Source organism: Ligilactobacillus ceti DSM 22408, from assembly GCF_000423245.1.
GTDB lineage: Bacteria > Bacillota > Bacilli > Lactobacillales > Lactobacillaceae > Ligilactobacillus > Ligilactobacillus ceti.
Map to the genome: position 1 here is coordinate 173,014 of NZ_KE383993.1, position 54,245 is coordinate 227,258.

General features: G+C 34.5%; 51 protein-coding genes (1 of these 51 running past the window's edge). 46 read left to right on the top strand and 5 right to left on the bottom strand.

All coding sequences use genetic code 11. The annotated features are described in order from the left end of the window. The 8 genes from uvrC to G540_RS0103790 form a co-directional block, all read left to right on the top strand. Window positions 1-1,468 carry the 3' portion of an excinuclease ABC subunit UvrC gene (uvrC, locus tag G540_RS0103745; RefSeq protein WP_035463599.1) on the top strand. 296 nt of this gene lie to the left of the window's left edge, so 1,468 of the gene's 1,764 nt are visible here — the last part of the coding sequence; its start codon lies beyond the left edge, outside the window; the stop codon is at window positions 1,466-1,468. Between the two features lie 152 nt (window positions 1,469-1,620). After that, window positions 1,621-2,934 (top strand): GTPase ObgE, encoded by a 1,314-nt coding sequence (gene obgE / locus G540_RS0103750; RefSeq protein ID WP_027106954.1) that lies wholly within the window; start codon window positions 1,621-1,623, stop codon window positions 2,932-2,934. Window positions 2,935-2,961: 27 nt separating this feature from the next. Beyond that, entirely contained in the window at window positions 2,962-4,806 is a 1,845-nt protein-coding gene (locus G540_RS0103755; protein WP_027106955.1) for an acyltransferase family protein, read from the top strand. A gap of 396 nt (window positions 4,807-5,202) precedes the next feature. Continuing rightward, complete coding sequence (locus G540_RS0103765) at window positions 5,203-5,520, top strand: hypothetical protein (RefSeq protein WP_027106957.1); 318 nt, start codon at window positions 5,203-5,205, stop codon at window positions 5,518-5,520. 278 nt (window positions 5,521-5,798) lie between these two features. Continuing rightward, window positions 5,799-6,632: a minor capsid protein gene (locus G540_RS07260; RefSeq protein ID WP_027106958.1), complete on the top strand. Its 834-nt coding sequence runs from the start codon at window positions 5,799-5,801 to the stop codon at window positions 6,630-6,632. Beyond that, entirely contained in the window at window positions 6,622-6,942 is a 321-nt protein-coding gene (locus G540_RS0103780) for a hypothetical protein (RefSeq protein ID WP_027106959.1), read from the top strand. Before G540_RS07260 ends, G540_RS0103780 begins: the two co-directional genes overlap by 11 nt. A gap of 31 nt (window positions 6,943-6,973) precedes the next feature. Further along, a complete protein-coding gene (locus tag G540_RS0103785; RefSeq protein ID WP_027106960.1) occupies window positions 6,974-7,303 on the top strand; it encodes a YjcQ family protein in 330 nt (109 codons plus the stop codon). A gap of 210 nt (window positions 7,304-7,513) precedes the next feature. After that, a complete protein-coding gene (locus G540_RS0103790; RefSeq protein WP_027106961.1) occupies window positions 7,514-7,744 on the top strand; it encodes a hypothetical protein in 231 nt (76 codons plus the stop codon). On the opposite strand, the gene codA is transcribed toward G540_RS0103790, so the two are convergent. From codA to G540_RS0103805, 3 genes are all read right to left on the bottom strand, one after another. Next, window positions 7,745-9,007 (bottom strand): cytosine deaminase, encoded by a 1,263-nt coding sequence (gene codA, locus G540_RS0103795; protein WP_027106962.1) that lies wholly within the window; start codon window positions 9,005-9,007, stop codon window positions 7,745-7,747. Window positions 9,008-9,042: 35 nt separating this feature from the next. Continuing rightward, window positions 9,043-10,308, bottom strand: a complete 1,266-nt coding sequence (gene codB / locus G540_RS0103800) for a cytosine permease (protein WP_027106963.1) — start codon at window positions 10,306-10,308, stop codon at window positions 9,043-9,045. Window positions 10,309-10,664: 356 nt separating this feature from the next. Continuing rightward, window positions 10,665-10,967, bottom strand: a complete 303-nt coding sequence (locus tag G540_RS0103805) for a hypothetical protein (RefSeq protein ID WP_027106964.1) — start codon at window positions 10,965-10,967, stop codon at window positions 10,665-10,667. 170 nt (window positions 10,968-11,137) lie between these two features. Here G540_RS0103805 and rnz point away from each other — a divergent pair, with 170 nt between their 5' ends. The 11 genes from rnz to G540_RS0103860 all read left to right on the top strand — a co-directional run bounded on the left by rnz (window position 11,138) and on the right by G540_RS0103860 (window position 21,723). Next, window positions 11,138-12,073, top strand: a complete 936-nt coding sequence (gene rnz, locus G540_RS0103810; protein ID WP_027106965.1) for a ribonuclease Z — start codon at window positions 11,138-11,140, stop codon at window positions 12,071-12,073. A gap of 15 nt (window positions 12,074-12,088) precedes the next feature. Then, complete coding sequence (locus tag G540_RS0103815; RefSeq protein WP_027106966.1) at window positions 12,089-12,898, top strand: SDR family NAD(P)-dependent oxidoreductase; 810 nt, start codon at window positions 12,089-12,091, stop codon at window positions 12,896-12,898. A gap of 17 nt (window positions 12,899-12,915) precedes the next feature. Continuing rightward, on the top strand, window positions 12,916-13,260 hold the full coding sequence (locus G540_RS07030) for a LapA family protein (RefSeq protein ID WP_051188958.1): 345 nt from the start codon (window positions 12,916-12,918) through the stop codon (window positions 13,258-13,260). Between the two features lie 7 nt (window positions 13,261-13,267). Further along, window positions 13,268-15,595, top strand: coding sequence for a single-stranded-DNA-specific exonuclease RecJ (gene recJ, locus G540_RS0103825; protein ID WP_035463600.1), 2,328 nt, complete (start codon window positions 13,268-13,270; stop codon window positions 15,593-15,595). Window positions 15,596-15,619: 24 nt separating this feature from the next. Beyond that, the gene (locus tag G540_RS0103830) at window positions 15,620-16,135 is read left to right on the top strand and encodes an adenine phosphoribosyltransferase (protein WP_027106968.1); all 516 of its coding nucleotides are present in this window, start codon (window positions 15,620-15,622) and stop codon (window positions 16,133-16,135) included. Between the two features lie 167 nt (window positions 16,136-16,302). Continuing rightward, a complete protein-coding gene (locus G540_RS0103835; RefSeq protein WP_027106969.1) occupies window positions 16,303-16,452 on the top strand; it encodes a teichoic acid D-Ala incorporation-associated protein DltX in 150 nt (49 codons plus the stop codon). 18 nt (window positions 16,453-16,470) lie between these two features. Next, the gene (gene dltA, locus G540_RS0103840) at window positions 16,471-18,015 is read left to right on the top strand and encodes a D-alanine--poly(phosphoribitol) ligase subunit DltA (RefSeq protein ID WP_027106970.1); all 1,545 of its coding nucleotides are present in this window, start codon (window positions 16,471-16,473) and stop codon (window positions 18,013-18,015) included. Next, complete coding sequence (dltB, locus tag G540_RS0103845; RefSeq protein WP_027106971.1) at window positions 18,008-19,204, top strand: D-alanyl-lipoteichoic acid biosynthesis protein DltB; 1,197 nt, start codon at window positions 18,008-18,010, stop codon at window positions 19,202-19,204. The genes dltA and dltB overlap by 8 nt, the downstream gene beginning before the upstream one ends. 32 nt (window positions 19,205-19,236) lie before the next feature. Then, the gene (gene dltC, locus G540_RS0103850; protein ID WP_027106972.1) at window positions 19,237-19,467 is read left to right on the top strand and encodes a D-alanine--poly(phosphoribitol) ligase subunit DltC; all 231 of its coding nucleotides are present in this window, start codon (window positions 19,237-19,239) and stop codon (window positions 19,465-19,467) included. Next, window positions 19,467-20,744: a D-alanyl-lipoteichoic acid biosynthesis protein DltD gene (gene dltD / locus G540_RS0103855; protein WP_027106973.1), complete on the top strand. Its 1,278-nt coding sequence runs from the start codon at window positions 19,467-19,469 to the stop codon at window positions 20,742-20,744. Before dltC ends, dltD begins: the two co-directional genes overlap by 1 nt. Before the next feature lie 145 nt (window positions 20,745-20,889). Further along, window positions 20,890-21,723 carry a hypothetical protein gene (locus G540_RS0103860; protein WP_027106974.1) on the top strand — a complete coding sequence of 278 codons (834 nt, stop codon included), beginning with the start codon at window positions 20,890-20,892 and terminating at the stop codon, window positions 21,721-21,723. A gap of 51 nt (window positions 21,724-21,774) precedes the next feature. On the opposite strand, the gene G540_RS0103865 is transcribed toward G540_RS0103860, so the two are convergent. After that, complete coding sequence (locus tag G540_RS0103865) at window positions 21,775-24,417, bottom strand: YfhO family protein (RefSeq protein WP_027106975.1); 2,643 nt, start codon at window positions 24,415-24,417, stop codon at window positions 21,775-21,777. A gap of 182 nt (window positions 24,418-24,599) precedes the next feature. On the opposite strand from G540_RS0103865, the gene G540_RS0103870 reads away from it, so the two are divergent. The 6 genes from G540_RS0103870 (at window position 24,600) to G540_RS0103895 (ending at window position 28,960) form a co-directional block, all read left to right on the top strand. Further along, window positions 24,600-26,651 carry a peptidoglycan D,D-transpeptidase FtsI family protein gene (locus G540_RS0103870; RefSeq protein ID WP_027106976.1) on the top strand — a complete coding sequence of 684 codons (2,052 nt, stop codon included), beginning with the start codon at window positions 24,600-24,602 and terminating at the stop codon, window positions 26,649-26,651. A 142-nt stretch (window positions 26,652-26,793) separates the two neighbouring features. Continuing rightward, window positions 26,794-26,943 carry a 50S ribosomal protein L33 gene (rpmG, locus tag G540_RS0103875; protein WP_027106977.1) on the top strand — a complete coding sequence of 50 codons (150 nt, stop codon included), beginning with the start codon at window positions 26,794-26,796 and terminating at the stop codon, window positions 26,941-26,943. A gap of 45 nt (window positions 26,944-26,988) precedes the next feature. Next, the gene (locus tag G540_RS0103880) at window positions 26,989-27,537 is read left to right on the top strand and encodes a 5-formyltetrahydrofolate cyclo-ligase (RefSeq protein WP_035463601.1); all 549 of its coding nucleotides are present in this window, start codon (window positions 26,989-26,991) and stop codon (window positions 27,535-27,537) included. Window positions 27,538-27,552: 15 nt separating this feature from the next. After that, window positions 27,553-28,209, top strand: a complete 657-nt coding sequence (locus G540_RS0103885; protein WP_027106979.1) for a rhomboid family intramembrane serine protease — start codon at window positions 27,553-27,555, stop codon at window positions 28,207-28,209. A gap of 35 nt (window positions 28,210-28,244) precedes the next feature. Continuing rightward, window positions 28,245-28,472 (top strand): YqgQ family protein, encoded by a 228-nt coding sequence (locus tag G540_RS0103890; RefSeq protein ID WP_027106980.1) that lies wholly within the window; start codon window positions 28,245-28,247, stop codon window positions 28,470-28,472. Window positions 28,473-28,546: 74 nt separating this feature from the next. Continuing rightward, window positions 28,547-28,960, top strand: coding sequence for a rhodanese-like domain-containing protein (locus G540_RS0103895; RefSeq protein WP_027106981.1), 414 nt, complete (start codon window positions 28,547-28,549; stop codon window positions 28,958-28,960). Window positions 28,961-29,011: 51 nt separating this feature from the next. Here the strand turns inward: G540_RS0103895 and G540_RS07340 are convergent, their stop codons facing one another. Further along, entirely contained in the window at window positions 29,012-29,188 is a 177-nt protein-coding gene (locus G540_RS07340) for a DUF3042 family protein (protein WP_081653540.1), read from the bottom strand. A 187-nt stretch (window positions 29,189-29,375) separates the two neighbouring features. Here G540_RS07340 and miaA point away from each other — a divergent pair, with 187 nt between their 5' ends. The 21 genes from miaA (at window position 29,376) to csn2 (ending at window position 54,159) form a co-directional block, all read left to right on the top strand. Continuing rightward, complete coding sequence (gene miaA / locus G540_RS0103905; RefSeq protein WP_027106982.1) at window positions 29,376-30,305, top strand: tRNA (adenosine(37)-N6)-dimethylallyltransferase MiaA; 930 nt, start codon at window positions 29,376-29,378, stop codon at window positions 30,303-30,305. 15 nt (window positions 30,306-30,320) lie between these two features. Continuing rightward, on the top strand, window positions 30,321-31,586 hold the full coding sequence (locus G540_RS0103910) for a methionine gamma-lyase family protein (RefSeq protein WP_027106983.1): 1,266 nt from the start codon (window positions 30,321-30,323) through the stop codon (window positions 31,584-31,586). A gap of 88 nt (window positions 31,587-31,674) precedes the next feature. Then, complete coding sequence (locus tag G540_RS0103915; protein WP_027106984.1) at window positions 31,675-32,055, top strand: MerR family transcriptional regulator; 381 nt, start codon at window positions 31,675-31,677, stop codon at window positions 32,053-32,055. Window positions 32,056-32,076: 21 nt separating this feature from the next. Further along, the gene (gene glnA, locus G540_RS0103920) at window positions 32,077-33,417 is read left to right on the top strand and encodes a type I glutamate--ammonia ligase (RefSeq protein WP_027106985.1); all 1,341 of its coding nucleotides are present in this window, start codon (window positions 32,077-32,079) and stop codon (window positions 33,415-33,417) included. A gap of 232 nt (window positions 33,418-33,649) precedes the next feature. Next, window positions 33,650-34,270, top strand: coding sequence for a guanylate kinase (gmk, locus tag G540_RS0103925; RefSeq protein ID WP_027106986.1), 621 nt, complete (start codon window positions 33,650-33,652; stop codon window positions 34,268-34,270). After that, window positions 34,267-34,464, top strand: a complete 198-nt coding sequence (gene rpoZ, locus G540_RS0103930; protein WP_027106987.1) for a DNA-directed RNA polymerase subunit omega — start codon at window positions 34,267-34,269, stop codon at window positions 34,462-34,464. The genes gmk and rpoZ overlap by 4 nt, the downstream gene beginning before the upstream one ends. A 120-nt stretch (window positions 34,465-34,584) precedes the next feature. Further along, entirely contained in the window at window positions 34,585-35,769 is a 1,185-nt protein-coding gene (coaBC, locus tag G540_RS0103935; protein WP_027106988.1) for a bifunctional phosphopantothenoylcysteine decarboxylase/phosphopantothenate--cysteine ligase CoaBC, read from the top strand. Between the two features lie 14 nt (window positions 35,770-35,783). Continuing rightward, window positions 35,784-38,207, top strand: coding sequence for a primosomal protein N' (priA, locus tag G540_RS0103940; protein WP_027106989.1), 2,424 nt, complete (start codon window positions 35,784-35,786; stop codon window positions 38,205-38,207). Window positions 38,208-38,232: 25 nt separating this feature from the next. Next, complete coding sequence (gene fmt, locus G540_RS0103945) at window positions 38,233-39,189, top strand: methionyl-tRNA formyltransferase (protein ID WP_027106990.1); 957 nt, start codon at window positions 38,233-38,235, stop codon at window positions 39,187-39,189. Next, on the top strand, window positions 39,179-40,519 hold the full coding sequence (rsmB, locus tag G540_RS0103950) for a 16S rRNA (cytosine(967)-C(5))-methyltransferase RsmB (protein ID WP_027106991.1): 1,341 nt from the start codon (window positions 39,179-39,181) through the stop codon (window positions 40,517-40,519). The genes fmt and rsmB overlap by 11 nt, the downstream gene beginning before the upstream one ends. Window positions 40,520-40,529: 10 nt before the next feature. Further along, window positions 40,530-41,276, top strand: a complete 747-nt coding sequence (locus G540_RS0103955) for a Stp1/IreP family PP2C-type Ser/Thr phosphatase (protein ID WP_051188959.1) — start codon at window positions 40,530-40,532, stop codon at window positions 41,274-41,276. Next, window positions 41,273-43,264 (top strand): Stk1 family PASTA domain-containing Ser/Thr kinase, encoded by a 1,992-nt coding sequence (gene pknB, locus G540_RS0103960; RefSeq protein WP_027106993.1) that lies wholly within the window; start codon window positions 41,273-41,275, stop codon window positions 43,262-43,264. Before G540_RS0103955 ends, pknB begins: the two co-directional genes overlap by 4 nt. A 32-nt stretch (window positions 43,265-43,296) precedes the next feature. Beyond that, on the top strand, window positions 43,297-44,181 hold the full coding sequence (gene rsgA / locus G540_RS0103965) for a ribosome small subunit-dependent GTPase A (RefSeq protein WP_027106994.1): 885 nt from the start codon (window positions 43,297-43,299) through the stop codon (window positions 44,179-44,181). 13 nt (window positions 44,182-44,194) lie between these two features. After that, a complete protein-coding gene (rpe, locus tag G540_RS0103970; RefSeq protein ID WP_027106995.1) occupies window positions 44,195-44,857 on the top strand; it encodes a ribulose-phosphate 3-epimerase in 663 nt (220 codons plus the stop codon). A gap of 2 nt (window positions 44,858-44,859) precedes the next feature. After that, the gene (locus G540_RS0103975) at window positions 44,860-45,513 is read left to right on the top strand and encodes a thiamine diphosphokinase (protein WP_027106996.1); all 654 of its coding nucleotides are present in this window, start codon (window positions 44,860-44,862) and stop codon (window positions 45,511-45,513) included. Between the two features lie 133 nt (window positions 45,514-45,646). After that, entirely contained in the window at window positions 45,647-46,078 is a 432-nt protein-coding gene (locus tag G540_RS0103980) for a hypothetical protein (RefSeq protein ID WP_027106997.1), read from the top strand. Between the two features lie 273 nt (window positions 46,079-46,351). Continuing rightward, window positions 46,352-47,263 (top strand): macro domain-containing protein, encoded by a 912-nt coding sequence (locus G540_RS07265; protein ID WP_051188960.1) that lies wholly within the window; start codon window positions 46,352-46,354, stop codon window positions 47,261-47,263. A 756-nt stretch (window positions 47,264-48,019) separates the two neighbouring features. Continuing rightward, window positions 48,020-52,207: a type II CRISPR RNA-guided endonuclease Cas9 gene (cas9, locus tag G540_RS0103990; RefSeq protein WP_035463602.1), complete on the top strand. Its 4,188-nt coding sequence runs from the start codon at window positions 48,020-48,022 to the stop codon at window positions 52,205-52,207. Window positions 52,208-52,281: 74 nt separating this feature from the next. Continuing rightward, entirely contained in the window at window positions 52,282-53,169 is an 888-nt protein-coding gene (cas1, locus tag G540_RS0103995; RefSeq protein ID WP_027106999.1) for a type II CRISPR-associated endonuclease Cas1, read from the top strand. 4 nt (window positions 53,170-53,173) lie between these two features. Beyond that, window positions 53,174-53,479: a CRISPR-associated endonuclease Cas2 gene (gene cas2, locus G540_RS0104000; RefSeq protein WP_027107000.1), complete on the top strand. Its 306-nt coding sequence runs from the start codon at window positions 53,174-53,176 to the stop codon at window positions 53,477-53,479. Beyond that, window positions 53,476-54,159 carry a type II-A CRISPR-associated protein Csn2 gene (gene csn2 / locus G540_RS0104005; protein ID WP_027107001.1) on the top strand — a complete coding sequence of 228 codons (684 nt, stop codon included), beginning with the start codon at window positions 53,476-53,478 and terminating at the stop codon, window positions 54,157-54,159. Before cas2 ends, csn2 begins: the two co-directional genes overlap by 4 nt. Window positions 54,160-54,245: the final 86 nt, after the last annotated feature.

The window sequence follows — 54,245 nt, forward strand, 5'->3', positions numbered from 1 at the left end:
TCCATATATTAAAATCACTAAAGAAAAAGATCCGCAAATTAAAATTGTAAATGCGATTAAACAAGATGGCGGCTATTATTTTGGACCATATCCTAATGTTTATGCAGCCCAAGAAACAGTTAATTTCATTCAAAAGGTATATCCATTACGGCGGTGTCATGGACCACAAAAAAGACCATGTTTGTATTATCATATGGATCAATGTTTAGGAGCTTGTTTTAAAGAAGTTGATCAAGCTGAATATGCGGAACAAATTAAGAAAATTAAATCTTTTTTAAACGGTAATGTTCAAACTGTAAAAAAAGAACTCACACAAAAAATGGAAGCTGCTGCAGAAAATTTAGAATTTGAACGTGCAGCTGAAATTCGTGATCAAATTAAATATATTGAAATCACAGTTGAAAAACAACAAATTATTTCTAATGATCAAACACCACGCGATATTTTTGCGTTTTATCATGATAAAGGATGGTTATCATTACAAATCTTTTTCATTCGCCAATCACGGTTGATTAAACGGGAAAAAAGGCTCTTTCCATGTATTGCTGATCCAGAATCAGAAGTGGTAACTTTTATTTTGCAGTTTTATAATCAAAAAAATCGCATGTTGCCCAAAGAAATTCTAGTGCCTGCAAGTCTGGAAAAAGACATTTTAAGTGATATTTTACAAATTCCAGTCCGAACACCCCAACGAGGTCAAAAGAAAGCTTTACTCGATTTAGCAACGAAAAACGCTAAAATTATTTTAGAAGATAAATTCCGTTTGTTGGCATTAGATGAGCGTAAAACGATTGGTGCTATGCAAGAAGTGATGACGGCACTTGATTTACCAATGGGACATCGGATTGAAGCGTTTGATCATTCACATTTACAAGGTGTCGATTTAGTTTCAGCGATGGTTTCGTTTTTAGATGGACGTCCTAGTAAATCAGATTATCGTAAATATAAATTAAAAAATGTAGACCATGCGGATGAAACAGCTAGTACGAGAGAAGTTATTTATCGTCGTTATCGCCGGTTGTTGAACGAAAAACAAGCTTTACCGGATTTGATTTTAATGGATGGAGCACAAATCCAAATCAACGCCGCTCGGGATGTTTTAGAAAATCAATTAGGACTGCAGATTCCGGTGGCTGGGATGGTTAAAAATGATCAGCATAAAACAGCTGATTTAATGAAACCGGATGGAACTAAAGTGCAATTAGATCCAAAAAGTGAAGGTTTTTATTTATTACAACGGATTCAAGATGAAGTACATCGGTATGCGATTACGTATCATCGGCAAGTTCATTCCAAAAATTCTCTAACATCGCGGCTCGAACAGATTCCTGGTGTAGGACCAAAAACACGGATTAAGTTATTAAAAGAATTTGGTTCTTTAGCGAAAATTAAAGCAGCACCTCTTTCCGAGTTTAAAAAATTAGGTATTTCAGAAAAGGTAGCGCAAACAATTAAATTAAGCTTATAAAGTTGCTTAAAAGCGCGCTTTCATTGTGAGATAGTTTTGTTTATTAGTTTTAAAAATGATACAATAGGAAAGATTAAGAATAATATTATTTATTATGCTGAAATAAGAGTCGATAGATATAGATAAGTATTAAAAGAAAAGGTGGAACTTAGATGTTTGTAGATCAAGTTAAAATAAAAGTAAAGGCTGGTAAAGGTGGCGACGGTATGGTTGCTTTCCGTCGGGAAAAATATGTTCCTAACGGTGGACCAGCAGGTGGCGATGGTGGCCGTGGTGGTAGCATCATTTTGAAAGTTGATGAAGGGTTACGGACTTTAATGGATTTCCGTTATCACCGAATTTTCAAAGCTAAACCAGGTCAAAACGGTATGATTAAAGGAATGTACGGTCGTGGGGCTGATAATTTATACATTTCTGTTCCAGAAGGGACAACTGTAACTGATGCTGAAACTGGTGAAGTTTTAGGTGATTTATTACATCATAATGATGAATTAGTTGTTGCTCCTGGTGGACGTGGCGGACGAGGTAATATTCACTTTGCAAATGCGAAAAACCCTGCTCCAGAAATTGCTGAAAATGGCGAACCCGGACAAGAACGTGAATTAAAATTAGAATTAAAAGTGTTAGCTGATGTTGGTTTAGTTGGTTTTCCATCTGTTGGTAAATCAACATTATTATCAGTTGTTACAAGTGCTAAACCAAAAATTGCTGATTATCACTTTACAACATTAGTTCCTAACTTAGGAATGGTTCGTTTAGATGATGGACGTGACTTCGCTATGGCCGATTTACCAGGTTTGATTGAAGGCGCTTCTGAAGGTGTTGGTTTAGGGATTCAATTCTTACGTCACGTTGAAAGAACACGTGTTATCTTACATTTAATTGATATGTCTGGTTTAGAAGGACGCGATCCATATGAAGATTATGTCAAAATTAATGAAGAATTGAAAAAATATGATCCAGAATTGTTGAAACGACCACAAATTGTTGTCGGTACAAAAATGGATATGCCTGATGCAAGTGAAAACTTAGCTAAATTTAAAGAAAAATTAGCTGAAAATCCCATCTTACCAACTATGCCAGAAGTGATGGAAATTTCTTCTGTAACACGTCAAGGTGTGAAACCATTAATGCAACGTACAGCAGATGTTTTAGATGAAACACCAGAATTTGAAACATTAGCACAACGTCAAATGGAAGAACAAAAAGTTGGTATGCATGAATTCAAAGATGAAACAACTGATCCTGGATTTACAATTTCTCGTGATTCAGATGCAACTTGGATTTTATCTGGCGATCGCTTAGAAAAACTCTTCAAGATGACTAACTTAGATCATGACGAAAGTTTAATGCGTTTTGCTCGCCAATTACGTGGTATGGGTGTTGATGAAGCATTACGTGAAAAAGGCGCTAAAGGTGGCGACTTAGTACAAATTGAAAACTTTACTTTTGAATTTGTAGAATAAAAATTTAATAAGGAGTTTGCGGGTTAGATGGCAAAGAGATTGAAGAAGAGTCGCTATATAACAGGCTTTGATGGAGTTCGCTCGCTAGCAGTAATTGGTGTTATTTTATATCATTTATTTCCATATAAAGTCCAAGGCGGATTTTTAGGTGTTCCAATTTTCTTTGTATTATCAGGTTATTTAATTACTGACTTGTTAGTTCAAGAATGGGAACAAAATAAAACAATTGATATTAAAGCTTTTTATCTCAGACGGATGCGTAGATTGTATCCGGCATTAGTTACAGCGGTCTTAGGGACAGTCGCGTATATTACGTTGTTTCAAAGGGCTTTGTTAGCACATGTGCGGGCGATTATCGTCACCAATTTCTTGTATGTCTATAATTGGTTTCAAGTAAGCCAAGGTGAGTCATATTTTGATAAATTTGGCGCGCAATCTCCCTTTACGCATATGTGGTCACTGTCGATAGAAGGTCAATTCTATCTACTGTGGCCTTTTGTGGTTTTATTACTCTTACGTTTTGTGAAAAAAGGCAAAATTTTTAAAATATTTTTAGGTTTAAGTTTCGTATCAGCATTGTTGATGGCTATTTTATATCAACCGGGAGTCGATCCTTCTAGGGTTTATTATGGAACTGATACACGGATGTTTGCGATTTTAATTGGTGCAGCCTTAGCTTTTATTTGGCCAAGTACGAAATTGCGTCGTGATGTAAAACCAAAAGCGCGTTTAATCTTAGATGTAACGGGAATTTTAGCTTTGGTTTTAATTATTATTATGAATTTTAAAATGAGTGGGGAAAGTGCATTTGTTTATCGTGGAGGGATGTTACTCTTCTCATTAATTTCCGCAGTGTTAATTGCGATTGTGGCTCATCCTGGAGCCGATTTAAATCGTTTATTAACGAATCCTGTCTTTAATTGGATCGGGAAAAGAAGTTATGGGATTTATTTATATCAATATCCTGTCATGGTTTTTTATGAAGAACATGTACAAAATATGGCAGCTCATCCGTGGCGCCATGCTTTAATTGAAATTACTTTGATTTTAATTTTGAGTGAGTTATCTTATCGTTATTTAGAAAAGCCACTTCAAAAGTTTGATTATCAAAAAACTTGGTCAGTTATTAAAAAGCTTTTACAAAAAAACTCACCATATGGTTGGAAACGTTGGTTAGCGATTTTACCAACTGTGGTTGTCTTATTAGCGATTACAGGTTGGTTTTTACAACCAGCAGCAGCTAAAATGAAAAAACAATCACAACTAGCACAAGCGATTGCTAAAAATGAAAAAACAGTTGCTAAAAACAATCAAAAAGTTAATAACAATAAAAAAACAAGTTCCAAGGCGCGTGCCAAAACCGAGAAAGAATTCTCTTTAACAAAAAAACAACAAGCTAAAGCAAGTAAAATGAAAATCACAGCAGTAGGTGATTCAGTTTTGGCGGATGGTTCTACAACTTTACAAGAGATTTTCCCAAAAATGTATATCGATGCCAAAGTCGGGCGTCAAGTTCATACGATGGTGACTGTATTACAAACATTACATGATCAAGGCAAGTTAGCTCCAACTATTTTAATTAGTGGTGGTACCAATGGTCCCTTTACTGAAGATGATTTAACCAAAATCATGCAAATTGTTGGTAAAAGAAAGTTGTATTGGATTAATGTCCATGTACCTACAAGACGTTGGGAAGCGCAAGTTAATGATGCTTTAAAAGCAGCGAAAAAAGAATATAAGAATTTCCATGTGATTAATTGGTATGAAACAAGTAAAAATCAAACTACTTGGTTCTATGATGATAATGTTCATCCTAATCCTAAAGGGTTAAAACATTATGGTGCTTGTGTAGCGCAAGGAATTTTAAAATAAAGCAAGAAGTGATAGTTATTTAACTATCACTTCTTTTTTTGTATTAAGAATCATTTATGAATAAATGCTTTTTTAAGGGAGTGGAAACAACTATTGAAAAGGTGTACACTACTAGTGATAGGGTGTATCATCTAGCGGGACGCCATAATAATCATTTTTCAGTGAATAACGAAGGAGCGGAACTTGTGGCTAGTGTTTTGAAGAATCCTAGTAGCGTGTATGCTTCTAAAGATGTTAGAGGTAGAAAATCAAACGCTTATATAGAACGGAATGAAACCAATCCATTAGTCGTTTTTGTTCGCAACGGCTTAGTAACAGCTTATCGCCCGAGATATTATCAGATTAAGGGGTTAAAGAAGAATAAGCGATTATACTAGGTGAAAGGAGCGTTTTTTTATGAAGATACAAATGTATCCAATCGATTATGCTTTTGATAAAGAAATACCGGAGCTTGATATTGTATTTCCGGACGTTAAAACGGAAGGTTTAGTCGGAACGATTGAGTTGCCTCCGGGAATTTTAGCTCAAATAAACGTGGCAGGTGACGAAGGTTATGATACACCAGCTTCAAAAGTGGAAGTCGTAAATCCGGCTGCGTGGCTAAAGACCGATGCTGGGGAAGATATCACAGTTAATGGATACAATTTGAAGGACTTAACCCGTAAAGGTTACGAAGCATTCAAAGATGACCTAAAAGAATACAAATTAACATAAGCATTCACATTTAGTGAGTGCTTTTTTAATACAAAAAATAGGAGTGATAAATATGGAATTGAATGAAACAGTTGAGTTGATGTTAAGCGTTGATTTTAGAGATTTAATATTATCCATTAGATTTTTATTTGAAGAATTTAGAGAGTTATCTTGATGAAAAACACAGCGAAATTCCAATCTGTTATGATGGATATATTATGTTAATAGGGATGAAAACCTATAGAGATTCATTGAAACATAGATGTGAACAAAGGTAAATCTGGAGAGATATAGATGTTTTGCAAGCTGAATTAAGTTTAGCGTTAATGGACAACGCTATTCAAGGTACTAGTCCTTATGAATTGGCAAAAAGATTACAACCATTAGTCAAGCAAAGCATAGTATCAGCACAGGCAAAATCAGAGCGTTTAGCGCGTACAGAAACTGCTAGGGTACAAACACAAGCAGAGATGGATAGCTTGCGCAGATATGGTTATAAATACTGTAAATGGCATGCTGAAATTGGACACTGTTCACATTGTGGGGCGTTAGCTGAAGTTGATAATAGTTACGGTCCCGGAGTTTATAAAGTGGACGAAGTGCCGAATATTCCAGGTGATACACATCCTAACTGTAGGTGCGCTATTAGTGCTTATTGGGTGGATGAACAGAAGCCAAGAATGCAGATGAATTTGCAACTCTTTGGTAAATCTAATGATAAACAATTAGTAAAGCGAGCTATCAAACACGGTGAATTTACTCAATCTGACTTTGATGAGTTTACAACTACATTGATGAATATTTTCTCAAAAGGAGTGGAAACACCTATTGAAAAGGTTTATATTAGTAAAGAAAGGGTATATCATATAGCAAGGCATCATAAGGACATTGAAATCAATAAAAATGGTGCTTATGAAATCTATGATGTATTGATAAAGGCTAATGAAGTTTATGTATCTAAAGACCGTAAAGGAGTCAAAGCACATGCATATATACAAGATAAGAAAGATAAACCTTTAGTAGTATATGTACGTGGGGGTATTATTACGGTATACCGACCAGAAGACTATCAAACAAAACGATTAAGACAAGGGAAACGATTGTTTAAACGAGGTGAACATAATGAAGATTGAAATGTATGTGACTAGTTATGATTTTGATGACAATGAGCCACAATTGAATATAGAGTTTCCCGAAGTTGAGGATAGGGGGATGGTGGGATCTATTGAATTGCCACCTAATGTATTGACAGAAATCATTACAATGGGGCAAGGCGGAGATAATGAAGCCCTGATTCATTTGGTTGGAGTTGTTGACCCTTTGACTTGGTTAGCTACCGATGAGGGCGAAGATATTGAAGTTAATGGCTATAACCTTAAGGCTTTAGTTCGTAAGGGTTGCGAAGAGTTCAAAGATGATTTAAAAGAGTATCAGCCGTTATAATCGCATTTTAAAACATAAGTGGTGAAAATGAATGAGTAATAAAGATTTCTTTGCGGTAACTTATAAGATATTAAGTTATCTAAAATATTGTTACGAAAACGATTTGGAAGTTGATAGGAATGTTTTTAAAGGAAGTACATTTGGCGTTTCAGATAAACAATTCATAAAAACTTTGGTATATCTTAGAAGAGACGGAATTATCAAATCTGCTAACTTTGATAAGATAAGACCATGGGAACGGATGGCTTTTGTTGACAGTGTAGAATTAACTGTTAAAGGTTTTGAGTACCTAAAAGAAAACTCAATGATGAGAAAAGCATATAAAATATTTAAGGAGTTCAGAGAGTGGGCTCCATTTTAGCATTCACTAATTAGTGAGTGCTTTTTTAATACACAAAATCAAGGCTCTGTTAACACAGTAGCCTTTTTATTATGTCTTTTTTGCTAGATTGCAGACTTTAAAGAACAATTAGCAAGTCTCCCAAGACTCAAAATGCGAGCAAGCTCCCAAGCTTTAAAATGCGAGAAAATTAATAGGCTCCCAAGCCTTAAAATGCGCGGAGGTATATTTATGAATGAAGACAAACAAGTAGAATCAGAAGTATTGGAAGACCAAAACCAAGATAATGTGGAAAAAGAAAACCAAGACGTTGATTCAAAAAAGATTGTCGAAAAGTTACAAAAACGCTTAGGTAAATCCAAAGCAGAGCAACAAGATCTAAAAAGTCAGCTATACGAAGTTTTATTTGATATCAAAAAACCTCCTCAATTAGTTGAGGAGGTAGGATTTAAATTTATTTAATTAACGTTTGAAATCAACAATTTCATCATTGTCAATCTTAACTATTGTTTCACCTAATGTAGTATGAGCTAATACTTGACCTTTATGAATGGAGTAGTAAACAGGAACTTGACGACGAATTGCATCATAGCCGTTTTCAGCAGGCAAGATGATTAAGTTACCAGGTTTGCCGACTTCAATTCCATACTGATCAGTAATATTGAGTGCTCGGGCTGAGTTCTTTGTAATTAAATCGAGTGATTGATTAATTTCGCTGTAACCCATTAATTGGCAGACATGTAATCCCATATGCAAGACTTGCAACATACTACCAGTTCCTAGTGGGTTCCAAGGATCAACGATATCATCATGACCAAAGCAGACATTGATATTGGCTGCTAACATTTCTTTGACACGTGTGACACCACGGCGTTTTGGATAATCATCAAAACGACCTTGTAAGTGAATATTTACAAGTGGGTTGGCGATAAAGTTAATTCCACTCATTTTTAAGAGGCGGAATAATTTATATGTGTATGCACCGTTGTAAGAGTGCATAGCTGTTGTGTGGCTAGCTGTGACTTTATGACCTATACCAGCTTCGTAAGCACGTGTGGCTAAAGTTTCTAAGAAGCGGGATTGTTCATCATCAATTTCATCACAGTGAACATCAATTAAAACGTCATATTTCAGTGCTAGTTTAACTATTTCGTTAATACTTTCTACACCGTATTCACGTGTGAATTCAAAGTGAGGAATAGCGCCTACTGCATCAGCACCGAGTTTCAATGCTTCTTCTAAAAGTTTTAAACCATTTGGATAAGATAAAATTCCTTCTTGAGGGAAAGCCACGATTTGCAATGTGACTTTATCTTTTAATTCTTCGCGTAATTCAATCATAGCTTTTAAAGCGATTAAGTTGGGATCAGTTGTATCAACGTGAGTCCGGATAAATTGAATACCATTAGCTACTTGCCAAGAGATAGCTTTGCGAGCACGGCGTTTAACATCTTCGGCCGTTAACATTTCTTTTCGTTCTGACCAACGTTCAATCCCTTCAAAGAGGGTACCACTTTCATTCCAGTGTGGTTCACCAGCTGTGAGAGTTGTATCGAGGTGAACATGTGGTTCGATGAAAGGCGGAATTGTGAGATAACCTTTTGCGTCGATAATTTCTTCATCAGGCGCTGTGATTTCGGGTGCGATTTTTGTAATAATCCCGTCTTCAATTAAAATATCAACGGGTTGTTCTTGATTACGTAATTGAGCTTGTTTGATTAACATGAGTAGCCTAACCTCCTAATATTGAACTAATTCTATTATGCTTCAACTTTTTGGTTGTTTTCAACTGTTTTCTTCACAAAAACTTTTGTTAAGATGACATATGTGACAACTGCTGTGAGGACTGAGTTAACAGGTGTGATTCCAGGGATTAAGTAAGCTCCTGCCACACCGGCTGCCCAAGCGATAATCGCGATTGGGTTGATGGCTTTGAATTTAGTTGTTTTAAAGTCAGCGTATTTACCACGTTTTACTAAGAAGAAGTCCGCGATTAAGATGGCACCTGCTGCTGGGATAAAGGAGTTAAGCATACTTAACCAAGTCATAAAGTTACTATATAAGATCATTGATAAGCAAGTTCCTAAGATTCCGTTGAAGATGACCATTCTGTTTTTAGGTTGTTTAGTAATGTTTGAAAATCCTAAACCGGATCCGTAAAGGGCGTTATCATTTGTTGTCCAGATGTTTAAGCCTAAGATAATAACTGCTGGGATGATTAAGCCTTGTGTAAACATAACTTCGGAAATATCTGCTTTTCCGGTTGCCATGGCTCCGATTGCGCCGAATGCTAGCATTAAAGAGTTACCGATTAAAAAGGCGATGACTGTTGTTGAAACGGCTGTTTTCTTGTTTTTAGAGAAGCGGGTAAAATCAGGTGTTAATGTTCCGCCGCTGATAAATGTTCCGACAACTGCTGCTAATGCGACATTCATAGACATTGAAGAGCCGTTCGAGTTTAAAGCGATTAATTCAGTTAATCCACCAGCGTCGACAATTGCTTTTCCGGCTGAAGTTGAACCGAGGATTGCGATAGCGGGTACGGCGATAATACTTAAGATGGTGAGTGATTTCATACCGAAGTAGGCGGTTGCTGTCATTAATAGGCCAGCGACGATGATTAAAAGCCAAACGTTTAAGCCGGTAACTTTTGCGACTGGGATAGCGAACATGGCAACCCCAACGCCGAACCAACCAACTTGTGTGATGGAAACGAGGAATGAAACAAGGTAAGAACCTTTTTCGCCAAATGAGTAGCGAGCGAGTAAGTGAGTTGAAAGGCCAGTTGCTCCGGCCATATAAGATAATAGACCAGTGTAGATACATAGTAAGATATTTCCTAAAATAACGGCTTTGGCAAAATCACCAAAACTAAGTTGGGTTCCGATATTTCCACCGGCGAGCATACTTCCTGAGAAGAAGGCGAAACCTAACATAACCATTAACATGGAGAAAAATTCTTTGCGAGCTCCTTGAGGGATAGCCTCTAAAGAGTAGTCGTGATCGATGTGCTGCTTGTTGTTCATTGTAAAACTTCCTTTCTTTTTAAGTACCTAAAAAGAAAAACCCCTTGCAGAATTTGCAAGGGGTTTAGAATTTGCAACAAGAGACACAAAGCTACACTGAGGGCAACTTTATGTACACTGCGTCAAAATTACAATCTTTTATAATTTTCTTCCGAAAACCTTGCCAGTTTCTCTGAACTGAATTAAAGGTACTATATTTATTTGTTACAAGTAATCTAGCACGCTGTACGATTTTTGTAAATAGCCAAATAAATATTGCAGACAACAGAAATAGGTTTGAGATACGTATAAAGCTTGATTTAATTATGTTTGTGGAACTTTTAATTTATGCAAAAAAATTGTTACTTTGTACAAAATTAACGGAAAAATAAATTGTTGTGGGCTGTTTTAAAACCTAAAATCCGTTTTTGATGTTGAGTTTTTGGAAAAATAACTTTAATTTGATAGTCTTGCCATTCGGTTGGTTGTTGAAATAAATCAGTAATCGTGAGGGCGTTTTGAGAACAACAAGTGGGTCCTTGATTACTAAAATAAATAACTTTTTTATGCTGATCAGCGTTTAAAGTTGTGATAGGAAAAGACAACTGCTGATTACTGTAAAAAAGTTGGATTTCTGGTGGTAAATTATGGGTTAATAAGCGTAATTCAGAATAGTTCATAAATAGCCTCCTGCAAGTAACGGTATCAAAAGTAATGTTGTTTTTCAATTAAAAGCAAATATAGTATTATTAGAAGTGAAGCTAGCATATTAATTAACATCATTCATATGTTAAAATAATATGATGTAAAGAAATTAAAAGAATGAATTTAGATAGGATTTTATATAAGAATGGAAATTGAATTTTTAGGAACGGGTGCTGGTTCACCCTCAAAAACACGTAATGTCACTGCAATCGCATTAAAACTATTAGCGGAATGTAACTCAATTTGGTTATTTGATGTTGGTGAAGGAACACAACACCAAATTTTAAAAACAAATATCCGTCCGCGAAAAGTTAATAAAATATTTATTACACATTTACATGGTGATCATATTTTTGGTTTGCCAGGCTTTTTAAGTAGCCGCTCTTTCCAAGGTGGCGAACAAATGGGGCCATTAACAATTTATGGACCAAAAGGTATCGAAAATTATGTGCGGACATCATTACAAGTGTCACAAACTAAGTTAACTTATAAAGTTAATTTTGTAGAAATCAAAGAAGAAGGCACTTTATTTGAAGATGATCATTTCAAAGTAACTTGTCAAAAACTGGATCATCGGATCACATGTTTTGGTTATCGTGTGGAAGAAAAAGATTATCCGGGTGAATTGCTTGTGGATAAGTTAAGAGAGCAACAAATTCCATCTGGTCCATTATACGGTCGTTTGAAAGCTGGAGAAGTGGTAACGTTAGAAGATGGCCGAGTAATCGATGGAAAAGATTTTATTGGTGAAGCTAAAAAGGGTCGGACAGTTACGATTTTAGGTGATACACGTCAAATCGCTAGTGTTGCTGAACTCGCCCAAGATGCTGATGTTTTAGTGCATGAAAGTACTTTTGGTAAAGACGAAGCACGTTTAGCACATAATTATTATCATTCGACATGTGTCCAAGCTGCCGAAGTGGCGAAAGAAGCACGTGTCCAAAAATTACTTTTAACTCATATTTCAGCACGTTATGTAGGGTATTTAGCCCAACATTTAGAAAATGATGCCCAAAAAGTATTTGAAAATACAAAAGTAGTGAAAGATTTTTATGTTGAAGATGTTGAATTTAGAAAATAAAGGAGCGTTTTTAAGATGAAAGGTTATAAACAGTTAAAAGATTTACGCGGTAAAGTTGTTGTTATTACAGGTGCTTCATCTGGATTAGGTGAAAAAATTGCTTATAATGCAGCCAGTCGTGGTGCGATTGTTGTGGGATGTGCGCGCAACTTTACGAAACTTGAAAAAGTTATGCGGACTTGTGAAGAATTATCTGGTCAACCAGCTCATATTTATACTTTAGATGTTAGTCAACCAAATCAAATTGATCGAGTTGTTGCTAAAATCGAAACTGAAGTCGGTCCAATTGCCGTTTTAGTGAATAGTGCCGGTTTTGGTTTAATGGAAGAAGCTTTAAAAATTGAACGTCCAGTGACTGAAGATATGTTCCGTGTTAATGTTTTGGGATTGATTTATATGACACAAAATGTTGCTTTACACATGGCGGAACGTCGTTGTGGTGCAATTATTAATATTGCTTCGATGGCTGGTAAAATTTCAACACCAAAATCATCTGTTTATTCAGCAACGAAAGCAGCTGTCTTAGGCTATTCCAATTCATTACGATTAGAATTAAAACCATTAGGAATTTCTGTTTTAACAGTTAATCCTGGACCAATTGCGACAAACTTTTTCAATATTGCGGATAAATCTGGTAAGTACTTAGATAGTTTAGGCAATGTTGTTTTAGACCCTGTTGTAGTGGCTGACAAGATTATGCGCACGATTGGTACAAATAAGCGTGAAGTTAATGTTCCTTATATTATGGAATTAGGTCATCACGTTTATCAAATGTTTCCACATTTTGGGGACTTTTTAACAAATGGAATCTTTAATAAAAAATAAGAGTGAGGGGATTAATGATGAAAAATCAAATACGTTTAATTGTTGGTGCAATTTTGATTTTAATTATTGTGATTTTTTCTTGGATGAATGCGCAACCTGTAACGGTTAATTTCGCATTTCAAGAAATTACATTACCATTAGTTATTGTGCTAGTCGGATGTGTTGTTTTCGGGATTTTAATTGCGATGGTCTTTTCTATGGCAACAATTTATAAATTGAAAAGCAAATTAAAAGAAATAACGAAACGCATGAACGCATTAGATGCAATGCAACGTGGGGGACAAGAAACAAAAACAACTGAACATAAACATGTGGAAATTGTGAAAGAACCACAAAAATCAGTTCCAACAACTAAGGAGTAGAGTGTTAGTGGTAAAACAAAAATATAATTGGCAAACTAGCACAAAAAGTGATCAAGCTTTAATTACAGAATTAGCGCAAGCAACTGACTTATCACCAGTTTTGTGTGAATTGTTAGTGCAAAAAGGTTATCAAACACCGGAAGCAATTCAAAAGTTTATCCAACCAAGTGAAAAAAATTTATACGATCCTTACTTGATGCATGATATGGCGGTCGGTGTTGAACGGATTCGTCAAGCAATCTATGAACAAGAAAAGATAGTGATTTATGGAGATTATGATGCTGATGGAATTACTAGTACATCAGTTATGTATGAAACACTAGAACAACTCGGTGCGGTTGTGGAATATTATATTCCTGATCGTTTTACTGATGGTTATGGTCCAAATAAAGCTGTTTATCAGTATTTAATTGATATGGGAGCACAATTAATTATTACTGTTGATAATGGTGTTTCCGGAGCAGAAGCCATTTCTTATGCGAAAAGTCGGGGCGTCGATGTTGTGGTGACTGATCACCATGAATTACCGCAAGAATTGCCTACTGATGCAGTCGCGATTATTCACCCACGTCATCCGCAAGGAGAATATCCTTTTGGTGATTTGGCAGGTGTTGGGGTAGCTTTTAAAGTAGCAACAGCTTTATTAGAAGGTCCACCAAGTGATTTGTTGGATTTAGTTGCGATTGGGACTGTGGCAGATTTAGTTTCATTAACTGATGAAAATCGTGCTTTAGTGAAATTTGGGATCAACGCTTTACAAAATACGTATCGTTCTGGCTTGTTAGCTTTATTCGCTAAAGGTCAAATTGAACAGGCTACAATCGATGAAGTGGCGATTGGTTTTAAACTGGCACCACGTTTAAATGCATTAGGTCGTATGGAAAGTGGTCAAATTGGTGTTGAATTATTAACGTCACTCGATGATGAACGGGTTGAAGAAATTGCAGAACATGTGCAAACATTAAATAATCAACGGATTGAGATTGTAGATGCTATTACACAGGCTGCTTTACAACAAGCCCAACAACAAAGTGATCATTTGATTAATGTAGTCTGGCAAGAAAACTGGCATGAAGGTGTTTTAGGAATTGTAGCTAGTCGATTGGTTGAAGCAACTAATAAACCGACGCTAGTCTTGAATTATGATCCAGAAAAAGAACTCTTAAAAGGTTCTGGGCGATCAGTTGCTGGTTTTAATTTATATCAAGGTTTAGATCCTCATCGTGATTTGTTAACAAGTTTCGGTGGACATCATATGGCTTGTGGCTTAACCGTTGCGAAAGATCAAATAGAAAATTTAATTGCTATTTTAGAAGAGGAAGCACAAAAGCAAGAATTAACTACAGAACAAAAATCAGACTTACAATTAGCTGGAGATTTAACATTAGCTGAGGTTGATTTAGATTTGTTGGCTGAAATAGAAAAGTTAAAACCATATGGTACTGATAATGAGCAACCATATTTCGCTTTTCATGATTATCGAATTGAACAGGCACAAATCGTTGGTAAGAACCAAAATTGTTTAAGATTAATGCTGAGTGCGACTAATCAACAAAAAATTACAGCGATTGGATTTTCGCTTCCAGATGCAACTTTACAAAAAATTGTACAACAACCTAACGGTACAAAAATCGTTGGTTCCTTGAATAAGAATGTTTGGAAGAATAATGTTAGTGCGCAAATTATGTTAAAAGACGTTGCTTATGAGGGGATTTATTTTAACGATTTACGTGAACAACCACTAACAACCCAAAGTTTTCAACAACCGGGGACATATTTATTCTTTGATACGAAAAAGTATCAAGCTTTAAAACAACAAGTTCCTACCGCTGAGAATTTAGTATTAGCACAACAAGTTATTCAACAAGGTGAAACTATTACGACAGAGCAATTAACGATTGTGGATTTACCTGCTGATTTAACAGAAATTGCGCAAGTGTTACCAATGTTTCAAACGAAAGAATTGAGTTTGTATGGTTATCATCAAGAAAAAGTGTACCTGATGCCCATGCCAACTAGAGAAGATTTTTCGAAATTATATCGTTTTGTAATGAGTCAAACTGATTTTAATTTACGAACGGATTTAACAAAACTTGAGAATTATTTAAAAATAAAAAAAGAATTACTTATTTTCATGATAAAGGTGTTTTTTGAAGTCGGATTTGTTAGAATAGAAGATGGTTTAATGACCGGTAATAAAAATGCGAGTTATCATAAATTAGAAACAACTACTGCTTATCGTCAGCGTTTAAGTCAAATTGAAGTGCAAGAATTATTATTGCAAAAACAAAGTAACGAAATAGCAGCGTTTTTAGGTCAATATCTTAATAAGTAAGAATTTAAAAGGAGCAATATTTAAATGTTAGATTTAAAAAATTATGTCGCAAGTATTCCAGATTACCCAGAAAAAGGGATTGTCTTTCGCGATATTTCCCCATTAATGGCTGATGGTGAAGCATACCGTCAAGCAACAGATAAAATTTTCCAATTCGCTAAAGATAAAGGCGTGGATATGATTGTTGGACCTGAAGCTCGTGGTTTCATCATTGGTTGTCCAGTCGCTTATGATTTAGGTGTTGGATTTGCCCCAGCTCGTAAAAAAGGTAAATTACCTCGTGAAACAGTTATGTCAGAATATGACTTAGAATATGGTACATCAGCATTATACATGCACAAAGATGCAATCAAACCTGGTCAAAAAGTTTTAGTATGTGATGACTTATTGGCAACAGGTGGTACAATTCAAGCAACAATCGACTTAGTTGAACAATTAGGTGGCGAAGTTGTTGGTTGTGCATTCTTAATCGAATTAGAAGATCTTAAAGGTCGCGATAAGATTAAAGGATACGACGTTTTAGCATTAATGCAATATTAAGAAAGTGAAGCTCGCTTAGTCGGGCTCCTTTTTTTGATAAAATAAATTTTAATATTTAATAAAATTAAAGTTTAAAGAATTGAGTTAGACTCTTTTTCGGCGTATGCTAATAATTATTGGAGTTTAGTAATGTCGATTAAGACAAGTCATAAAATAAGGAGAATTACATGAAAAAAGCTTGGAACAAGTTACGCGAAAATACAATAGCTTCTTTTATTGTACGGACCGTATTTTATCTTGCGATAATGTTCTTATTAGTATATCTATATAGTTATAGTGGTGTTAACCAACCACACTTTATTTATAATGAATTTTAGTTTGGAGACGTGTTAGCAATGGAAAATAAAATCATTACCAGAATTGAACATTGGGCTAAAGTCGCCCCAGACCGTGTCGTATATGATTATTTAGGTCGTGAAAATACTTATGGTGAATTAAAACAATATTCAGATGCTTTAGCAGCTAAAATTAAATCAATGAATTTAGCCAAAGATGCACCTGTTATTGTCTATGGTGGCCAAACATTTGAAATGGTAGCCACATTTATGGGATTAATTAAATCTGGACATGCTTATATCCCAGTCGATGCTCATTCACCTAATGAAAGATTAGCTATTATTAAAAAGATTGCAGAACCAGCTGTTTGTATCGCGGTTGATGAATTACCTGACTTAGGTTGGGATATTCCAGTTATTTCACAAAAAGAATTACATGAAATTTTCACAAGTGAAATTACAACTGAACCAGTTACGATAGAAGAAGCTGTAGTTGGCGATCAAAATTATTATATTTTATTCACATCTGGAACAACTGGTGTACCAAAAGGTGTGCAAATTAGTTATAACAACTTAATGAGTTTCTTAGATTGGTGTCAAGGCGATTTAGGATTAGATTTCGAAAATCCAATCGAATTCGTTTCCCAACCACCATACTCATTTGATATTTCTGTGATGTACTTATATTCATCATTGTTGTCAGGCGGGAAAATCGATGTTTTACCACCGGAAACAACAGCGAACTTCAAAGAATTATTTAAAGCTTTGAAGTCATATGATATTCAAGCGTGGATGTCCACACCATCATTTGTGGAAATTTGTTTATTATCACCAGAATTCAATGAAGAAACATCACCAGAATTGAAAAACATTTATCTTTGTGGGGAAGAATTAACACATAAAACAGCAGCTCGCTTAAAAGAACGCTTCCCTAATTCCAGAATCTTTGATATTTACGGACCAACTGAAGCAACTGTTGCAGTTACTGGTTTAGAAATCACTGATGAAGCTTTAAATCAATATGATCGTTTACCAATTGGTTGGCCAAAGCCAGATACACCAGTTGTGATCGTTGATGAAGATAATAATGTTTTACCAGCTGGAGAAGATGGTGAATTAGTTATTATGGGACCAAGTCTTTCTAAAGGTTATATCAATAACCCAGAAAAAACAGCAGCTGCCTTTATTGAAATTGATGGCAAACCTGCTTATAAAACAGGGGACTTAGCTCAAATTGATCCTGAAACAGGTATTTTGATTTATAAAGGTCGAATTGATTTCCAAGTGAAATTACACGGCTTTCGAATTGAATTAGAAGATGTGGATCATCATTTAGATCGAGTTAGTTTAGTAGAACAAGCAATTACAGTACCACGTTATGGTGCAGATCATAAAGTTCAACAATTAATTGCTTATATCGTTCCAAAAGACCAAGATTTCGCAAGTAAAGCTGAATTAACAAAAGCGATTAAAGCTGAGTTATCAGAAATTATGATGCCTTACATGATGCCAAATCGTTTTGTTTATGTAGAATCTCTACCATTAACAGCGAACGGTAAACTTGATCGCAAAACCTTAATTAGTGAGGTTAATAGTAATGATTAATATGCAACCATATCAAAATCCGACTTACTTTTTATATTTGTTAGTAGGTTTACTACCAATTATGATTGGACTTTTATATGGTCGTCGTTTTAAAGTTTATGAAACAATTATTTCTTTTGTTTTCTTAGTATTAACTTTTGGTGGCGATAAATGGATGCAAGGTGTATCCATTATTGGTTATTTAATATGTGAATTGATTTTGATTTTCGCATATCTGCATTATCGGAAAAGTAAAAATTCAACCGGTGTTTTTATCGGGGCAGTAGTTTTAGCGATTTTACCGTTAGTGTTAGTTAAGTTAACCCCATTCTTTGCTTGGCAACATTTATCATTGTTTGGCTTTTTAGGTATTAGTTATATTACTTTTAAAGTAGTTCAAATTGTGATGGAAATTCGTGATGGTACGATTAAAGAATTAGATTTTAAAGGTGTATTACACTTTTTACTCTTCTTCCCAACAATCTCATCCGGACCGATTGATCGTTATCGTCGTTTTATTCGCGATTATGATCAAGCACCTAAGCAAGAAAAGTATTTAAAATTACTTGGTAAAGGTGTCTTTTATATTTTCTTAGGATTCTTGTATAAATTTGTTTTAGCATATTTATTCGGGGTAGTGATGCTACCATATGTTTCTAAGATGGCACTGGCAAGTGGTGGTATTTCCAAATGGCTGGTTGCTTACATGTATGTGTATGCAATGGACTTATTCTTTGACTTTGCGGGTTATAGTTTATTCGCAGTCGGAACAAGTTATGTGATGGGGATCGAAACACCAATGAACTTTAATAAACCGTTTATTGCGCATAATATTAAAGATTTCTGGAATCGCTGGCATATGACACTTTCATTTTGGTTTAGAGATTTCATTTATATGCGTTTAGTATTCTTCATGATGAAAAAGAAACTTGTTAAAAGTCGGATTACCATGGCAAACATTGGTTATTTAACATTATTCTTAATCATGGGATTATGGCACGGTTTAACATGGTATTACATCGTGTATGGTTTCTACCATGCCTTTGCGATTATCATTTGTGATGCGTGGTTACGCTTTAAGAAAAAGCATAAAAAACAAATTCCAAGCAATAAATTCACAGAAATTTTTGCGATTGTCTTAACATTCCATGTTGTTTGTTTTAGCTTTTTGATTTTCTCAGGATTTTTAGATACACTATTTTTTAGATAATAAAATTTAATTCAGATAGGGAGATTTTTATAATGAAAGAAACAGTTTTAGATATTTTAGCTAATATTACAGGTGATGACGAAGTACGCGAAGATTTAGATATGGAATTATATGAATCTGGTATTTTAGATTCAATGGCAACAGTTGAAATGTTATTAGAATTACAAATGCAATGTGGAATTGAAGTTCCTGTATCTGATTTCGAAAGAACAGAATGGGATACACCAAACAAAATTATTGCGAAAGTTGAAAGTATGGGTTAATGAATGTGAAGAAGGCACTATTTAATATTTTTGGACCAGTTATTTTAGCTGCGCTTATTTTAATAACCATATTGGTAATGCCAAACTCTTCACACAAGATTAGTCAAAAAACAATTTATCAAGCATCTTTATCACAATCGAAAAATATTTTTAAAGGGAACGTCGTTAAAAGAGCAGCCTTTGAAGAAAATTATGTACCTTTTTTAGGATCATCAGAATTTTCACGGATGGATTCATTCCACCCATCTTCAATGGCTATTCACTATGATCGTTCATATCGTCCTTTTCTTTTAGGTGCTCCAGGATCACAATCTTTAGCTCAATATTTTGGGATGCAAGGTGTGAATGCTGCACTGAAAGGTAAAAAAGCCGTGATGGTTGTTTCACCACAATGGTTTGTGAAAAAAGGGATCGAAACTGGCGCTTTTAATTTATATTATTCTAATTTAGAAGCAGTATCTTGGTTATTACATGCGACAACAAGTCAAGTTGATCGTTATGCAGCTAAACGTTTATTAACAATGACAGCTGGCCAAAATAGCAACTTAATTCGTAAGTGTTTAGCGAAAATCGCTGACGGACAAGAATTAACAAGTTTTGATAAAACATACCTTAAATTAAAATATAACCAATTAGAACGTGAAGATCGCTGGTTCTCAACCTTAGCGATGAATGACCGTATCGGTAAAATTGAACGTGTAGCTGATAAGTTGCCAGTTCAAGAAGATTTTTCTAAATTGGATGAAGTTGCTTACAAAATGGGGCAAAAGAGTGCTAACAACAATCAATTCGATATTTATAACAAGTTTTGGAATAAACGTTTGAAAAAGAGTTGGAAGCATTTAAAACATAAACAATCACACTTTGATTATGTTTCATCTCCAGAGTTTGCCGATTTTGAATTAGTTTTAAATCAATTTAAAGCTAATAAGATGAATGTTATTTTTGTTATTCCACCAGTTAATACGAAGTGGATGGCATATACAGGTCTTTCACAAGAAATGTTAGATGATTTCAATGCGAAAATCACATACCAATTAAAATCACAAGGTTTTAATCATATTGTTGATTTATCTCAAGATGGTGGCGTTGATTACTTTATGCAAGATACGATTCACCTTGGTTGGCGTGGTTGGTTGAAGATGGATCAAGCTGTATCTCCATTTTTAAGTGAAAAACAAGCACAACCAACATATCATTTAAATAAATATTTCTTCAGTAAAGAATGGCAAAAAATGCAAGGTGAAGAATTAAGTAACTTTTTAAAAGATAAATAATTAGTAAACTTGAAGATAGTGAAAACTGTCTTCAAGTTTTTTGTTTATTATTGGGAATAAGCGCAAGATATGATGGAAAATTTTAGTATGCTATAATCAGATTGATATATTTAATTTTTATAGTTAATCAAAGGAATGAGTATATATGAAAAAGAAAAAACTAATTACTTTAGCTGCGACGTTGTGTTGTGGAACAATGTTATTAGCTAGTTGTAAAGCTGATAAGAAAGTTAATGAAGCAAATCAAACGGAACAAAAACAAGAGGAAAAAACACGTGATGATGGTTGGTACGAAATGGTCCAACGTTATATTGATTGTCCAGAAGGTGAATATCAAAAAGCTTTTAAAAAAGAGTTTAAAGGTGCTAAATTCTCAGATTTGAAAATTATCTATGGTGGTGATGGAAAATATTATGACTATCCTTTCCGTCAACCTTTAAATATTGAACAGCTTCATGATGAAAAAACAGGTCAAGATTATCCACGTTCTGCTAGTGACGCTTATTTAAAGGCGACAGTAAATAAAGTTCAATTAACTAAAAAAGCTCTTAAGATTACTGTGAATAAACGTTTTACAAAATTAAATAAGAATTTACAACTTGGGACAGTTGTTTTGATGACTGACCGAATTGATCAAATTCGGCGTGATGTTGTTATGAAAGAAAATGGCAAGTCTGTTACTTTTAAATGGGGAGAAATTCCTTTTGAAGGTGGCGAAAAAGACTATCAAACGATTCAAAAATTCCAAGGTAAAGAAAATTTAACACCAGATGAAGCAACCAAATTAAAAAATGCACAATCAGAACTGCTCAAATTAAATGAAAGCAAAGTTCAATCTATTGAAGACTTACCGATTAAAGTTATTTTTAACGGCAAAACAATTATCAAAGTACGTGCTATTAAAGATACTTATGCTAGCCCAATAAGTGGTTTTTATTGGAAGGCTTATCAACGAAAAGATGTCGTGCAATATTTCTAAAAAACACAAAAATACCAAGCAACTATCAACTTGATAATTGCTTGGTATTTTTTAATGTTTTAGTTGGCGATAATAAAGATAACTGGCAATCACAAGACTGATTCCAGAAATAATCGCACCTAAAATTAAATAAGGCGGACGATAACTAAATTGGATCTGATGTTTGCCTGGCTTAATATCACAAGCTAAGAAAGTATCTTGAACTTTAAAAGTTTTAACAGCTTTATGATCGATTTGGACGTGCCAACCAGCATCATAAGGAATGGTTGTTGTTAAAATTTTCTTAATATCTTTGGGGACAGTAATTTCACCACTAATTTTTGTTGGTTGGTGTTCTGTTATTTTTAGGGTGTGATCTTTGACTTCAGCGAGAGAATTTTTAACCGCTTGGCGATCAAGACGATATAAAACAAAATGATCTAATGTCAGTTTCTTTTTCTTCAAACTCGTTGAAATAATAATTTCTTGTCCTTTGGCATGGTCTGCGATATTTAAAATAATCGTATGCCGGAATGTCCGAGAATATTTTAATGACTGATTTCCAATATAAATATCAACATTTTCTGAGGTGCAATCTGGACCTAAAGTTAAATAATAAGGATCATTGGTTTTCGGTGTAAATTTAAAAATAACTTTAGCTGCTTTTTTTGGTTTGATTTTCTTCAAATGCGCACCTGTTAAGCGATTTGTAGGTTTAATATTTTGGAAAACTACTTCTTGGAAATTGCACGGATGGAAATAACGTGTATTCGGCATTTGAGCCGCAACATCATTTAACCAGCGTGTTTGATAAATAGTTGGTAAATCATATAAAGGAGACAGTTTCTTTAAACTAGGACTCGCAAGATAAGCGATGCTCGTGACGTTAGGATTTTCATAAATTCTTGTTAAACGCTGATTGGAAATGAGCTTGTATTCTTTTAAATCACTTTTACGATTAGTTAAGGTGACTGGATTTTTAAAGTCATTATAATTTCGTGGGATTTCAGAATTATCTTTGGGATTTAAAAAGTATTTATAATCAAGCAAAGCATCACTTAATAAAGTTCCGTTCGCATAAATGGCATAATTATCGCCATCCGGTTGTCCGATTTGACCATAAAAATCAGGAATTTGTTTTTCTAAAGCGGAACTAAAATAAGAACCAGAATTAAAATCATGAGCCACACCATCATTTTTTGTTCTGAAGTAAGTTTGGCCAACACGATAAAAACCAGTATCATGTTTTTTTATGCGCTTGATATCGGAACGTAAGATACTGGATGGTTGAGCGTATTTATTATAAGTTAAATAACTTAAAGAGTTTAAAGAGAAAACCATATTTACAGTCAAATATAAACCTGATGTACATAATAAAACTATCGGAATTAAGCGACTTGTTTTGAGATTTTTTTGACTTAAAATTACTAAAGTAATCGTTGCTAAGGTTACTGTGGTAATGATTTTTGTTTTAGATAAGTAAGTGAAATTTTGCAAATCGAACCAAAGATAGGTTGCATAACTTAATAAAATTAGTTCTAAAATAATGATTTTGATAAATTTAATGTAGTTTGGTGAAAATTGCCAATGACGTACAGCTAAGAAAATCAGCCAAAAACTAATTAAATAAGAAAATCTAAAAGGATACCAGACGGGGAATTGTAATCCGTGCCAGAGTAAGTTCAATGGTTGCCAAAATAATGAAACACCAAAAAACAGGGTAACAATTAAGGAAGTTAAGCGTTCTTTACGACTGATATTTGTACAAACAAAATATAATAAAAAGTTAAAGAATACAAAACCACCTACAAATAAATTGGGTAAGCCTTCCGGAATTTGCGAGAAGTTGAAGGCACCTAAAAAGAATTTTGCACCCATTTCCCATGGCATATAAGCTAAGGATAAATCTAAATCTCTTTGAACATATTGTCCTTTACTAACAGAAAGTGAATAAATTGTGGGTAATAAAATAATTGCAGCTAAACCAGCAGCTAGCAATGATGAACTAATGAATTTACGAGCAGATTTGAGCCAACTTTTGAAATTGTGATAATTAATCACACTATACCAAATGAAAAAGACAATTAAAAAGAGACAAATCATATAAGCCATATAATAATTAGCAATCATCATGACAGCGAGCCAGCCGACATAAACTTTGCGGGATCCCGTTTGGAATAAACGATAAAAGCCATGCATAATTAAAGGAAAGAAAATTAATGCATCTGACCAGAGTAAATTCAATTGATTAGCAATCATCCATCCCATGAGAGCATAACTTAAAGTGAAAATGGGGATAAATATTGCTTTGAGTTGAGTTTGTTTTTGTAAGAAATAATTCAATGACCAACCGGCTAACCCATATTTTAATAAGGTGAGTACAGTGATACCGGCGACAATACTATTTTTCGGAAATAATAAAAGAATTAAATTAAAAGGGCTCAGTAAATAATAGGCCCATTCACCCATCATATTGCCACCAAGAGCTTTTGCGAATGAATAAAATAAACTGGTAGGTGAGTGTAATAATGTATGTTGATAATAGGCATAAAAATCAATATATTGTTGCCCTAAATCAATTGTTAAAAGAGTGCTTTTGCCAAAAGGATAAACATGACGAAACATAAAATAGATCGTCATAATAATAATTGGTAAGCAAAAACTTAAAATTCCAGAATAATGTTGCTGATAATAGTTTTTTAATTTTTGATTCACAAAAAAATCCTTTCAATAAAATTATTTAAAACATGATAAGTATAGCATAATTTACAGATTTTAAGTTTTGTTTGGGATGAATTGCTGATGCTATTTTTTTAAAGGGATTTGTGGTAGGATAAACGTTAGTTATTATGTAGAAAGTCGGTCTTTTTCTACGACGAGACAGAGGAGTTAAACTAGTGAAATTTATTAAAAAGCGCAACAAAAGTGAACATCAACCAAAATCACAATTACCTTTGCGATTAAACATTTTATTTGTGATTGTTTTTATTTTATTTGCGATGTTAATCGGACAATTAGCTAATTTACAAATTATTAATGGGCCTAAATTTGAAGCTGAAGCAACGAACAATGATGTCTTAACTTCTAGAAAGAATGTGCCACGTGGGATGATTTATGATGCAACTGGTAAATTATTGGCAGCTAATAATTCATCACGGGCGATTACTTATACAAAACCGTTGATCGTTTCACATAAAGAAATGTATCAATTGGCGAATAATTTAGTGAAGTATATTAAAGTTGATACGACAAACATTTCTCAATCTAATAAAGTTGATTATTATTTAGCCCAACCTGGTAAAGAAGAAAAAGTTAATAAACATATTAAGCAGGCTGCAACCTTGGATGGATCTGTTTTATATGCGAAACAATTTGATTATATTACTAAGCATAAATTATATAAAAAATTCACCACCGCTCAAAAAGAAGCAGCTGTTATTTATGGTCGGATGAATGCGGCGTATTCTTTATCAACAGTTTATTTGAAAACAAGTGATGTTTCTGATGATGAAATGGCTGAAGTTGGGGGACACTTAGCATCTTTACCTGGTGTTAAAATCGGGACAAGTTGGTCACGGAGTTATCCTGAAGGTGAAGCGATTAAGAGTGTTATTGGGACTGTTACAAGTGAAAAACAAGGGCTTCCAAGTACGCATGTTAATAGCTTGTTAGCGCAAGGTTACTCTCGTAATGATAGTGTTGGTTCGAGTTATATTGAATCAGAATATGAAGATGCTTTAAAAGGTACGAAAGAAATTGTTAATTTAGAAACTAAAAATGGACAAATTACGAAAGAAATCAAAAAATATGGTGGACAACCTGGGGATAATATTGTTTTAACAATTAATGCTAAATTCCAAACCAAAGTTCAAAGTATTATCGAAAGTGCTTTGAAGAATTCTGGTAATCCCTATGCACCTGGGGCTTATGCAATCGTTATGAATCCAAATAACGGGGCAATCTTAGCTTTAGCGGGAGTTTCACGTGATATCAAAACTGGTAAAGTGACCGAAAATGCGATTGGAACAATTAATCGAGCTTTCGTAATGGGGTCTGTTGTGAAGCCGGCTATGATTATGGGTGGATTCCATTCAGGTGTAATTACACCACGACATAATACTTTAGTTGATAAACCAATTAAGATTGCAGGGACACCGCCGAAAGGTTCTTGGTTTAACCACCATGGGAATAATGATATGCCGTTAACTGCATCGGATGCTTTAATGGTTTCTTCTAACTCATATATGATGCAATTAGCGATGAAAGAAGCACATTTCCATTATCGTCCTGGTAAAGATTTAACAATGAATCCTGATATTTTTAATAAATTACGTTCGAACTTTAATCAATTTGGTTTAGGTGTGAAGACCGGGGTAGATATTCCTGGTGAAGGAACTGGTTTTGAAGGTCCTGGTGGTACAGCTAATATTGGTAAAGCACTCGATTTATCTTTCGGGAACTATGATTCATATACACCAATTCAATTAGCGCAATATATTTCTGTTTTAGCTAATGGGGGTTATCGTTTACAGCCACACATCGTCCAATCAATCCGAGGTACAAATGCGAACGGTTCTTTAGGACCAATTAAGCATGTTTTTGAACCAAATATTTTAAATGTTGTTCCAGGTACAACTGCTGAATGGAATATTATTAAAAATGGTTTGTATAAGGTTGTCCATAGTTCGAGTCGTTATCGGACAGGGTCAACGATGGCGTCTGTTAAACCGCTTTTAGTTGGTAAAACTGGTACAGCGCAAACATTTTATAAGAATAATAATACATTTACATTAAGTGCTATTACGTATGCTCCACAAAAAAATCCGCAAGTGGCCGTGGCCGTTGTGTTCCCAGGTGTTTCTCATGAAAGACCAATTCATATGCAGTCGACAAATGCAATTTATCAAGCATATTGGAGTATGGTACAGTCATCAGAAGGCCTAGAATAAGGCGAAAATAGCATGTCAAGGTATTTTACTTAACATTTTTTAAAAAACCACTGGAAAAACTTTTCAAAAGATGGTATCATATTTAACGTTAAAGGTATTTAGAACCTTAGTTAATTTGATACGTAGTTTGGAGGTTTAGCACATGCGTGTAAATATTACATTAGAATGTACAGAATGTCGTGAAAAGACATATCTTACAAGCAAAAACAAACGTAATAACCCAGATCGCTTAGAATTACAAAAGTATTGCCCACGCGATCGCAAAGTTACATTACATCGTGAAACAAAATAACAACAGGCTAACCACCTGTTGTTTTTTAATATAAAGGATTTTTTTATGTTAAGTAAACAAACAATTCGGCAACAACAATTAAAGAAATTAGCTCAACCAGATATTCAGGCGCAACAATTTCAAGCTGAACAACTTTTATATCAAAAATTATTACAACATCCAGCTTGGAAACAAGCCCAGGTCGTTGCATTAACGATTAGTAAAGGTTGTGAGATTGATACAAAACCATTAATTATGCAAGCTTTGTTACAAGGAAAAGAAGTCGTTGTTCCAGTAACTAAAGCGCAGGGCAAAATGGATTTTGTGAGTTATCACCCTGAGATGGATTTACAAGTTACTAAGTACGGTATTTTAGAGCCGACAACAACACAAGTGAAAAACAAATCACAAATTGATTTAATAATTGTGCCAGGACTGGCCTTTTTTGCTAATCAAAAACGTATTGGATTTGGGGGCGGTTTTTATGATCGTTACTTAAGTGATTATGCGGGAACAACTTTATCTTTAGTTGATCCAGTACGTGATTTGAGCCGAGTAACTTGTCTGTTAGAGGAGACTGATTTACCAATCGATGAGTTAATCAAGTTGAGTTAATATTAGGAGCAGAATGTGATTAGAGAATTTAAGCGAAATCCTTCGGTAACGAAGATTTTGATTTTAATTAATGTCCTAATTTATCTGGTAATGACTTTTTCTGGTGGAAGTACGAATATTGCAACATTACTGCGGTTTGGTGCAGTGTATAGTCCGTTCGTGGCAGCTGGTCAATGGTGGCGGTTATTCACGGCGATGTTTATCCATATTGGGATTGAACATTTGCTGTTCAATATGGTAACGTTGTATTTTATTGGAACACAAATTGAAATGATTTTTGGTGCGAAGCGTTATTTAGGCATATATTTGTTGAGCGGACTTGGTGGGAATTTAGTGACATTTGCTTTTGACCCGAATAGTATTTCCGCTGGTGCAAGTACAGCTATTTTTGGTTTATTTGGGGCTTATTTGATGTTGATTGAATCATATCGGGATAATCCTGTAATCCAGTTTTTGGCACGTCAATTTTTGATTTTTATTGTGATCAATGTCGTTTTTACTTTCTTTGGAAATGCTGTGTATGGTCATTTAGGCGGATTAGGTTATGGTTTTTTAGCGAGTTATTTAATTACACCACGTAATTTAGATTCGATTCCGCGAACGAAACGTGTCGTGAGTTTAATCGCGATGGTTTTGATTAGTATTATGCTCTGGAAAATCGGGATGTACTAATTTAGCGGAAAATAAATTAAAGGGGTTCACCACAAATGAAAACATTATATGATGTTCAACAATTGTTAAAAAGATTTGGAGTCTTTATTCATTTAGGTCAACGCTCATGGGATATTGAGTTGATGGCGATTGAACTTGATAATTTGTTGCGAGCTAACGTAATTGATAAACAAACATTTTTAGCTGCAAAACGTGTTTTGGTAACAGAGCATGAAGCAGAAGAACAATGGAAAAAGAAAACAGATAAGATTTTTAAGGACTAAGCAAGATAGCGATATTCATTGCAAGGACCAAAATATTCGTTATAATTAGATTTAGAGTTAAAAAGTTTCAGTAGTTGAAGGGAGAATATATTGTGGGCGTTATTGGTTGGATTAATGTTATTTTAGTAATTGGTATTTTATACTATGGTGGAACACGTCTTTATGTACATATGATGGGACGTCGTTACGCACAACTTTTAGAAAATGATGAATTCCGTAAAGGTATGCACAAAGCACAACTTATCGATGTACGTGAACCAAATTATTTTGATGAAAGTCATATTTTAGGAGCACGTAATGTACCTTATTCACAATACAAATTGTATAAAGATGCTTTACGTAAAGATATGCCAGTTTATATTTATGATCAAGGTAAAACTTTAAGTGTCAGAATGGCTACTAAGTTACACAAAGCTGGTTATACAGATATCGTTATTTTGAAACATGGTTTTTCAAAATGGGATGGTAAAACTAAAAGTAAAAAATAGTTAAACTAAAAAAAGGATGAACAAATTTGTTCATCCTTTTTTGTATAGTGATTAACCTTGATGAGCTGAGTAACTCTTGCGTAAAGCGCGACGACGATGTTCATCGTATGCTTCAGCTTCTTCTTCGATTGGTTCAACGACTGTTTTCTTGAATGCTAAAACAACACCTGTAACAGCGCCAATTGTAGCTAATGTACCCATTAAGAAACCTGTACCAAATTTGTTCATGGAAAAGACCTCCTGAAAAATAAAATATTTTAATCTCACTTCTATTATGATACAAAAAAGTAAAAAATACCAGATATAACAACCTGAATGCTGAGAAATTGTTTTTGCAATAGCAATCTGAATAGTGATAGCGTACAATGAATAACGAGAAGATAAAAATATTTAAGTTATCAAAAAGGAGTTAAAAATGGCGCAGAAAATAGTTTTAATCGTTGGACCGACAGCCGTTGGTAAAACAGCACTTTCCGTCCAATTAGCGCAAAAATTTAACGGTCAAATTATATCCGGAGATTCCATGCAAGTTTATCAAGGTTTGGATATCGGAACGGCCAAAGTTACGCCAGAAGAAATGGATGGTGTGAAACATTATTTAATAGATGAAAATCGCATTGATGAACGTTTTTCGGCAGCTGATTTTACGCAAAAATGTCGTCAAGATGTGAAACTGATTGCTCAAGCAGGATGTTTACCAATTATTGCGGGGGGAACTGGTTTTTATCTCCAAGCGCTACTTGATAATTTTCAACTTGGTGCTGATCAATATGATGAAAATGAAGTCATTCGTAAGAAATGGGAAGCTTATTTAGCAGAACATGGTTCACAGGCGTTGTTAGAACAGTTAGCGGCTATTGATCCTAAAGCGGCAGCTAAGATCCCTGTTAATAATCCCCGGCGGATGATTCGTGCTTTAGAAGTTTATGAACAAACGGGACAATTGTTTTCGGAACAAAATGATTTGAAGTCGGATGAATTTGAACCGTTGGTGATAGGGTTAACAACAGATCGGAAATTATTATATGAACGTATTAATTTACGGGTTGATTTGATGATGGAACAAGGTTTATTAGCCGAAGCCAAAATGTTATATGAAAAAGGCGGTGCGGATTTACCAGCTGGAAAAGGGATTGGTTATAAAGAGTTTTATCCTTATTTTGCGGGTGAAATCACACTAGAAGAAGCGGTTGAATTAGTGAAACGAAATTCACGGCGCTATGCTAAGCGACAATTGACTTGGTTCCGGAATAAAATGGAAGTGCAATGGTTTGATTTGGTACAAGATCCAAGTCAAGTGCACGAAATTGAAACAATGATTGAAAAATGGTTAAAAGAAGTTTAAAGGAGTTTTATGGAAATGAATTATTCATGGTTAGCAGATTATCCAACAGAATTACAAGAAAAAATTAAACAAGTAGAAGCACAAGTTGCGGAACAATACGCAAAAATTGATGATCAAATTTTATTTAATCAAAAACGAGTTTTAGCACTCTTTCGGGAACATCATGTGTCAGAAGCTGACTTAGTTGGTTCAACTGGTTATGGTTGTGATGATATGGGACGTGACAAGTTAGATGCAATTTATGCGGGGTATTTTAAAACAGAAGATGCTTTAGTGCGCCCACAGTTCGTTTCGGGAACACATGCGATTGCTACCGCTTTATATGGCGTTTTGAAACCGGGAGAAACATTACATTATTTAACTGGGATGCCGTATGACACAATTCAACAAGTAATTGGGATTGCAGGGGATAATTCTGGAACGATGCAAGAATTAGGAATGGGATTTTCTTATACACCATTATTAGAAAATGGCAAAGTAGATTATGAACAAGCTAAAAAAGATTTATCTGCCGATCCAACTATTAAAGTAATTGCTTTACAACGTTCACGTGGCTATGAAACACGGGCTAGTTATACCGTTGCTGAATTAAAAGAAATGATTGATTTTATTCGAGAAATTATTCCTGAAGCAATTATTTTTGTTGATAACTGTTATGGTGAATTTTCAGAAGCAAGTGAACCATCCTGGTTTGGTGCGGATTTGATGGCGGGCTCACTTTTTAAGAATGCCGGAGCCGGAATCGCTAAAACAGGTGGCTATATTGTTGGTAAGAAAGATTTAGTTGAAAAAGCAGCGACACGTTTAACAATTCCTGGTGTTGGTAAAAATGAAGGTGCCACATATCCATTTATGCGTGATTTTTATCAAGGTTTCTTTATGGCAGCTCATACAACTGGGCAAGCGATTAAAGGGATGATTTTCACGAGTGCCTTACTTGAATCAGTAGGGATGGATGTTTCTCCAAAATGGGATGCTCCAAGAACTGACGTGGTGCAAGCTGTAGTCTTTAATGATCCTAAACCAATGATTGATTTTTGTGGTGTAATTCAAAATAACTCACCATTGAATGCTTTTGTGAATCCGATCCCTAGTCCAATGGATGGTTATGAAGATGAAGTTATTATGGCTTCAGGGAGCTTTACAGAAGGTTCAACGATCGAATTATCAAGTGATGGTCCGATTCGTCCACCGTATTGCTTATATATTCAAGGTGGTTTAACAGTTGAACACGTTAAAATTGCGATTGCAAGTGCTGTTAACCAAACTTTTTATCAATAAAAAACAACTCATGTCAGATAATGTGACATGAAACATTGACAGCGTTTTTATACTTGCTATAATATGAATAACTTTTAGGAGCGATTTTATGAAGGAAAAGGAACTGCGTCGTTCTTTAGCAGTTTTGCCGATCGGCACGGTAATGTGTTTGACTGATTTAACAGCACGTCAAATTCGTTATTACGAAAAGCATGAACTACTAAAACCTGAGCGAAATCCGAGTAATCGGCGGATGTATTCTTTGAATGATATTGATAAACTATTAGAAATCAAAGATTATTTAGCAGAAGGGATGAATATTGCAGGGATTAAGGAAGTCTATCTTAAAAAGGCAGCTAAAAAGAAAAAAGTACGTGAACAAGCGATTAGCGACGAAAAAGTCCGGAAAATGTTACGGGATGAATTCGTTAATGCGAGTGGTTTGAAATCACAACATGAATTTTCTTTTAAAAACACGCGGATTTTTTAATTAAAAACAAGGAGTGGTTAGATGGTTACAAAGTATTCCAAAGACGATATTCGAGCAATAGCAGCAAAAGAAAATGTTAAATTCTTACGTTTAATGTTTACTGATTTATACGGTACAATCAAAAATGTTGAAGTTCCAATCACACAATTAGATAAAGTTTTAGATAATAAAATGATGTTTGACGGTTCTTCAATTAATGGTTTCGTTCGAATTGAAGAAAGTGATATGCTTTTGTATCCTGATTTATCCACATGGATGATCTTTCCTTGGGAAAATGAACACGGCAAAGTAGCGCGCTTAATTTGTGCGGTGCATAATGCTGATGAAACACCATTTATGGGTGATCCGCGGAATAATTTAATGCGTATTATTGATGAAATGCGCGAATTAGGTTTTACTGATTTTAATATCGGGCCAGAACCTGAATTTTTCTTATTTAAATTAGATGAAACAACCGGCAAACCAACAATTGATTTAAATGATAAAGGGAGCTATTTTGATTTAGCGCCAATCGATTTAGGTGAAAATTGCCGTCGTGATATTGTTTTAGAATTAGAAAATATGGGCTTTGATGTTGAAGCATCTCACCATGAAGTGGCACCAGGACAACATGAAGTTGATTTCAAATATGCGGATGCAGTACATGCTTGTGATAATATTCAAACATTCAAGTTAGTTGTAAAAACAGTCGCACGTAAACATGGTTTGCATGCAACCTTTATGCCAAAACCATTAGCCGGAATTGCTGGATCTGGGATGCACTTTAATATGTCATTATTCAATGAAAAAGGAAATGCCTTCTTCGATGAAAATGGTCCAGAACAATTATCACAAGATGCTTACTATTTCTTGGGTGGTTTGATGAAACACGCACGTGGCTTTACTGCGATTACTAATCCAATTGTGAACTCTTACAAACGTTTAGTACCTGGTTATGAAGCACCAGTTTATGTTGCTTGGTCAGGTCATAACCGTTCACCGTTAGTACGTGTTCCAATTGCACGTGGGGCATCTACTCGTTTAGAATTAAGAAGTGCTGATCCATCAGCTAATCCATATTTAGCAGTGGCAACTGTTTTGGCAGCTGGTTTAGATGGTTTGAAGAACAAGATTGAACCACCAAAAGCAGTTGATCGTAATATTTATGCGATGGATGAACAAGAAAGAAAAGAAAACGGCATTCATGATTTACCTTCTAACTTACACAATGCGATTAAAGCAATGCGTCAAGATGAAGTTGTGAAAGCAGCGTTAGGTGAACATTTATATGAAAACTTTGTAGAAGCGAAGAAATTAGAAACAGCCGCTTATCGACAAGAAGTTTCTGAATGGGAACGTGAACAATATCTTACAATGTATTAAAAAATATTACGGCTCGACAGTTGGTGTCGAGTCGTTTTTCTTTTGGAGAATTTTTATATAAAAGACAGATTTCTTAATTAGTAGGGGGTGTTGGTATAAATTAATTTAGATTTTTTATGATTAAAATTGAATTAAATCGACGAAAAAAACGGAAAAAACCTTGAAAAACATGTGATAAAAGTGAATAATAGAACTAATATACATACTAATTATCGAGGAGTTTTTTTAAAGCATGGTTAAAAAAGGAATGTTAATTGTACTTTCTGGCCCATCTGGTGTTGGGAAAGGTACAGTTCGAAAAGAAATTTTTTCACAAGAAGGGAACAATTTTGATTATTCAATCTCAATGACAACCCGGAAAATGCGTGAAGGCGAAGTTAATGGTCGTGATTACCACTTCGTAAGTAAAGAAGAATTTGAAGAAGAAATTGCAACTGGTGGCATGTTAGAGTATGCTAAATATGTTGACAATTATTATGGAACACCTTTAAAATACGTTAATGAGATGCTTGAAAATGGTAAAGACGTCTTTTTAGAAATTGAAGTCAGTGGTGCAATGCAAGTTCGGGAAAAATGTCCTGATGGCTTGTTTATTTTCTTGACTCCACCTGATTTGATGGAATTACGCCAACGTATTATTAATCGTGGGACAGATGATTTGGAAACAATCGATAAACGTATGAAAAAAGCGGTCGATGAAATCGAAATGATGCAAAACTATGATTATGCTGTTGTGAATGATCAAGTTGTGAATGCAGCAGAAAAGATCAAAACAATTATTCGTGCAGAACGCTGGCGTGTAAAACGCTTTTTACCAGATTATAAAAAACAATTAGGAGATGTATTGAAATGATTCTTTATCCTTCAGTCGATGAATTATTGGAACGTGTTAACTCACGCTATTCATTAATTATGTTAGCTTCAAAACGCGCCCATGAATTAGATGCAGGTGCTTTACCAATGTTACGTGAATATCAATCAACAAAAAATGTTGGTCGTGCTTTGGAAGAAATCGCAGCTGGCGATTTAACAATCAAAAAAAACTAGGATTATAAATCCGCAAGAGAGTTTGAGATTTGTCTCAAACTCTTTTTTTAATGTCTTAAAATTGTTACAATTAAGGGTAACGATAAAAAGAAATGAGTTAGTGAAAGGAGTTGCTGGAAAATGAAAAAAATTGCCGTCTATGTCACAGGTGGCGTGGCTTGTTATAAAACAGTCAGCTTTGTGCGTTTGTTACAAAAAGCTGGTTATCAAGTCCGTGTTGCAATGACAAAAGCAGCTCAAGAATTTGTTAATCCAAATTTGTTTGCGAGTTTGTTGAAAGAACCGGTTTTAACAGATTTATTTCAACCGATGGAACAAGGAAAAATCGCGCATATTGAATTAGCTGATTGGTGTGATTATGCCATCGTTGTTCCAGCAACGGCTAATATTATTGCGAAAATGGCACAAGGAATTGCCGATGAAGTTGTGAGTACGAGTTTATTAGCGACGGCGCAACCAACATTTGTTGTTCCAGCTATGAATACAAAAATGTATCAAGCTGCTAGTACCCAACGTAACTTACAAACTTTAAAACGTGATGGTGTGAAAATATTAGACCCTGTGACGGGGCTTTTGGCAGAAGGGTATTCCGGTCAAGGGCGGATGCCAGAACCAACAGAAATAGCCACTTGGTTCTTGAGTGAAATTACTTCGGAACAAAAATTAAAAAATAAACGAATTTTAATTACGGCTGGAGGAACACAAGAAGCGATTGATCCCGTACGTTTAATCGTGAATCGATCCAGTGGGAAAATGGGCTACGCTTTAGCGAAAGCCGCTCAGCAACAAGGAGCACAAGTGACATTAGTGTCGACAGTGCCGGCTTTACCAGTTCCAACTGGAGTAGAAGTAATCTATGTGCAAAGCGCTCAAGAAATGCGTCAAGCTGTTTTAAAAACTTATCCACAAGTCGATGCCGTGATTATGGCGGCGGCAGTTGCTGATTATCGCGTGAAAAATCCTGCCCCAACAAAAATCAAAAAACACAGTGAAACATTAACTTTAGAGTTAGTGAAAAATCCAGATATCTTAAAAGAACTTGGTGCACAAAAAGAACAACAAGTTTTAGTCGGATTTGCTGCAGAAACACATGACTTACAACATTATGCTCAACAAAAATTAATCCAAAAAAATCTTGATTTATTAGTTGCTAATGATGTTTCTCGAAAAGATATCGGTTTTGGCAGCAATGATAATGAAGTGATTTTATTCCAACCAGAACAAGCACCAATTTTAGTCGCAAAAGCTGATAAAGCAGCCATTGCACAACAAATTTTAGCAGTTTTAGCATCGAAATTAAGTTAGGAGGTCGATGTCGCGTGTGTCAGTATGCTCAAGTTATTGTCGATGTACCCACTCGACAAACGAACCAACCATATACTTATAAAATACCTGCCGCTTATCAAGGTGAAATTAAACCCGGAATGCGCGTGATAGTGCCATTCGGGAAAGGCGGTCGGAAAATTCAAGGTTTCGTAGTCGGATTAATCGGGCCTGAAGAATTAATTTATGAAGAACATTTGTTGAAAACTTTAATTCAACCACTTGATTTCACACCTGTTTTGAATCAAGAAGCTTTACAATTAGCGGATTGGTTAGCAGAAACGACTTTTGCTTTTAAAATCAGTTGTTTACAAGTAATGTTGCCTAATGTAATGCGAGCTAGTTATCATAAAACAATTCGCTTGTTAGATCAGGATGTACCCGTTGAAATTAAAGCCTTATTTCAAAAGCAAAATGAAATTCCCTATGATGATGTGACCGATGCGAAACTATTACGCCAATTAGTGAAATTACGCCAAGCTAATAAAGTTGAAATTGTTTATCATGTTAAAGATCGGGCGCAAAAGAAAATGGTAACTGCTATTCAAAAACAAGTTACCAATGAAGAAATTGTTAGTTTAAAAACACAAATCCCTAAAAATGCCGTGAAACAAGCACAATTACTCGATTTTTTAGCGAGTGTTTCTCAAACAACAATTTTACAAAGTGAAGCCCAAGTCCAATCGGGCTTAACGGCAGCTGATTTTAAAACAGGTGCTAAAAAAGGTTGGTTAAAACAAATTAAAGTCGAAAAATACCGGGATCCATATGCTGACACAGAATTTAAAACAACGATTCCTAAATCACTAACACCTAGTCAAACAACAGCGGTTCAATCTGTGACACAAGCCATGTTGCAGCAACAAGCAGAAACGTACTTATTACAAGGTGTGACTGGCAGCGGCAAGACAGAAGTTTATCTGCAAATTATTGCCGAAGCATTGGCACAAAAGAAAACGGCTTTAATGTTAGTGCCAGAAATTTCTTTAACACCACAAATGGTGCAACGAGTTCGTTCCCGATTTGGTCAACAAGTCGCGGTTTTACACAGTGGTTTGTCTGATGGAGAAAAATATGATGAATGGCGCCGTGTGGAAGAAAAACAAGCTCAAGTTGTTGTGGGGGCACGTTCAGCCGTGTTTGCACCGTTAGAAAACTTGGGTGTTATTATTATGGATGAAGAACATGAAAGCAGTTATAAACAAGATGAAATGCCACGTTACCATGCACGTGATGTGGCGATTTGGCGGAGTCAGTATCATGGTTGTCCAGTGGTGCTCGGAAGTGCGACACCTGCTTTAGAAACAAGAGCTCGCGCCCAAAAAGATGTCTATCATTGGTTACAAATGCCAGATCGCATTAATGGACAAGCGATGCCACCAGTAAAATTGGTCGATATGCGAGAAGCTTTAAAAGAAGCGCCTGCGCCGGATATTTCACAAGAATTATTAACGGCTATCAAACAACGACTAGCTAAAAAGGAACAAGTTGTTTTAATGTTAAACCGACGAGGGTATTCTTCTTTTATGTTATGTCGGGAATGTGGCTTTGTTTTGAAATGTCCTAATTGTGATATTTCATTGACATTGCATATGGATACGCATTCGATGAAATGTCATTATTGTGGTCATGAAGAAGCAATTCCGCAAACTTGTCCACAATGTCAAAGTCGAAAAATTAAATATTATGGAACCGGAACGCAAAAAGTTCAAGAAGAGCTCGCTAAATTGTTACTAACTGCGCGCGTTTTAAGAATGGATGTCGATACGACGCGGCGCAAAGGTGCTCATGAAAAAATCTTACAACAATTTGGCAATCATGAAGCTGATATTTTATTAGGGACGCAAATGATTGCGAAAGGGTTGGATTTTCCGGATGTAACCTTAGTTGGAGTTTTGAATGCTGATACAGCTTTAGGACTGGCCAATTATCGTGCTAGTGAAACGACTTTCCAATTGTTAACGCAAGTTAGCGGTCGTGCTGGACGTGCCGATAAAAAAGGTGAAGTTATCGTGCAAACTTATAATCCGGAACATTATGCGATTCAATGGGCTCAAGCGCATGATTATGAAAGTTTTTATCGTAAAGAAATGCAAGTGCGCCATTTATTAGGCTATCCACCATATTATTTCACCATTAAAATCACGGTGAGTGGGAATGATCAATTAAGTGCATCGAAGAAAATTCATGAAATTTATCGTGAACTCCAAACTGTGTTAAGTAAAGATGCTTTAATGTTAGGACCAACACCACAACAAATTATGCGGATTAATAATCGTTATTATTTCCAATTAGTTATTAAATATAAATTTGAAAAAAATCTCGAGCAATATTTAAAAAATCTCTTAGTAAAAAGTCAAACAGATGAAAAAGCGGGAATCAAGTTAGTAATTGATCGGAATCCGTTAAACTTTATCTAATTCAAAAAAGGAAGTGGAGTAATTAATGACTTCAATCGTATTTATGGGAACACCGCAATTTGCGGCACCAATTTTAAGCAGTTTAATCGCACAAGGTTATGATGTGAAAGCTGTTGTTACACAACCAGATCGCCGTGTCGGACGGAAAAAAGTTCTAACACCAACACCAGTGAAACAAGTTGCTTTAGAACATGATTTATTAGTTTTACAACCACAAAAATTAAGCGGTAGTCCAGAAATGGAACAAATCATCGCTTTAGAACCAGATTTGATTATTACAGCGGCTTATGGTCAATTTTTACCAACTAAACTATTAGCTGCTGCACAAATCGCTGCTATTAATGTCCATGGTTCTTTATTACCAAAATATCGTGGTGGAGCACCAATTCAATATGCGATTAAAAATGGTGATCCGACAACGGGTGTCACAATTATGTACATGGTAAAAGAAATGGATGCTGGTGATATGTTAGCGAAAGTGGAATTACCAATTGGGGCAACTGATGATGCGGGAACAATGTTTGAAAAATTAAGTCTTGCAGGACGTGATTTATTAAATGAAACATTACCAAAACTCATTGCTGGAGAAATTACACCAGTGGCCCAAGATCCAGCTTTAGTCACTTTCTCGCCAACTATTCAACCGGCTGAAGAAGAATTACATTTAAGTCAAACAGCTCAAGAACTTGATTGGCAAATTCGGGCTTTACGTCCAGCACCAGGTGCATATTTTGCTGATTTCAAAGGTAAACGGATGAAGCTATGGGATATTCAACCTTTAGCTGAAACAACTGATTTAGCTGCTGGCCAAGTTGTTGAAGTGACGAAAAAAGGCTTGAAAATCGCCGCTGCAGATCAAACAGTTTATGCGATTCAAGAATTACAACCAGCTGGTAAACCTAAAATGGCAATTCAAGCATATTTAAACGGAATGGGACAAGGTCTAAAAGTAGGCCAACAGGTTATTACAGATGAAAAATAATATTAAACAAACACCGCGTTATTTAGCGGTGGAACTTTTAACTAAGATTGAAAAACAAGGAACTTATTCTAATCTCGGTTTAAATCAAACAATTCAAAAACATAATTTAAGCAAAAAAGATGTTAATTTATTGACGACTTTAGTTTATGGTGTGATTCAACATCAATTAACATTGGAATTTTGGTTGAAACCATTTATTAAGAACCCGAAAAAATTACAACCCTGGGTTAAACAATTGTTATATACCGCGCTTTATCAAATGCAATATTTGGATAAAATTCCCAAACGGGCGATTTTTAATGAAACAATTGAAATCGCTAAAGTTAAAGGTCATGCTGGAATTCGTAAATTTGTGACAGGTATTTTGCATACAATCGATCGAGAAGGACTTCAAGATCCAAATGCTATTGCTGATCCTAATGAACGGATGAGTATTTTAACAAGTACACCATTATGGTTAGTGCAAGAATTAACCAAAGAAGTCGGTGTGGCTAAGATGACAACGATTCTTGAATCAATTAATCAATCACCAACACAAACAGTTCGTTATAATCGACAATTAACGTCATTAGACGACTTGAAACCAGCTTTGGAAGCAGAAGGGTTCACGATTGAAGAAAGTCCTGTAACACCAGCTGCTTTGCATTTAAACGGTAAGTTTATTCCAAGTAGTCAAGCTTTTGCAGCAGGGCAAATTATTATCCAAGATGAAAGTGCTATGTTAGCTGTAGAAGCGATGGATTTACAAGGTGATGAAGCTGTTTTAGATGCTTGTGCGGCTCCAGGTGGGAAAACAACGCAGATTGCGAGTTACTTAACAACTGGCCAAGTGACAGCGCTAGATATTCATAAACATAAAGTTAAATTAATTGCTGAAAATGCTAAACGTGGTCAAGTAGCAGATAAAGTGGTAGCTGTGAATTTAGATGCGCGGGAAAGTTTAACAAAATTCGGCGCTGAAAAATTCGATAAGATTTTAGTTGATGCGCCTTGTTCTGGAATTGGCTTAATGCGTCGAAAACCAGAAGTTAAATATGAAAAAACTTTGGCGGATTCCCAAAATCTTCATCGTGTGCAAGTTGGTATTTTAAATGCTGTAGCACCAACTTTGAAAAAAGGTGGTTGCTTAACATATAGTACATGTACAATTTTAGCGGAAGAAAATCAGGCAGTAATCGATGAGTTCTTGCAACAAAATCCTGATTTTATCCAAGTTAAAACACCAAGTTTAAATAATTTGAAAGCAGATCGAACAGAATTAGGTTTAACAATTTATCCTGATGATTATTTATCGGATGGATTTTTCATCGCAAGTTTACAAAAGAAATGAGGCGATCAAAATGATCGAAGTTCACTATCAAAGTGATATCGGAAAAGCACGTGATACGAATGAAGATTATGTCGGCGTTTTTACAAGTCAAAGTAAAGCGCAACTCTTATTAGTAGCTGATGGCGTTGGTGGGATGCAAGGTGGCGAAGTTGCTTCGGAAATGACGGTTGAAACCATGGGTGAATATTTTGAAAAATCACATTTTACAACGGCGCAAACAGCTTTAACTTGGTTAGAAGAAGCGATTACGAAAGTTAATCAAGCAGTGAAACAACGCTCGCAAGATTATTTTGATTTACGGGGCATGGGAACAACTTTAGTAGCTCTGTTGTTCGTTGAAAATCAAGTTGTTGTAGCACATATTGGTGATAGTCGGGCATATTTATTACGCCAGCAACGATTTTCACCACTCACTCAAGATCATACCTTCGTTTCACAAATGGTGCGTCTTGGTGAAATGAGTGAAGAAGAAGCCAAAAAACATCCGAAACGTCACTGGGTTACACGAGCGGTTGGTGTGGAAGCAGAAGTTGAATTTGATTATGATGTGCAGACAGTTCAACCTGGCGATCGTTATTTATTATGTTCCGATGGGTTAACGAATTTGTTAACTCCTTCAGCGATTAAACATATTTTATTAGAACCATTAACTTTAGCAGATCAATGCCAAGCTTTAATTGATTTAACGAATCAAGCGGGTGGAACGGATAATATTACAGTGCTATTAGCGGCTGTGCCAAATGAGGTGAAATCATGAAAGAAGGCTATATTTTAAATGGTCGGTATCGTATTTTACGCTCTTTAGGCGAAGGTGGGATGGCAAATGTTTATCTGGCGTATGATTTGATTTTAAAACGGGAAGTTGCAGTGAAAGTTTTACGGCTTGATTTACGTGATGATCCAGTTGCGATTCGCCGTTTCAAAAGAGAAGCACTTTCACTTGCTGAATTAGATAATCCTTATGTCGTTAATATTTATGATGTTGATGAGTATGATGGGATGCAGTATTTGGTGATGGAATATATTAATGGGATGAATTTGAAACAATATTTGAAACGAAATCATCCGTTAATGTTGCCACGTGTGGTGGAATTAATGAATCAAATCTTAATTGCCGTTCAAGCTGCGCATGATAATAATATTATTCACAGGGATTTAAAACCGCAAAATATCTTAATCGATGAATTCGGCGATGTGAAGATTACCGATTTTGGAATTTCGGTGATTTCCGAAAGTACGATGACGAAAACAAATACTTTGATGGGATCAGTTCATTATATTTCTCCAGAACAAGTTCATGGTCAAATGGCTACCAAACAATCTGATATTTATGCTTTAGGGATTATTTTGTATGAGTTGTTAACGGGAGATGTACCATTCAAAGGGGAAAATGCTTTAGCGATTGCAATGAAACATTTCCACGAAGAAATCCCTACGATTCGTAATTTGAACCCGAATGTGCCACAAGCGTTAGAAAATGTGGTGCTTAAAGCTACGGCGAAAAATGTTAGTAACCGTTATTTAAGCGCAAGAGAAATGCAAGAAGATTTAGTGTTAGCTTTGGAACCAAGTCAAGCAGATGTTCCTAAATGGGAACCAATCTTATATAGTGATGATGCAACTAAAGTTTTGCCAAAGTTCACGAATGATTTATTGACGGAACAAGCAGCACACACACAACTCGATCCAGAACAAACGCAAGTCTTACCAACACCAAGTCAAGCTGATACTAGTTTGGTGACTGATGATGCAGCCGATGAAGCTGATAAAATAGTTAAGAAAAAGCATTCTAAACGCCGGATCTGGAGTGCGGTCTTGTTAGTGGTTTTAATGGTGATTATGGGAATATTTATGTATAATCATTTACCGATTCGGGTGAGCGTTCCTGATGTGAGTGGTTTAACGCAAAAAGAAGCGATTGCTAAATTAAAAGACGCTGATCTTGAAGTAGGTACAACGAAGAAAGTTTTCGATGATAAAATTAAAAGTGGTAAAGTTATCAAAACGAATCCAAGTGTGCATGAAAAAGTGAAACGTGATGCTAAAATTGATTTGATCTTATCAAAAGGACCAAGTAAACAAGAATTCGGTGACTATCATGGTGAAGATTATACTGATGTGGCTAAAGAACTCCGCAAAAAAGGTGTGAAAGTCAGTCAAAATAAAGTCTACTCAGATAGTGAACCGGTGGGTAAAATTGTGGATCAAAGTATTTTAGCTGATGAAGTTGTGAACTTTGCCAAAACAAGTGTGGTGTTCGATGTGAGTCAAGGACCAAAACAAATTTTAGTCCGTGATTTAATGAATTACACAGAAGATGCGGTGAAATTATACGCTGAAAAATTAGGCCTGGATTTACACATTAAACGTATTACTAGATCACAACAACCACCTGGCGTTGTGATGGCCCAAGAACCTTATGCTGGTGCACCAATTCGGACGGGTGGCAGTTTATATGTCACAATTAGTGAGGCACCAAAAGAAGAACCGAGTGAAACACCGGTTAAGGCGCAAGATTTTACAATTAAAGTATTGTTACCAGCTCGTTCAGGTAAGAAAAATAATATTAAGATTTATTTAGAAGATGATGATCATAGTTTGAAAACTGTATATCAAAACTTCATAATTAATCAAGATACAGAATTTGATTTACCATTTACATTGAAACCAGGGCACAAAGGTAAATATAAGATTACGCGGGATGGCAAAGTTTTATTACAAGATAATGCCGTTTCAGCCCCTTAATATATGCAGCAACAGAAAGGAAGTTTGCTAATTTGGTAAAAGGACAAATCCGCCAGTCATTGAGTGGATATTATGATATTTTCGCAGATGGAAAAGAATATCGCACACGTGCGCGCGGAAATTTTCGCAAGAAGAAAACAACACCTTTAGTCGGCGATTGGGTCGAATTCAAGGCGGAAAACCAACAGGAAGGGTACGTTTTAGAAGTTTATCCTCGGAAAAACGAATTAATTCGCCCACCAGTTGCGAATGTTGATATTGGAATCGTCGTAACAGCTTGTAAAGAACCAAAATTCTCCACCAACTTATTGGATCGTCAGTTGATTATGTTGGAAACTAATAATATTAAACCAGTTTTATATTTTTCCAAAGCTGATCTGTTAACACCAGAAGAATTAACAAAATTACAAAGTATTGTGGCTTACTATTCACAATATTATCCTTGTTATGTACCGCTGCCTGAGAATGAATCAGAAGTTTTAGCTGAGATGTTAGGCGCATTGCATCAACAAGTAATTGTGATTATGGGCCAAACAGGTGCCGGAAAATCAACGTTCTTGAATAAAGTGAAACCGGAATTGAATTTGGAAACAGGTGAGATTTCTAAAGCGTTGAGCCGTGGTCGCCATACAACGAGAAAAGTTACTTTATTACCAATTGGCGATAACTTGATTGCTGATACACCAGGCTTTTCATCATTTGAAATCTTAGATATTACCAAAGAAGAATTACCTTTGATGTATCCAGACTTTGTAAAAGTACAAGATGAATGTAAATTTAGAGGTTGTTTACATGTTAAAGAACCAAAATGTGCTGTGAAAAATGCCGTGAAAAGTGGTACAATTTTAGACAGTCGTTATGAAAATTATTTACAATTTCATGAGATGATTATTAATCAAAAACCAAAATATAAATAGAGGTGTCTTAATTATGAAAATCGCTCCATCAATTTTAAGTGCTAATTTTGCAGAATTAGCTAAAGATGTTCAAGTTGTCGAAGAAGCCGGTGCTGAATATTTACACATTGATATTATGGATGGTCATTTCGTACCTAACTTAACTTTCGGTGCTAAATTAGTTAAAGATTTACGTCCTTATAGTAAAATGGTTTTCGATTGTCACTTGATGGTAGACAATCCTGAAGAAGTTATTCCTGATTATGTCGATGCTGGTGCTGATATTATTGGTGTGCATTATGAAGCAACACCTCACTTACACCGTGCTTTAGATATGATTAAAAAAGCTGGCGTCAAAGCTGAAGTTGTTATCAACCCAGGAACACCAGTTTCTGTTTTGAGTGAAGTTTTAGGCATGGTTGATCAAGTCTTAGTTATGACAGTTGATCCAGGCTTTGGCGGACAAAAATTCTTACCAGAAACAATGGATAAAGTCCGTGAATTAGTTCGTATTCGTGAAGAAAAAGGCTACACATATGAAATTGAAGTCGATGGTGGCGTGAAAGATCACACAATCAAAGACTGTGCCGCAGCTGGCGTTGATGTCGCTGTAGCTGGTTCATATGTTTTCGATGCTGAAAACCCAGCAGAAAAAATTGATACATTACGCTTATCCGCAAACGAAGTGGAAATTTAAAAATGGAACTTAATTTATTGGTTGGTGGACCTGTTAGTGACTTACCGGTAGATTTCATTTCTAAAATTCAAGCGATCCCAGGAGACTGGGTCGGTGCTGATCGCGGTGCGGTGCGTCTTTTAAAATGGGGAATCAAACCCGTGTTAGCGGTGGGAGATTTTGATTCAGCTAATGAAACTGAAGTCGCTGCCGTGGCACAAGCTTGTCCTAAAGCTGTGATTAATCCCGATAAAGTCGATGTGACTGATACAGAATTAGCGTTACGCTATATTTTAAAAGAGTATCCTCAAGTGCGCAAAGTCCGGATTTTTGGAGCAACAGGAGCCCGTTTAGATCAGTTTTTAGCGAATTTGTTTTTTGTTTTGAAACCTGAGTTCGCACCTTTAATTAATAAGGTCGAAATTATTGATAAATGGAATCAGATTCAATTTTATACAGCGGGGGAATATGAACTCGAGAAAATGGCACAAATGCAGTACTTGGCGTTTATTCCATTAACCGCGGTGCAAGAATTAACTTTAAAAGATCAAAAATATACTTTAGAACGACAAGATTTCGCTTATCCTATCTCATTATCTAGTAATGAATTTGTCGGTCAGACGAGTCATTTCTCTTTTAAAAAAGGTGTGATTTGCGTTGTTCAAAGTCGTGATTAGAAAAAGTCGTGTGTTTTCACACGGCTTTTTTGTTTTTAGAAGGGATTAACTATCATGAAAAAAGCCGTATCTTTTGCAATTTCAGACTATTAGGATGAAAATAAAAGTGAAAAAGAGTTAAGGAGTGATAGAAATGAAAGAAAGAATTTATTTAGATCGGAATGGTAAAACAGTTGAACCAGGGACGGTTGATAAAAAAGCCGGCATCTTATACGTGAAACAAGGAATTGTGATTACAGAAGAAGATCAACATGATAAAGAATATATTGTTTCATTAGGTGCTTTGAAACCATTAGGTCGCATTAGTTGTTATTATAGTGCGGACAAGAAAAAGTATGATAGTTACTATATTGATAAGAAAACGGCCGTGATGACAGATATTGAACGTTACGCAACAAATGAACATGGTTTTGGCGATGAAGAATTGGCTCAAGCTATGCAAAAAGTAGTCCAAGAACCATATGCTTACATTATGGTGGAATGGGAAGATCCAGAATTGACTCAACATAAACAAAATTTCTTCAAACAAGAATTCAAAAAAATCGAAGAAAGATTTAAAAAATAATCAGCTATTAACTAATCAGCACTGAGCGCAAGTTCGGTGCTGTTTTTTTGTTGGGGAATTTGCAGAAAAAGTCAAAACGTTATAACATGAAATAGATAAATGTTTTTACTTATAATGTTAAGTTGAATTGAGATTAACAATGGATGGAACAAGGAGTGCATAGTTTTTTATAAAGATCATTCAATCAGCAGCATTGTAAAAATAGTAATTAAGATATATTCTGAAATTGTCAAAAATAAAATCAGCTGATTTAAAATTTCAAAGGAGAAAACAATGAGCATACAAGTTATCATGGATGATATTACCAAATTAAAAGTAGATGCTATTGTAAATACATCTAGTTGTTATTTAGATGATTATACCGGTTTTCAAGGTGCTATTAAAAAAGCAGCAGGAACTGAGATGGAAACTGAATTTAAATTAAAGTTTGAAACTGGGATTAAAGAAGGAACATCAGGATTTACCAAAGGCTATAACCTACCAGCCAAATATATTATTCACACAGTTATACCTCAACGTAATTTTTTTAATCCAACATCACTTAAAAATTGTTATGAATCTATCCTTAAAACAGCTTCGGAAATCGAGATAAAATCATTAGCGCTTCCGTTGCTGGGTTGTGGAGATAAAGGGTGGACAATGGATGAAAGTTTAAAAGTTGCTTTGAGGGTATTTATTAATTGCGACCATGATATTGATGAAATATTTATTGTAACTGATAAAGAAGATGAATTTAAGGCAGTAAATGCAGTTATTAGGAAAAAACGTTGTTTGTTACTTTTAGAGGGTGTGAGAGAACTTCATAGACGAGGTTATCAAAATGTGCGAATTTTACCATATATGGCTCCGAGCGGGGTATTCTGGAGATTAGATATTTTTGATACTATAACTAATAATAAATTGCGATATTCTAGTGGTGGACAAGAACAGCTTGGTAATAGCATTGTGCAAGTTGACGATTCTTCATCAAAAGTAGCAGATGTTATTTTTAAAGAATTGTCTTTAACCGAAGTGCAAAAAGCTGATCAAGAATACGCAATATGGTTGGATTGTCTTGTTGAAGCCTCAATTGGAATATTTCAATTACCGTGGGCCTTTGCGGAGTATGTAGAAACTGATTGTTGGCATTTAGGTTCTATACAATTTCCTTTACCACCGAATTATCGTAGAAACATAGAATTATAAAGTTTTTGACCTATAATCAACAACAAGTCTACTTTAAAATCAGTAAAAGTTATCAACGTCGATGTTATGAAATAATGGTAGGACAATAGAAAATTCAGATGAATAAAACTAAATAACAAATAAGGATTTTAGCGGTTCGGACAATAAAGTCTGATCCGTTTTTTATAGAAAGGATGAATACATTTTAATAGTCAATTAAGTATATATAAAAACAAAGTAGTGTACCTGTGGTGGGTATCGATTTAGAGCTTTTTTACAAGAATCTATGCATATAAGCTTATGTGAACGATTAGATATAAAAAGAGCACTTAATCCGTTTTTTATGGATTCTATACTAGAAGAATGTGATGAGATAGAGTTAAATAAAGATATCGGCAAAGAAATATAAAAAGAAGCTTAAGACTGTTGCTATGTATGATAAGATAGGAATTGGATGATTTTACAAAAAATAAATTGGTAAAATTATTAATGATTAAGATAGTGAGATGATAAAACGTAAAGAGATGTTTTGATAGAGGATTAACATAAATAAGTGAGGAAAATAAAAAAACTTCATTTAAAAAAATGAAGTTAAAATGCCCACAGCGGGCTGCCATTTCTGGTCAATAGAATAAATTTTTATTTGAACTTAAGTGTGTTGTTCTCGATAGGTCTTAAAACCTACTAATATTCTAGTATGAATATTGAAAAATGTCAAATTTTGAATATATAAAACTGATTGCAAACGAAATTAAATTATCCTAGGGAGGTAAAATAATGAGTAAAAAATATCAAAACACAAAGTATTATGTAGGGCTTGATATCGGAACGTCGTCTGTTGGGTGGGCTGTAACAGACGCGAATTATGAGTTATTAAAAGTTAATGGTCATAAGACATGGGGATCAAGATTATTCACAGAGGCTGAAACGGCACTTGAACGGCGAACACACCGCGCTACTCGGAGAAGACTGCAAAGAAGAAAACAAAGACTGGATTTATTAGATGAATTATTTGCTGAAGAACTTGCTAAAGTAGATCCACAGTTTTTACTTCGTTTGAAGGAAAGTCAGTATCATATGGAAGATAAAAGTACAGATGATAAGTATGTTTTGTTTAATGATCAAAATAGAACAGATGGAGAATTTTTTACAGAGTATCCAACGATTTATCATTTGCGTAGTGAATTAATGCAAGGGAAAAAAGAGGATATACGTGCAGTATATCTTGCATTACATCATATCGTGAAATATCGTGGCCACTTCTTATTACCTGGAGATAATTATGATATGCAAGGTAATTTAAGTGAACTGATTAAGAGGCTGTTTAAATTTATTGAAGAAACTTTATTTATTGAAGATCTTGGATTGACGGATGAAATTCAATCCAAAATAGAAGAAATTTTATTGACAAAGACAAAAACTCGTCTTGATCGCCAAAAAGAAATTGTCAAACTTTTTAATACAAAACATCAAAAATTAGATGATAAACAAAAAAAATTATTAGAAGCTATTTTTAAATTATGTTTAGGTCTTAAAGGTAATATGGTTAATATTTTTGGTGACAAAGGTGAATATGGAATTGATTTTACTGATGTCGAAGATAAGAAGAAAAAGGTAGAATTTAGTGCTGATTATGATAATAACATTAATGACTATGTAGATTTCTTTGGTGAATATTTTGAATTGTTAGAAATTACGAAAAAAATTAATGATACAGTTATTTTTTCTGAAATTTTAGTCGATGGAAAAGGTTTTTCTGAATCTAAAGTAATTTCTTATGAAAAACATCAACAAGATTTGCGCAAATTAAAGACACTCTTGAAGAGTCTAGATAAAACCTTGGGGTATAAATACGGAGAAGGATTATACCAAAAAATATTACTTGATGATGTAAAATCTAATTATGTTAATTATTCAGGAAATTCTCAAAAATTAAAAAAATGTACTAAAGATGAGTTTTATGGGTTTATCAAGAGTAAGTTAAATTCAGTTACCAAGAAAGAAAAGGTTTCTGAAGCTCAACAAAAAGAAATCGCTCAGATTCTCGCTGATATGGAATTTGGTGATTATCTACCGCTGCAACGTACAACTGATAATGGTGTTATTCCAAACCAATTACACAAAAAGGAATTAATTGAAATTATTGAACAACAAACTAAGTATCATGATTTTTTCAATGATGTAGATGAAAATGGGCTAACTATTAAAGATAAGATTATTTCATTAATGACTTTTAGAATACCTTATTATGTCGGACCATTGAATGATTATCATAAAGTTGCTGATGGAACAGGACATGCTTGGATTGAAAAGAAAAAAGACGGTAAAATCTATCCTTGGAATTTTGATGAGATGGTTGATACAGAGGCTACTGCAGAAAAATTCATTAAAAATTTGACGAATAAATGCACCTATTTAAAAGGTGAAGATGTATTGCCAAAAGAATCGAAGCTGTATTCTGAATTTATGTTATTAAATGAACTTAATAATATTAAAATAGATAATCAAAAATTGGATCCTAAATTGAAGATGAAAATGGTATCAGAGTTGTTTATGAAAAAAAACGAAAAGATAACGAAGAAAAAAATTGTTGATTACTTACGCTCAATTGGTCAAGCTAATGGTAACGAGATGGTTAGTGGAATTGATCGGGAAATCAAATCTGATCTGAAAACTATTCATAAAATTCAACATTATTACCAAGACGCATCGCTAGAAATGGCGGAAAATATTATTCGTTGGAATACCATTTTTAATGATTCTACTTCTGACATATTAAAGGATAAAATCACAAAAGCATATGGTGATGTATTAACTCCTGGTCAGATTAAAGGATTGTCTAATCTAGCATGTAAAGATTGGGGGAAATTATCTGAAAAATTCTTAACAGGTATTCGTTGTGATGTGGGAGAATTTAAAAATATTAGTATTATTCAAGCTATGCGAGATACTAATAATAACTTGATGGAATTATTATCGAATAAATATGAATTTATGGATAAGATTCAAGAATACAATAAAGAATATTATGGTGATTTTACCTTCAAAGCAGAACCCTCTATTATGGATGATTTATATGTGGGACCCGGTCCGAAAAGAGCTATTTGGCAAGCGGTACGGATTGTTGAAGAAATTAAGCGGATTATGGGGCATGATCCAGAAAAAATCTTTCTTGAAACAACAAGAACTAATCGGGCACCAAAGGTTAAGAACACTAAACGTTATGATGCGTTAGAAAAAAAGTATGAGTCCGTTAAAGAGCACGAATATGCAGAAGTAAAGAAAGAATTTGAAATTGAAAAAAATGATAGTTTAAATATAAAGAAGTTATTTCTTTATTTTACACAACTCGGACACTGCATGTATTCTGACGAAAAAATTCCTTATAATGAATTATTCACTAATCGTTATGATATTGATCATATTTATCCACGAAGTAAAACAAGAGATAACTCTATGGACAATCTCGTATTGGTGAAAGCAGAATGTAATAGAGATAAGAAAGATAATTATCCAATTAAGCTTAAAACAAATATTCAACAGAAATGTCAGGTTCGTTGGGCATATTTACGTGATAAAAAACTTATTACTGAAGAAAAATATAATCGCTTAGTGCGTAAAACACCATTAACTGAAGATGAATTGTCACAATTTATTGCCAGACAATTAGTGTTTACATCACAATCTGTCAAAGCAACAGCGGAAGTATTTAAAAGGTTATATGAAGATTCTAAAATTTGTTATGTTAAAGCTGAGAATGTTAGTGACTTTAGATATGGTTCAACTAGAAAAATGAGTAAAGATGATCAACCGCAACCTTTTATCAAAAATCGCGATGTGAATGATTTTCATCATGCGAAAGATGCTTATTTAAATATTGTAGTGGGTAATGTATATGATGTTAAATTCACACAAAATCCAACGAGATTTATTAAAGCAAATAAAGATTATAGTTTGAATTATATTTTTAGATATCCTGTGAATAAAAAAGGTGAGAATGTTTGGGATCCAGAACAATCGATGAAGATAGTGGAAAAAACATTGAAAAGCAATGATGTGCGTGTCACTAAATTAGTGAAGCCAATCACTAGTCCAATATCCAACGAAACTCTTCATAAAGCATTAAAATGTAAACCTGGTTCTTATTTACCACGTAAATCTTCTAAAGGAACACCCTTGGCAGATGTGACTAAATATGGTGGATATGAAAAGATTAAAAATGCATATTACAGTATTTATAAATATACCTATATGAAGAAAAAAGAATGTATGGAAGAGTTTCTACTTGTACCTATACCAATTCATTTGGTGAATAACGATGAAGAATTACCAAAATATATAAACGATAAGATAGCCGAAAGAGCAAAAAAGAAAAAATTGGAAACAGTCGAGTGTATTGTAAAAGAATTATATCAAGGAACTTTAGTTAGAATAAATGGGTATGATTATCGTATTGCAGGAAGTTCGGGAAAACAATTCGAATTGCATAATGGGATTAATCTGATTGTTGAACCTTGGGTTGAAAAAGTTCTGAAAGAAACAGATAAATTCGTGCGAAAATCTAATTCAAAATTAGATAAAAAACAACAAAAAGAGAATACAACTGAAACTCTGATTGAAAAACAATTAAATGATGTATTTGAATATCTCTGTCGGAAATTAAATCAAGGCATATTCAAAAACAACAAACATACATTACCTGCTAAACTGTTGGGGGATAGTATTCAAAAACGTTTTGAAGATGCTAGTATTGAAGATGAATTTGAGGTTATAAAAGAATTGATAAGTGCTATAGCGAAGAATCCTCAGAATTTCAAAACGATTCAAAAAGTACTAGATATATCCGGCAGTTCGATACCAAGATTTAATTTAAAGCTTACAAAAAATAATGTAGACGAGTTTATTATTAAAAATGAATCGGTGACTGGTTTATTTACACATGAGAAAGTTATTTTTAGAAAATAGTTAAACAATTTTAATATCTAGAATCAAGAAACATTTCTGATTCTAGATATTCTTTTATAATTAGGAGGCAGAAAATGGGTTGGCGTGTAGTGAGAGTGTCGGGTCGAGCTAAATTAGATTATAAAATGAATTATTTAGTATGTAGAAAATGTAATGATACATTGCGTGTTTTTTTGGATGAAATATCTATTTTGATTATTGAAAGTACTTGTGTCAGTATTACAACTGCATTATTAGTTAAACTGACAAAACAAAAAATAAAAGTTATTTTTTGTGATGAACAGAGGATGCCTTATTTTGAAATGATGCCATATTATGGTAGTCATGATACGAGTAGAAAAGTACTTGATCAGATGAAATGGACTGATTACAATCGTTATTTAGTATGGACATCCATAGTGTTCAAAAAAATCGCAAATCAGGCTAGAATTTTAAAAGATAATCAAAAAGATGAATATTTAAAATTGTACAACTATATGGATGAAATGGAATTTAATGATGAAAATAATAGAGAAGGCCATGCGGCTAAAGTCTATTTTAATGCTTTATTTGGCAATGAATTTAGTCGAGATAAAGAGTGTCCTATTAACGCTGCTTTGAATTATGGATATACCTTATTGTTATCGATAGTACTTAGAGAAATAGTAGCGATGGGATATATTACTCAATTAGGAATTCATCATCATAATATTTTTAATGAATATAATTTAGGCTCAGATTTAGTGGAACCTTTACGAATTTTTGTTGATCGTTTTGTATTGGAAAACGATATTAAAAAGTTTGATAAAGAGGAAAAAGCAATACTTACGAATATACTGGTGGAACAGGTTGTTTGCGGTAATAAGAAAAGAACCATGTTGGATGCAATTGAAATCTATGTACGGAGTGTAATCAAAGCAATTGAAACGGGGGATCCCGCAACAATCTTATTTGTTGAGGAATTGCGAGATTATGAGTTATAGATTTATGAGAGTGTTACTTATGTTTGATTTACCTGTTTTGACATCCACCAACAGGAGAGATTATCGCAAATTTAAAAAGTTCCTAATTACTACTGGGTTTTATATGTTACAAGAGTCGGTATATTGCAAAATGGTCTTGAATTCTACAGCTGCCAATACAGTTGTTAAGAGCGTTAAAGATAATGCACCACCAAACGGACTGGTCCAAACACTAATAATTACTGAAAAACAATTTTCTAATATGGAATTAATAAGTGGAGAATTTGAAACTGATGTAATAAATAATGATCAGAGGGTGATTGATTTATGAGTGGGTACAGATTAGCTAATATACATTGGAATTTTTATATAGAATTAGATGAGAAATGGATTGCCGAATTATATATAGAAGATAAAAGTTATTTTCAGCAGACGTTGATGGATTTATGTCAACAAATGACGATACAAGAAGGTCCATTTACTTTGTCGAAAGATAATAAATTGATTAAATTTTCAAAAAACATAGAAATTATTATGGATTATTTGCGACTAGATCCAAATAATAAAAAAGTTATGACTAAAATCATTTCTAGAATGGAAAAATATGCGCAAGATGATTATGTTAAACTACAAAAAATAATGACCGAAATTAATAGTTTTTATGATGAATTAATGTATCAAGGGGCCTTTGATTTACAAAGAGATACTTCGGTATCGTTAGTTAATCTTTTGAAAGTGGCTGGTTTTAGTATTAATAATAATTTTGAGACTTTGTTGGAACGATTGATTTGTTATATAGAAACTGAAAATGAATATTTAGATGTGCCGCTATTCGTCTTAGTGAATGTGGACTCATATTTTAATGATGACGAAATCAAAGATTTATATGATTACATGATTCTCAATAATATTAAATTAATCGTTATTAATTCCAATCTACCCAAACGAGACGTTGAAATAGAAGGGGTTAAGCGGTATATTATTGATAGAGACTTATGCGAGTTATATTAACTTCTACTATCCAGAACTAAACTTCTCAAATCTTATTTGAGGTTTGAGAAGTGTGTTGTTCTCGATAGGTCTTAAACATTGATTTA

Coding starts and splice junctions, on each gene's coding strand:
- dltB (WP_027106971.1), top strand. CDS start 18,008: ATGATTAATATGCAACCATATCAAAATCCGACTTACTTTTTATATTTG.
- rpe (WP_027106995.1), top strand. CDS start 44,195: ATGAAAATCGCTCCATCAATTTTAAGTGCTAATTTTGCAGAATTAGCT.
- cas1 (WP_027106999.1), top strand. CDS start 52,282: ATGGGTTGGCGTGTAGTGAGAGTGTCGGGTCGAGCTAAATTAGATTAT.
- G540_RS0103790 (WP_027106961.1), top strand. CDS start 7,514: ATGAATGAAGACAAACAAGTAGAATCAGAAGTATTGGAAGACCAAAAC.
- G540_RS0103880 (WP_035463601.1), top strand. CDS start 26,989: ATGTTAAGTAAACAAACAATTCGGCAACAACAATTAAAGAAATTAGCT.
- G540_RS0103980 (WP_027106997.1), top strand. CDS start 45,647: ATGAAAGAAAGAATTTATTTAGATCGGAATGGTAAAACAGTTGAACCA.
- G540_RS0103765 (WP_027106957.1), top strand. CDS start 5,203: ATGAAGATACAAATGTATCCAATCGATTATGCTTTTGATAAAGAAATA.
- miaA (WP_027106982.1), top strand. CDS start 29,376: ATGGCGCAGAAAATAGTTTTAATCGTTGGACCGACAGCCGTTGGTAAA.
- G540_RS0103780 (WP_027106959.1), top strand. CDS start 6,622: ATGAAGATTGAAATGTATGTGACTAGTTATGATTTTGATGACAATGAG.
- rpmG (WP_027106977.1), top strand. CDS start 26,794: ATGCGTGTAAATATTACATTAGAATGTACAGAATGTCGTGAAAAGACA.
- G540_RS0103835 (WP_027106969.1), top strand. CDS start 16,303: ATGAAAAAAGCTTGGAACAAGTTACGCGAAAATACAATAGCTTCTTTT.
- G540_RS0103755 (WP_027106955.1), top strand. CDS start 2,962: ATGGCAAAGAGATTGAAGAAGAGTCGCTATATAACAGGCTTTGATGGA.
- codB (WP_027106963.1), bottom strand. CDS start 10,308: ATGAACAACAAGCAGCACATCGATCACGACTACTCTTTAGAGGCTATC.
- rnz (WP_027106965.1), top strand. CDS start 11,138: ATGGAAATTGAATTTTTAGGAACGGGTGCTGGTTCACCCTCAAAAACA.
- codA (WP_027106962.1), bottom strand. CDS start 9,007: ATGTTAATCAAACAAGCTCAATTACGTAATCAAGAACAACCCGTTGAT.
- G540_RS0103975 (WP_027106996.1), top strand. CDS start 44,860: ATGGAACTTAATTTATTGGTTGGTGGACCTGTTAGTGACTTACCGGTA.
- G540_RS0103890 (WP_027106980.1), top strand. CDS start 28,245: ATGAAAACATTATATGATGTTCAACAATTGTTAAAAAGATTTGGAGTC.
- rsmB (WP_027106991.1), top strand. CDS start 39,179: ATGAAAAATAATATTAAACAAACACCGCGTTATTTAGCGGTGGAACTT.
- dltD (WP_027106973.1), top strand. CDS start 19,467: ATGAATGTGAAGAAGGCACTATTTAATATTTTTGGACCAGTTATTTTA.
- G540_RS0103815 (WP_027106966.1), top strand. CDS start 12,089: ATGAAAGGTTATAAACAGTTAAAAGATTTACGCGGTAAAGTTGTTGTT.
- G540_RS0103805 (WP_027106964.1), bottom strand. CDS start 10,967: ATGAACTATTCTGAATTACGCTTATTAACCCATAATTTACCACCAGAA.
- coaBC (WP_027106988.1), top strand. CDS start 34,585: ATGAAAAAAATTGCCGTCTATGTCACAGGTGGCGTGGCTTGTTATAAA.
- cas2 (WP_027107000.1), top strand. CDS start 53,174: ATGAGAGTGTTACTTATGTTTGATTTACCTGTTTTGACATCCACCAAC.
- obgE (WP_027106954.1), top strand. CDS start 1,621: ATGTTTGTAGATCAAGTTAAAATAAAAGTAAAGGCTGGTAAAGGTGGC.
- G540_RS0103785 (WP_027106960.1), top strand. CDS start 6,974: ATGAGTAATAAAGATTTCTTTGCGGTAACTTATAAGATATTAAGTTAT.
- G540_RS07265 (WP_051188960.1), top strand. CDS start 46,352: ATGAGCATACAAGTTATCATGGATGATATTACCAAATTAAAAGTAGAT.
- G540_RS0103860 (WP_027106974.1), top strand. CDS start 20,890: ATGAAAAAGAAAAAACTAATTACTTTAGCTGCGACGTTGTGTTGTGGA.
- rpoZ (WP_027106987.1), top strand. CDS start 34,267: ATGATTCTTTATCCTTCAGTCGATGAATTATTGGAACGTGTTAACTCA.
- G540_RS0103955 (WP_051188959.1), top strand. CDS start 40,530: ATGATCGAAGTTCACTATCAAAGTGATATCGGAAAAGCACGTGATACG.
- cas9 (WP_035463602.1), top strand. CDS start 48,020: ATGAGTAAAAAATATCAAAACACAAAGTATTATGTAGGGCTTGATATC.
- G540_RS0103915 (WP_027106984.1), top strand. CDS start 31,675: ATGAAGGAAAAGGAACTGCGTCGTTCTTTAGCAGTTTTGCCGATCGGC.
- G540_RS0103910 (WP_027106983.1), top strand. CDS start 30,321: ATGAATTATTCATGGTTAGCAGATTATCCAACAGAATTACAAGAAAAA.
- glnA (WP_027106985.1), top strand. CDS start 32,077: ATGGTTACAAAGTATTCCAAAGACGATATTCGAGCAATAGCAGCAAAA.
- gmk (WP_027106986.1), top strand. CDS start 33,650: ATGGTTAAAAAAGGAATGTTAATTGTACTTTCTGGCCCATCTGGTGTT.
- pknB (WP_027106993.1), top strand. CDS start 41,273: ATGAAAGAAGGCTATATTTTAAATGGTCGGTATCGTATTTTACGCTCT.
- G540_RS0103830 (WP_027106968.1), top strand. CDS start 15,620: ATGTTAGATTTAAAAAATTATGTCGCAAGTATTCCAGATTACCCAGAA.
- fmt (WP_027106990.1), top strand. CDS start 38,233: ATGACTTCAATCGTATTTATGGGAACACCGCAATTTGCGGCACCAATT.
- G540_RS07340 (WP_081653540.1), bottom strand. CDS start 29,188: ATGAACAAATTTGGTACAGGTTTCTTAATGGGTACATTAGCTACAATT.
- G540_RS07030 (WP_051188958.1), top strand. CDS start 12,916: ATGAAAAATCAAATACGTTTAATTGTTGGTGCAATTTTGATTTTAATT.
- dltA (WP_027106970.1), top strand. CDS start 16,471: ATGGAAAATAAAATCATTACCAGAATTGAACATTGGGCTAAAGTCGCC.
- csn2 (WP_027107001.1), top strand. CDS start 53,476: ATGAGTGGGTACAGATTAGCTAATATACATTGGAATTTTTATATAGAA.
- dltC (WP_027106972.1), top strand. CDS start 19,237: ATGAAAGAAACAGTTTTAGATATTTTAGCTAATATTACAGGTGATGAC.